Annotated in this window: 57 protein-coding genes and 1 pseudogene (2 of these 58 cut by a window edge); 40 read left to right on the top strand and 18 right to left on the bottom strand. The window is 64.4% G+C overall.

Annotated elements, in window-relative coordinates:
* Positions 1–958: the 5' portion of a LysR family transcriptional regulator gene (locus WS95_RS19965; RefSeq protein ID WP_082746951.1), read on the bottom strand. 23 nt of this gene lie to the left of the window's left edge; only the first 958 of its 981 coding nucleotides appear in the window; its start codon is at positions 956–958; its stop codon lies off the left edge, out of view.
* Positions 959–1,725: 767 nt separating this feature from the next.
* Here WS95_RS19965 and WS95_RS19960 point away from each other — a divergent pair.
* Genes WS95_RS19960 through WS95_RS19955 form a run of 3 tightly spaced genes read left to right on the top strand, consistent with a single transcriptional unit; the run spans position 1,726 to position 4,499 of the window.
* Positions 1,726–2,544, top strand: coding sequence for a helix-turn-helix domain-containing protein (locus WS95_RS19960; RefSeq protein ID WP_257139888.1), 819 nt, complete (start codon positions 1,726–1,728; stop codon positions 2,542–2,544).
* A gap of 24 nt (positions 2,545–2,568) precedes the next feature.
* Entirely contained in the window at positions 2,569–3,093 is a 525-nt protein-coding gene (locus WS95_RS33670) for an oxidoreductase (protein WP_082746950.1), read from the top strand.
* On the top strand, positions 3,090–4,499 hold the full coding sequence (locus WS95_RS19955) for a sensor histidine kinase (protein ID WP_082746949.1): 1,410 nt from the start codon (positions 3,090–3,092) through the stop codon (positions 4,497–4,499). The genes WS95_RS33670 and WS95_RS19955 overlap by 4 nt, the downstream gene beginning before the upstream one ends.
* On the opposite strand, the gene WS95_RS19950 is transcribed toward WS95_RS19955, so the two are convergent.
* The 3 genes from WS95_RS19950 to WS95_RS19945 form a co-directional block, all read right to left on the bottom strand.
* Complete coding sequence (locus tag WS95_RS19950) at positions 4,490–5,287, bottom strand: FkbM family methyltransferase (protein ID WP_059825199.1); 798 nt, start codon at positions 5,285–5,287, stop codon at positions 4,490–4,492. The two genes, WS95_RS19955 and WS95_RS19950, sit on opposite strands and share 10 nt — an antisense overlap.
* A 186-nt stretch (positions 5,288–5,473) precedes the next feature.
* Entirely contained in the window at positions 5,474–5,764 is a 291-nt protein-coding gene (locus tag WS95_RS33665) for an H-NS histone family protein (RefSeq protein ID WP_082746957.1), read from the bottom strand.
* Positions 5,736–6,053, bottom strand: coding sequence for an ArsR/SmtB family transcription factor (locus tag WS95_RS19945; RefSeq protein WP_059825196.1), 318 nt, complete (start codon positions 6,051–6,053; stop codon positions 5,736–5,738). Before WS95_RS19945 ends, WS95_RS33665 begins: the two co-directional genes overlap by 29 nt.
* Positions 6,054–6,269: 216 nt before the next feature.
* Between WS95_RS19945 and WS95_RS19940 the strand changes: the two genes are divergently transcribed.
* Positions 6,270–7,067 carry an abortive infection family protein gene (locus WS95_RS19940; RefSeq protein ID WP_059825193.1) on the top strand — a complete coding sequence of 266 codons (798 nt, stop codon included), beginning with the start codon at positions 6,270–6,272 and terminating at the stop codon, positions 7,065–7,067.
* Between the two features lie 37 nt (positions 7,068–7,104).
* On the opposite strand, the gene WS95_RS34890 is transcribed toward WS95_RS19940, so the two are convergent.
* From WS95_RS34890 to WS95_RS33660, 4 genes are all read right to left on the bottom strand, one after another.
* Positions 7,105–9,552, bottom strand: a complete 2,448-nt coding sequence (locus WS95_RS34890; protein ID WP_156444504.1) for a hypothetical protein — start codon at positions 9,550–9,552, stop codon at positions 7,105–7,107.
* 278 nt (positions 9,553–9,830) lie between these two features.
* Positions 9,831–10,262 (bottom strand): hypothetical protein, encoded by a 432-nt coding sequence (locus WS95_RS19930; RefSeq protein WP_059825187.1) that lies wholly within the window; start codon positions 10,260–10,262, stop codon positions 9,831–9,833.
* Positions 10,263–10,310: 48 nt separating this feature from the next.
* On the bottom strand, positions 10,311–10,994 hold the full coding sequence (locus WS95_RS34885; protein ID WP_156444503.1) for a hypothetical protein: 684 nt from the start codon (positions 10,992–10,994) through the stop codon (positions 10,311–10,313).
* 83 nt (positions 10,995–11,077) lie between these two features.
* Entirely contained in the window at positions 11,078–11,833 is a 756-nt protein-coding gene (locus tag WS95_RS33660) for a hypothetical protein (protein WP_257139885.1), read from the bottom strand.
* A gap of 13 nt (positions 11,834–11,846) precedes the next feature.
* Here WS95_RS33660 and WS95_RS19925 point away from each other — a divergent pair, with 13 nt between their 5' ends.
* Positions 11,847–12,092, top strand: a complete 246-nt coding sequence (locus WS95_RS19925) for a helix-turn-helix domain-containing protein (protein ID WP_059825284.1) — start codon at positions 11,847–11,849, stop codon at positions 12,090–12,092.
* 213 nt (positions 12,093–12,305) lie between these two features.
* On the opposite strand, the pseudogene WS95_RS19920 reads toward WS95_RS19925, so the two are convergent.
* Positions 12,306–13,313: pseudogene (locus WS95_RS19920) on the bottom strand (YifB family Mg chelatase-like AAA ATPase); the annotation flags it as partial.
* A gap of 311 nt (positions 13,314–13,624) precedes the next feature.
* A complete protein-coding gene (locus WS95_RS19915; protein WP_006489451.1) occupies positions 13,625–13,876 on the bottom strand; it encodes an accessory factor UbiK family protein in 252 nt (83 codons plus the stop codon).
* A gap of 355 nt (positions 13,877–14,231) precedes the next feature.
* On the opposite strand from WS95_RS19915, the gene WS95_RS19910 reads away from it, so the two are divergent.
* From WS95_RS19910 to ptsP, 7 genes are all read left to right on the top strand, one after another.
* Positions 14,232–14,570 (top strand): P-II family nitrogen regulator, encoded by a 339-nt coding sequence (locus WS95_RS19910; protein ID WP_006398175.1) that lies wholly within the window; start codon positions 14,232–14,234, stop codon positions 14,568–14,570.
* 37 nt (positions 14,571–14,607) lie between these two features.
* A complete protein-coding gene (locus WS95_RS19905; RefSeq protein ID WP_059825185.1) occupies positions 14,608–16,119 on the top strand; it encodes an ammonium transporter in 1,512 nt (503 codons plus the stop codon).
* Positions 16,120–16,362: 243 nt separating this feature from the next.
* Positions 16,363–17,652 (top strand): glutamate--cysteine ligase, encoded by a 1,290-nt coding sequence (gene gshA, locus WS95_RS19900; RefSeq protein WP_034208466.1) that lies wholly within the window; start codon positions 16,363–16,365, stop codon positions 17,650–17,652.
* 27 nt (positions 17,653–17,679) lie between these two features.
* Positions 17,680–18,636 (top strand): glutathione synthase, encoded by a 957-nt coding sequence (gshB, locus tag WS95_RS19895; RefSeq protein WP_059825182.1) that lies wholly within the window; start codon positions 17,680–17,682, stop codon positions 18,634–18,636.
* Between the two features lie 231 nt (positions 18,637–18,867).
* Positions 18,868–19,338 (top strand): PTS sugar transporter subunit IIA, encoded by a 471-nt coding sequence (locus tag WS95_RS19890; protein WP_034208464.1) that lies wholly within the window; start codon positions 18,868–18,870, stop codon positions 19,336–19,338.
* 73 nt (positions 19,339–19,411) lie between these two features.
* On the top strand, positions 19,412–19,681 hold the full coding sequence (locus WS95_RS19885) for an HPr family phosphocarrier protein (RefSeq protein ID WP_006477716.1): 270 nt from the start codon (positions 19,412–19,414) through the stop codon (positions 19,679–19,681).
* 201 nt (positions 19,682–19,882) lie between these two features.
* A complete protein-coding gene (gene ptsP, locus WS95_RS19880; RefSeq protein WP_034208770.1) occupies positions 19,883–21,655 on the top strand; it encodes a phosphoenolpyruvate--protein phosphotransferase in 1,773 nt (590 codons plus the stop codon).
* A 68-nt stretch (positions 21,656–21,723) separates the two neighbouring features.
* Here the strand turns inward: ptsP and WS95_RS19875 are convergent, their stop codons facing one another.
* The 3 genes from WS95_RS19875 to gpmA form a co-directional block, all read right to left on the bottom strand.
* The gene (locus WS95_RS19875; protein ID WP_059781419.1) at positions 21,724–22,476 is read right to left on the bottom strand and encodes a HesA/MoeB/ThiF family protein; all 753 of its coding nucleotides are present in this window, start codon (positions 22,474–22,476) and stop codon (positions 21,724–21,726) included.
* A gap of 104 nt (positions 22,477–22,580) precedes the next feature.
* Entirely contained in the window at positions 22,581–24,134 is a 1,554-nt protein-coding gene (locus WS95_RS19870; protein WP_034208462.1) for a S41 family peptidase, read from the bottom strand.
* Between the two features lie 267 nt (positions 24,135–24,401).
* Positions 24,402–25,148 carry a 2,3-diphosphoglycerate-dependent phosphoglycerate mutase gene (gpmA, locus tag WS95_RS19865; protein WP_034208461.1) on the bottom strand — a complete coding sequence of 249 codons (747 nt, stop codon included), beginning with the start codon at positions 25,146–25,148 and terminating at the stop codon, positions 24,402–24,404.
* 135 nt (positions 25,149–25,283) lie between these two features.
* Here gpmA and WS95_RS19860 point away from each other — a divergent pair, with 135 nt between their 5' ends.
* From WS95_RS19860 to WS95_RS19840, 5 genes are all read left to right on the top strand, one after another.
* Positions 25,284–25,706: a rhodanese-like domain-containing protein gene (locus WS95_RS19860; protein WP_034208460.1), complete on the top strand. Its 423-nt coding sequence runs from the start codon at positions 25,284–25,286 to the stop codon at positions 25,704–25,706.
* Complete coding sequence (gene grxC / locus WS95_RS19855; protein ID WP_006477722.1) at positions 25,703–25,963, top strand: glutaredoxin 3; 261 nt, start codon at positions 25,703–25,705, stop codon at positions 25,961–25,963. Before WS95_RS19860 ends, grxC begins: the two co-directional genes overlap by 4 nt.
* Positions 25,964–26,070: 107 nt before the next feature.
* On the top strand, positions 26,071–26,574 hold the full coding sequence (gene secB, locus WS95_RS19850) for a protein-export chaperone SecB (RefSeq protein ID WP_059781425.1): 504 nt from the start codon (positions 26,071–26,073) through the stop codon (positions 26,572–26,574).
* A 25-nt stretch (positions 26,575–26,599) separates the two neighbouring features.
* Positions 26,600–27,598, top strand: coding sequence for an NAD(P)H-dependent glycerol-3-phosphate dehydrogenase (locus tag WS95_RS19845; protein ID WP_059825179.1), 999 nt, complete (start codon positions 26,600–26,602; stop codon positions 27,596–27,598).
* A 90-nt stretch (positions 27,599–27,688) separates the two neighbouring features.
* Positions 27,689–28,213: an O-acetyl-ADP-ribose deacetylase gene (locus WS95_RS19840; RefSeq protein ID WP_034208458.1), complete on the top strand. Its 525-nt coding sequence runs from the start codon at positions 27,689–27,691 to the stop codon at positions 28,211–28,213.
* 33 nt (positions 28,214–28,246) lie between these two features.
* Here WS95_RS19840 and trmL read toward each other — a convergent pair whose 3' ends face one another.
* Positions 28,247–28,717, bottom strand: a complete 471-nt coding sequence (gene trmL, locus WS95_RS19835; protein WP_034208457.1) for a tRNA (uridine(34)/cytosine(34)/5-carboxymethylaminomethyluridine(34)-2'-O)-methyltransferase TrmL — start codon at positions 28,715–28,717, stop codon at positions 28,247–28,249.
* A gap of 101 nt (positions 28,718–28,818) precedes the next feature.
* Entirely contained in the window at positions 28,819–29,616 is a 798-nt protein-coding gene (locus WS95_RS19830; RefSeq protein ID WP_059825178.1) for a ComF family protein, read from the bottom strand.
* Positions 29,617–29,697: 81 nt separating this feature from the next.
* On the opposite strand from WS95_RS19830, the gene WS95_RS19825 reads away from it, so the two are divergent.
* From WS95_RS19825 to WS95_RS19795, 8 genes are all read left to right on the top strand, one after another.
* Positions 29,698–30,663 carry a methyltransferase domain-containing protein gene (locus WS95_RS19825; protein WP_059825175.1) on the top strand — a complete coding sequence of 322 codons (966 nt, stop codon included), beginning with the start codon at positions 29,698–29,700 and terminating at the stop codon, positions 30,661–30,663.
* A 195-nt stretch (positions 30,664–30,858) separates the two neighbouring features.
* Entirely contained in the window at positions 30,859–31,383 is a 525-nt protein-coding gene (locus tag WS95_RS19820) for a DUF2244 domain-containing protein (protein ID WP_052100358.1), read from the top strand.
* Between the two features lie 56 nt (positions 31,384–31,439).
* Positions 31,440–33,026, top strand: coding sequence for a cytochrome c oxidase subunit II (coxB, locus tag WS95_RS19815; protein WP_059825172.1), 1,587 nt, complete (start codon positions 31,440–31,442; stop codon positions 33,024–33,026).
* Between the two features lie 43 nt (positions 33,027–33,069).
* The gene (gene ctaD / locus WS95_RS19810) at positions 33,070–34,677 is read left to right on the top strand and encodes a cytochrome c oxidase subunit I (protein ID WP_006477731.1); all 1,608 of its coding nucleotides are present in this window, start codon (positions 33,070–33,072) and stop codon (positions 34,675–34,677) included.
* Between the two features lie 91 nt (positions 34,678–34,768).
* Positions 34,769–34,909 carry a cytochrome oxidase small assembly protein gene (locus WS95_RS35375; RefSeq protein WP_006486385.1) on the top strand — a complete coding sequence of 47 codons (141 nt, stop codon included), beginning with the start codon at positions 34,769–34,771 and terminating at the stop codon, positions 34,907–34,909.
* Between the two features lie 35 nt (positions 34,910–34,944).
* Entirely contained in the window at positions 34,945–35,556 is a 612-nt protein-coding gene (locus tag WS95_RS19805; protein WP_034208453.1) for a cytochrome c oxidase assembly protein, read from the top strand.
* Positions 35,557–35,572: 16 nt separating this feature from the next.
* The gene (locus WS95_RS19800; RefSeq protein ID WP_034208452.1) at positions 35,573–35,773 is read left to right on the top strand and encodes a DUF2970 domain-containing protein; all 201 of its coding nucleotides are present in this window, start codon (positions 35,573–35,575) and stop codon (positions 35,771–35,773) included.
* Positions 35,774–35,930: 157 nt separating this feature from the next.
* Positions 35,931–36,788: a cytochrome c oxidase subunit 3 gene (locus WS95_RS19795; protein ID WP_034208451.1), complete on the top strand. Its 858-nt coding sequence runs from the start codon at positions 35,931–35,933 to the stop codon at positions 36,786–36,788.
* A gap of 182 nt (positions 36,789–36,970) precedes the next feature.
* Here WS95_RS19795 and WS95_RS19790 read toward each other — a convergent pair whose 3' ends face one another.
* Positions 36,971–37,180: a twin transmembrane helix small protein gene (locus WS95_RS19790; protein WP_006752055.1), complete on the bottom strand. Its 210-nt coding sequence runs from the start codon at positions 37,178–37,180 to the stop codon at positions 36,971–36,973.
* An 84-nt stretch (positions 37,181–37,264) separates the two neighbouring features.
* On the opposite strand from WS95_RS19790, the gene WS95_RS19785 reads away from it, so the two are divergent.
* Genes WS95_RS19785 through WS95_RS19765 form a run of 5 tightly spaced genes read left to right on the top strand, consistent with a single transcriptional unit; the run spans position 37,265 to position 41,347 of the window.
* A complete protein-coding gene (locus WS95_RS19785) occupies positions 37,265–37,975 on the top strand; it encodes an SURF1 family protein (RefSeq protein WP_034208450.1) in 711 nt (236 codons plus the stop codon).
* Between the two features lie 60 nt (positions 37,976–38,035).
* Entirely contained in the window at positions 38,036–38,662 is a 627-nt protein-coding gene (locus WS95_RS19780) for an SCO family protein (RefSeq protein WP_059825170.1), read from the top strand.
* Positions 38,663–38,687: 25 nt separating this feature from the next.
* Positions 38,688–39,800 carry a COX15/CtaA family protein gene (locus WS95_RS19775; RefSeq protein WP_034208448.1) on the top strand — a complete coding sequence of 371 codons (1,113 nt, stop codon included), beginning with the start codon at positions 38,688–38,690 and terminating at the stop codon, positions 39,798–39,800.
* Between the two features lie 8 nt (positions 39,801–39,808).
* Positions 39,809–40,711 carry a heme o synthase gene (gene cyoE / locus WS95_RS19770; RefSeq protein ID WP_006477738.1) on the top strand — a complete coding sequence of 301 codons (903 nt, stop codon included), beginning with the start codon at positions 39,809–39,811 and terminating at the stop codon, positions 40,709–40,711.
* A gap of 18 nt (positions 40,712–40,729) precedes the next feature.
* Complete coding sequence (locus WS95_RS19765; protein WP_034208447.1) at positions 40,730–41,347, top strand: SCO family protein; 618 nt, start codon at positions 40,730–40,732, stop codon at positions 41,345–41,347.
* A 141-nt stretch (positions 41,348–41,488) separates the two neighbouring features.
* On the opposite strand, the gene WS95_RS19760 is transcribed toward WS95_RS19765, so the two are convergent.
* A complete protein-coding gene (locus WS95_RS19760; RefSeq protein WP_012329263.1) occupies positions 41,489–41,779 on the bottom strand; it encodes a YciI family protein in 291 nt (96 codons plus the stop codon).
* A 240-nt stretch (positions 41,780–42,019) separates the two neighbouring features.
* On the opposite strand from WS95_RS19760, the gene WS95_RS19755 reads away from it, so the two are divergent.
* Together WS95_RS19755 and WS95_RS19750 are read left to right on the top strand one after the other, a co-directional pair.
* Positions 42,020–43,657, top strand: coding sequence for a methyl-accepting chemotaxis protein (locus WS95_RS19755; protein ID WP_059825281.1), 1,638 nt, complete (start codon positions 42,020–42,022; stop codon positions 43,655–43,657).
* Between the two features lie 226 nt (positions 43,658–43,883).
* Positions 43,884–44,699, top strand: a complete 816-nt coding sequence (locus tag WS95_RS19750) for a MetQ/NlpA family ABC transporter substrate-binding protein (protein WP_059781436.1) — start codon at positions 43,884–43,886, stop codon at positions 44,697–44,699.
* An 87-nt stretch (positions 44,700–44,786) separates the two neighbouring features.
* Here WS95_RS19750 and WS95_RS19745 read toward each other — a convergent pair whose 3' ends face one another.
* On the bottom strand, positions 44,787–45,104 hold the full coding sequence (locus WS95_RS19745) for a VF_A0006 family four-cysteine protein (protein ID WP_034208767.1): 318 nt from the start codon (positions 45,102–45,104) through the stop codon (positions 44,787–44,789).
* A 335-nt stretch (positions 45,105–45,439) separates the two neighbouring features.
* Between WS95_RS19745 and WS95_RS19740 the strand changes: the two genes are divergently transcribed.
* The 8 genes from WS95_RS19740 to nagA form a co-directional block, all read left to right on the top strand.
* Entirely contained in the window at positions 45,440–46,405 is a 966-nt protein-coding gene (locus WS95_RS19740) for an ABC transporter substrate-binding protein (RefSeq protein ID WP_059825166.1), read from the top strand.
* Between the two features lie 139 nt (positions 46,406–46,544).
* Positions 46,545–47,441 (top strand): ABC transporter permease, encoded by an 897-nt coding sequence (locus WS95_RS19735; RefSeq protein ID WP_034208444.1) that lies wholly within the window; start codon positions 46,545–46,547, stop codon positions 47,439–47,441.
* 1 nt (position 47,442) lies between these two features.
* Entirely contained in the window at positions 47,443–48,237 is a 795-nt protein-coding gene (locus WS95_RS19730) for an ABC transporter ATP-binding protein (protein ID WP_059825164.1), read from the top strand.
* Between the two features lie 338 nt (positions 48,238–48,575).
* The gene (imuA, locus tag WS95_RS19725; protein WP_059825278.1) at positions 48,576–49,283 is read left to right on the top strand and encodes a translesion DNA synthesis-associated protein ImuA; all 708 of its coding nucleotides are present in this window, start codon (positions 48,576–48,578) and stop codon (positions 49,281–49,283) included.
* Positions 49,216–50,703, top strand: coding sequence for a Y-family DNA polymerase (locus WS95_RS19720; RefSeq protein WP_059825162.1), 1,488 nt, complete (start codon positions 49,216–49,218; stop codon positions 50,701–50,703). The genes imuA and WS95_RS19720 overlap by 68 nt, the downstream gene beginning before the upstream one ends.
* 6 nt (positions 50,704–50,709) lie before the next feature.
* Positions 50,710–53,910 (top strand): error-prone DNA polymerase, encoded by a 3,201-nt coding sequence (locus WS95_RS19715; protein ID WP_059825159.1) that lies wholly within the window; start codon positions 50,710–50,712, stop codon positions 53,908–53,910.
* Positions 53,911–54,263: 353 nt separating this feature from the next.
* Entirely contained in the window at positions 54,264–54,998 is a 735-nt protein-coding gene (locus WS95_RS19710; RefSeq protein ID WP_059825156.1) for a GntR family transcriptional regulator, read from the top strand.
* A gap of 116 nt (positions 54,999–55,114) precedes the next feature.
* On the top strand, positions 55,115–55,205 hold the start of the coding sequence (gene nagA, locus WS95_RS19705; RefSeq protein WP_034208765.1) for an N-acetylglucosamine-6-phosphate deacetylase. It continues 1,013 nt past the right edge of the window; only the first 91 of its 1,104 coding nucleotides appear in the window; its start codon is at positions 55,115–55,117; its stop codon lies beyond the right edge, outside the window.

Below are 55,205 nucleotides of genomic sequence, written 5' to 3'. Positions count from 1 at the left end.
ACGCAGGCTGCAGGAACTTCATCGCAGCGTCCAAATCCGACATCATTCCTGTTCGTCCCAAATGCTTCGATACCACCTCCTCCGCGATGCTAACAAACTGCCGTAGTTTTGCCGGGTAAAATTTCGCTTTAGGGTAGACTGCGTAGAGCGGCAGCGACGTTCCGCGCCAATCAGGCAATAATCTCACCAACGACCCATCGGCGAAATCGGCGCGCACAATCCACTCGGAAATGAGCACCGCACCGATGCCGAGTCGCGCTGCCATGCGCGTGCCAAACACATGATCCAGCGCGAAGCGTGGGGCGATCTCCACGCGCTTGATTTGATCGAACCGGTCACGCAAGGCAATGCTATTGGTGTAGTACGACGTCATTGCAATCCAGGGGAGCTTGGCCAGATCCTCAGGGTTACAGATTTCCCCGTAGCGTTGAATGATGGACGGAGCTGCCGCTAATACCCGGCGCAGTTCGCCAAGGGGCCGTGCCACATAAGAGGTCTTTTCCGGCTCACCCGCTCGAATCACACAATCAATCGCCTCCTCCTCGAAGTTTACGGATCCATCACTTAGCCTCCATTCAATCCGCATCTCCGGGCACTCTTTGAGATACCGGTCGGCCAGCTCGATGAGCCATTGCTGTCCGATCGCAGTCGGGACGACGACCCTCATCGTCCCGCTGGAAACAAACGCCTGCCCTCTCATTTCCTCCTCGAACTCGGCCATTTTGCCAATCAGGCTGCGCGCGTACTCGTAGTAGCGGTGCCCCGCTTCCGTTAGATTCATCTTATGCGTCGAACGGACCAGCAGTTGTGTCTCAAGGTGATTCTCCAGCGCCCTGAGGTGACGACTGACCGTGGGTTGGCTTGTATTCAACTGCTTTGCCGCGACAGATAGACTTCCTGCTTCAACTATTCTTATGAATGTATTCATCTGAATAAGGCGATTTCCGACTTCGGACATATTTACCTCACCTTAGTGGAATTCGTGATCAGAATCGTTGGGAAACGTAGGCGGAACGGCGATATTCTGGTCAAGCACTACCACGTCAATGGTTACTTCGGTTCGCTGGGATGCCAGATGACGCGGTCTCTGTCGCACGTCGATCAATATATGCGATACCATTCATAAAGTCCCACGATAACGCCGCTTCAGATCATAATCTCGCTGCGTCGCCGGTCCCGTGTCACAACTGCGCCTGTCGTCATGCGTAGCGAAACCGGAATGCGTCGCGCGTTGCTTTGTTCGCTTCCCTGTATTGCCTTCTGTCGAGAAATTTTCTCAGTGCAATCTCGTAATTTGAAAGTTTGGATTCGCACTACAAACTAATATATCGACAACTTTATTTATTCGTTCCTGGGGTGAAAGAAAAATGGCAAAAGAGAAGCGATACTTCTTGACATCAGCACGACGTATTCGCTGAAGTAACTGACTCGGCGAATACGTCGTCACTCTTAAGAGGTGTGACCTAGTACATCAACAAGCCAAAAGGCGACCGATCAGCAGCGCAGCCCGAGATGTGACGCGATAAGACGTAGGCGGAGGGGCTACTGCATTGTGCTATCGGTCATTCGTAGCATAGGATGACGTTGATTAGACGATAGGATGCTTCAGAATTCGCGTCAAGAGAATTTTGTCTGAAATAATTGCATTCCATGCAATCTTTTGGATTGAGAATGGCCTCTGACCCAAAATCCCCAGACAGTATCCAATCGGAGCTTGACGCTCGCATGATCGCGGAACGCGTCAGGAGACTTTTCGAGCGCAAGGGCATCACTAGGCGCCGTCATGCCGCTACGATCAGTGCATACCTGCATCTGAGCCCGTCACAGGCGCATCGTAAGATGAAGGGTGAGAGCCCATGGACCTTGGCGCAGATTAGGGAGATCGCCACTGCGTTCGATGTTGCGCCCGCCGAGTTGTTTCGGGCGGTCGATGACGCCGAGAACCTAGACTATCTGGGGCAACGCGCCATTCTGGTTGTTGGTCAAGAGGAACTGATGTGCATCGCGCAAATCGGCAACGAGGTCGTCGCGGACATGCCATCAACATTGTTTGTCGCCGTACGGGCGCATGAGCAGTGGCGTGTTTATCGTACAGGACAAACTCCGGCCGGCAGGCAATACCAGGTGGAGAAAATCGAGATCGAGGGGCGGCGCCCAATGCCAGACCAGCCGATCATTGCTATTCTTGACGACAATACAAACGCAGCGGATGAACTTGCCCGCTCTTTGCGGAAGAGAGACTTTTCGACGGTCCCATTCTATTCTATCGATACACTTCTGACTGCAATTGAAAAGACGTGCTTCAGTGGGTTTATTCTCGACTGGATGATTGGTAGCGAGACGGCCAGACGATGTATCGAAGCGATCCGCCTGACGCATGGTGTTGATGTTCCAATAGTCATCTTGACCGCCTATATGGGGCATACTGGACACGCCACCACCATCGCGGAAATGATGACACTTCACAAGATCATCGGCCCGTATGAAAAGCCTGCGCGGTCTCCGGTGATTGCCGCCGCTCTCGAGCCATATTGCAAACGGTAGCTCCGTGACTCGGTACTCGTCTTCATGCCCGCCATCGCTCAACGACTGCTGCAATACACGATTTTCTGCCTCGCGCTTTCGATAAGCGCACCGGGCTACAGCGACAGTCATGTCGATATAGTTCCGCTAGCTCTAACAATATCCGGAAAAATACAGATTCGTAACGATCCAAACCAAGAAACGTATCATTTCGACCAGGACGCGTTGCTATCTCTTCCACAGCATGAGATAGTCACTGCGACACCGTGGACCTCGGTTGCGAAATTCAAGGGGATTCTGCTCGAGGACGTGCTTGCCCGCGTAAAGGCAAGGGGGGCATATCTGGACATTGTTGCGTACGACGGTTATGTCGCACATGATATCCCCATGACCGATATCATTGCATTCCATCCTTTGATGGCCTACATGAAAGACGGGATATTTCTGAAACTCCGAAATCTAGGGCCGTTATTCCTTGTTTATCCACGTGGTATGGATCAAAACATCCTGAGAACGTCCGATTACGCGACGCGAGAAATTCGCCAAATAAAAGAAATCTATGTGAAATGAGATTTGTTATATCAAAAAAATGGCTTATCTCAAGGCGCTTCATTCCAGCGCTCGCCGTGTTGTTGCTGGTGTGGATATGTTTTCTTATCCACATCATCCGGCAGCAGTCAATTTATGATCTTGTCGGGCCTACGGAAAATCCTTATTGGGGAATTGCGCAATTCCGCATCGCGGCGGACGATTTTAAGGTGGCGTTATTGAAATACAAGTATGGTGTGCGACGGAACTCTGATGCAATAAGATTTAAATATGAAATTCTAGTATCTAAATTTTTCATTATCTCGCAGCGCTCAGAAACGACTCAATTCGCCTATCAGCAGCCACTGTATTACTCTGTCGTTGCCGATCTCGACAAGACATTCGCTAGAATGGATGAATGGATGACGAGGTTCCCTGTAGACAGCGAGGCAACCGATTCGCTTATCGCTGCGTCGGGCGTCTTCGATACCGCCTATGACCAATTCGTCAGTGCCGTTGGGCTCTCCGAGGTGAGGCGACGCGATGCGCTACTGGTCGAAGCCCTGCGGAACAGAAGTATGTTGCTGTACAGCAACATCGGTGTATCTCTGCTGTTTTTTGTGGCGATCGTCATCTTTGCGCGATCGATTCGAAATTTTCGCCAAGCACTACAAACTGCACAACAAGTCGCGCATACCAAGCAAGTCTTTCTTGCCGCGATTAATCATGAACTGCGCAATCCTTTGCAGACGATAGTGTCCGCTAACGAGAACATATCACACTACGCCATGAGTCTGGATTTGATGCATGCAGTGGTCAACATCGACCATGCAGTAAAGCACATTGAAACACATATGAGGGATCTGACTGATTACCTAAGACTCAAGACGAACAAGGTAAACTTGCACATCTCCACTGTTGATCTGCGGAAGATCGTCAACGAGGCTGTTCGGAGATTTAAATCTAAGGCGGAAGAAAAAGGAATTCGACTTAATTCGACGATTTATACGCCGCTCACAAAATTCATTTCAGATGAACAGCGTGTGCAGCAAATCATCTATAATCTCGTTGAGAATTCTATAAAATATTCCGAGAGCGGTGCTGTCCAGATCAGATATGGAATTCCTTCGACATCTGACGGTTCTTTGGTGACGATAGAAATTACTGACGAGGGTGTTGGCATTGACAAGAGCGTGGTGGACTTTCTGTTTTCACCATTCTTTCAAAGCTCGATTCCAGAAAATTCAGCCATCTCGGGGTACGGAATGGGCCTGGCAGTTGTGCGCGGTCTTGTGGAAGTTCTGGGGGGGCAGATATCGGTAGATAGCGACATCGGCAAGGGGACGACCTTCACCGTCAAACTTCCTTACCGATCATATCCGGTGCCAGATGTGTTGCTGCCAATCAAAATCGATCCAACGCGCGCCGACGCGGATAATCATCCATGACTCTCAAGCAAGTGGCGGATATCATTCAACATCGGCTCACCCTTCGAGATCGCGAGTACGTTCGGACCGAGGTCATGAATTTCATATTGAAGATCGCCCAACGTCTGATGCATCCTGCTGGAATTTGACTTAATCTTTTCGATGAACATGATCGGACGAGAAGCGCTCAATGTTTCCAGCGCACCAGCAATGACGGTTTCCTCCATACCTTCGACATCGATTTTTATCAGATCGACATACGACTGATTCAACGAATCAAGTGTGATTAGGGGAACGTCATATCCGCGATCGTAATCGATATTCTGCCCAATATCCTCGTTGGTGGTGCTTTTGATAAGTTCAAGACTTCCGAAGCTGGATTTCTTGTGGTAGTCAATGAATGGTATTTTCAGGGCCCCATTTTTGTTACCAATGGCGGCATTTTTTGCCTCTACATTGAAGCAATTATTAATGGCGATATTCCCGCATAGCGCATAATATACTGATCTTTGCGCCTCGATTGAGATAACACTTCCCGCTTCGTCCAATGCTCGAGCGAACTCAATTGTGTGTACGCCGATATTGGCTCCGCAGTCGATTGCGAGAACAGGACGTTTGCCATCTAGTTCGCGTTTCTTTAATTCAAGAATCGATGTTAGTAATTTTATATCGGTTTTGTAGAAGCTGCCAGTCTCAAGAATGTTCCATCCCACACCGTAATTTCCATATTCCGCGCTGTGATTTTCATCATTTTTGTTAATGATAAGCGTTCCGTGATTTGTTGATGCTAAGATGTAAGCGATTCTCATGGATGCCCCTTATCAAATGCGGTTTTGTTGTCAGAGACAACATTGCAATTACATATGGTTGAAGTCGCAGCAATATTGACGTCAACTCAACCCGATGCGTGCCGGACCTAACCTCCAGCGCAATTTACGCGGAATGTGTGATCTGCACAATGATCGCGTTTCTCGCGGAGCGCTCTGGAGATTGGGTCATTCCTGGATCAGGAATCGATCACGGTTCTTTGCATCCTTGATCCATGACGGTGCGCGACCACGGCCCGACCAGGTTGCGCCGGTCTTCGGATCTCGATACTTCGCTTCGACTGCTACTTTCGGTGTGCGGCCGCGTTGTCTGCCGAAGATGTCCTTTTCGCTAATTCCGTACTCTGCAACTTTCGCACGGATGTCTTCTACAACAGCTTGGAATTCGGCGATGCGGGCAGCCTCGGTTTGCGCTACGAGAGCGTCCATCTTAGCTTTCAATTCTTTGTATGTTGCCATGGCACTCTCCTCTGGTTATGTTGTTCGCATGATAGCCGAGCAGCCCGTTCATCGTGCCGAAGTTCGCGCAATAGAAGACGAAGCGGCCTTCCTGGCGGCTGGAGACGAGTTGCGCATGCGCCAGTTCCTTCAGATGAAAGGACAGCGACGACGGCGGCACGTCCAGCAGCGTGGCGATCTGCCCGGCCGGCATGCCTTCCGGCCCGGCCTGGACGAGTGCACGAAACACGGCGAGCCGGGACTCGTGGGCGAGTGCAGCCAAGGCGGCAATGGTTTGGGTCGTTTCTATTATTCGGTAATAGTCGAAATATCGAACGTGGGGCGAGAGTTTCGTCCACTGCTTGATCCACCCCTCGGCGGCCGATGCCGCTCGCGAGGAGCGGCATCGGCCGCAACACGCAATGGCGGTGCTGGCTACCTCCTGCTAACGCCCGGCTGCGTCCCTTTACGACGGCTGTTCCTCAGTACAATCGTCGACAGACTAGCCAAGATAGCGAGACACAACATGGCAACCCTGTCCTCGATCGAACAACGAAAACTTGAACGCTTGCTCGGCATGGGTAACGGCTACGTGCTCAATTTTTCAGACCGTACGTTTTCGCTGTTTTTCGAAGAGCACACGGGTCTGGACATTGATAATGCCAAGTATCAAGCCAACCTCAGCTCTGGCTCAAAAGCAAACCGGATGCGTGGCTTTTGGACGATCGAGCCCGATCACATCGTCGCCAAGGTGTTGCTCGCGATGATCGAGCACGCCAACGAGTACCAGTGTTTTCCGCCGGAGGTAGACGCGACCTTGCTCACCGATGTAGAGAAGATCATCGGTCGGCTCCATCAGAACCCGTCGGGTCCCGTCCCGGAGGCCGACGCCTTCACGGTCAGCGTCAACGACCTGGACTTTGAGGCAGCGGCGAGGCATATCCGCACCGCGATTGACCAGAACGAACCGGCCACGGCACTCGATCGCCTGCACGTGTTCACGATCAAGTTTCTTCGCACGCACTGCGAGCACCGCGGCGTTGAGGTCAATCGGGACAAGCCGCTGCACAGCCTCATGGGTGAATACGTCAAAGCAGTTCGGGCGGCCGGACTGCTCGAGTCAGAGATGACGGATCGTATTCTGCGCAGCAGTATTAGCGTCTTTGAGGCGTTCAACGATGTGCGCAACAACAAGAGCCTGGCGCACGACAACCCCATCCTGAATCACAGCGAGGCGCTGCTGATTTTCAGTCATGTCGGTGCGTCGATCCGTTTCATTCGAGCCCTTGAGGGCCGGGCCGCGGTCCAATCGAGTCGGACGTAGCCGTCGCCCAGTGCAGCCACGACCGTCGCAAGGCAAATTAGGATACGTCTAGCTTGGGAGTCTTTCGCCAATCGGGGCGGACGTCCACAAATTTTTCGAAGACTGTGTAGGCGTCCGGTGCTCGCTTGGTCAATATCGATGTTCCGAATTTTTGAAATCTGGCGTCAAACGCGATGAGGTATCCAAGATTCGTTCGACAATTTTCCATGTAGTGCAGTATCTGCTCTTCCCCAGCCGCCGCGTAGGTCGACGAATACCGCCCACCACACATTTTCAGTTCGATCACCGTGGCAGTTCCGCCGGCTAGCTGAAGGTAAAGATCAAGACGCCCCGCTCCGGCGAAGATCTCGTCGAAGACGGCAATCCGGTCGCCGAACTTTGCCGACAGGAAAATGTGGAGCTGAGTTTGGGCAAGGGCTTCAGGTCGCTCAATCCATTCACGTTTGTTTCCCTTTTTTCGCCAAAACTTCATCCGATGCTGTGCGGATACTTGGAATGCAAATTCGTCGAGCGCCGCTTCCAACTCCTGTCTGCTGACCTCTGTTGCTGGCGGTGGCGGTTTCGAAGCAACGATGTTCGCGCCAGCGTCCATCGCCTTCCTTTGCCAATCGAATATGTTACGCAAGAGGTCGCTGTCTGGCTCCGCCAGCTTGCTAGCTTCGTGAAGAATCGTTAGTGCTTCTGACGGGCGACCGGCGCTAAGAATAACCCGTCCAAGAAGGAATTTAATACCAGGAAGCTCGCCGCGGAGGGCAAGCAGCCCACGCAAGATTTTCTCGGCTTCTGGCCACTTTTGTAGTTCGGTGCAGCAGTTTAAAAAGTTGCGAAGAACGTTGTCGTTCCAAGGTAAGTCCTGCGCCAATGCTTGCCACCAGCCAAACGCGCGGTCGAATTTCTGCATCCGCGTTAATAATTCTGCGATTGCCTGTCGAGGTACCTCCATCATGGTCGACGGAGCGTTGACACTTCTCAATTCGGAAATCAAGCCTTCGAGAAGGCTAAGCCGGCGTTCTGGCGCCAGCGATGGATCATGCAATGCTCTGGCAGCCACCACCGCCGAAACTACTTCCCATGAATTCTTGCGTCGAGCATCTTGCTCGAGTTCGTTGGCGATGTCGTTGTCGAAATTCTGAAATAGGGAGATCGCTTGCTCGGCCAAAACAGCGCGATTCGTCTCGTTTTTGCCGAGCAATGCGGACGCCTCGTCTGAAAGAGCCCGAGCCTCATCTTTTCGATCGAGGATCGAAAGCGCAGCGGCTGCTACATGTAACGAACTAGCGAGGCGCTCCTCCGATCCATGGAGTTCGCGACGGAGTGCGATAGCTTGCTCTGCATCCTTGAGAGCGAGAGCCGCGTTTCGAAGGGTCAGTAATCGATTCGCACGAGCGTGATGAACTGCGGCACGTAGATCACGGTTGGTGATGCTCTCTTGTTCTACAAGCACGAACATCTGATCTAGCGCTTCAAGCGCCTTTGCGGGTGCCTCAGTCATTAGGCAGTCGGCCATGCGCAGTAGACTGGCACCGGCCTGATATTTATCGCCGGCCTGCAAGAATGCATCGGCAGAGCGTTGAGCCGCTTTTCTTGCCTCAGGGTCGGAGGCGGCAAGCGCAAGGGATATGTTGCGCCATGCCCATCCTCTTCCTCCCGCATCTAAAGGAGTGTCCGGACCAGCGAGACGGCGCCAAGTTTCTAGGGCGGCCTCGGTCTGCCCTCTGCGCTGCATGCCAATTGCCACAGCAAGCTCCAATTGCGCTTGCTCTTTAACAGGCAGATTGTGTCCGTGTTCAGCCAGTATGGCTTCCGCCTCTCTGGCGATAATGTCTGGTCGATTGAGGCGTTGAGCGACTTCGAGTCGAGCTCGGCGAAGATACTCGCGGTTTGATTGGTCCGCTGATTCGACGTCGACTGTTTCAAGGGCAGCAAGGACGCTATGCGTCGGTCGAAAACCCAAGACGCCATCGGTTTGTGCTTGCCTGAGCACTGCGGCCACATCGTCGGCATGAGCAGATGCGCTCACTTTCTCGGCGAGTTCATGCATTGGCCGTTCTAGCGCGAGCTTTATCGAGTCAAAAATTTTTTTGCCCAAGTCCCTAGGCGCGTGCTGGTGACGCTGAGCCGATCGAGCCACGGTGTGCCCAGTCTCGAGATTGATTTCAAACGATATCTCGTGGTCGCCAGATGATATGTCGATAATACGGAGCCCGTGACGTAGAAAGGCCTCACTCACGTGATCGAGCGGGAATGAATCGTGATTGCGATCGACAACGATGTCATTGATGCTGTCCATGACCTCTTTGATGCGGCCGCTAGAATCGGTTTCGATGCAGTGCTGACACTTTCCACCTTCGATACTCCATCGCATGCTGCCAAGCGGACTGGTGTCTTGATGACCGTCTCCGGCCACTATCAGCAGGCGACCTGTAGAGTTGGTGGTCGGTAGGTTCGGATTTGTCCTCGCGACTCCTTCATCGCTTGTTGCCATTTTTCCGCTCCCGTGGGCGATTTAGTAGAGCGACCTCATACGACCATCAAGCTCCGTACCGCTTCCGACGGCCGACGACCACACAAGGTGGTTGAATTGGCACTGTACGATGGTGTTTCTAGATGACGTTCCTGCCGCAACGGCTGGCGGAGAAAAGCTTGTACTCTACCCATTGTCACAGTGAGTCGGGTGTACATATCCGTCCCGCGCCAAGAGCCAACAGGCGTCCCAACTTCGAATGTTTCACGAAGTTGCGATCAGATGTTACGAAGACGTCGTTACCATGATACATGGTGGCACCACATTGACTGTACGTCGCAGATTCGATTCAGCCATTTTGCGAACTCCGGTGTGTCGGGGCGAGCGTGGGAGATGTCAACCGGTGCGGACAAACCAAAAAGGATGTCTTCAATTTCTTTGGCCTTTCTGGTCATCGCGTCGTCAGCGAAGAGGCAGTGATCCCAAAATGTCACATCCCAGATTGCTAGTGGTGCGAGACGCGAGAGCTTGGCGACTCCTGCATCGTTGAGCAGATCCACGAACAGGTCATAGCGATCCGGTCGGATACCGCGTTCACGCATCTCGGACGCTCCGATTTCCACAACGTAGGCGTCCACTTCAGCTCGCTCAATGTGCCGACGAAGCTTTACTGTCCGGCTGTCACCCTTGGCGAGGTCAATGATCACGTTGTGGTCCAAAGTGAGCTTCATGGCGCATCAAGTCGAATGTGGGAGCATTGATGTGACTGGGACGACGAGTCATAGCGACGTCATGTGCTCGAGTGTGGTGTCATAGATGAATATCTCGCCGAACGAATGAGTCGGGAGTCGACATTTGACACTGCTGACGAGGGCGTCCCAATCGTCTTGCAAGCACAGGTTGCCGGGCGAGCACGGAATTACCAAGATTGTTCCAGGCGGGTAGTTTTTCTTAATCTTCTTCGATATCCGTTCAAGAACAATATCGCTGAAACTCTGCGCATACTCGGCGCCCGTGTAGACGACTGGTTCTGAGGCAATTTCACCAGTCTTGCGGCGCTTCACGCCGTCTGGGCTGAAGCAAGCTCCGTTTTTTGTGATTAGCTCTCTGCACAGATAGTCGTTGCTATGCACAGCGCAGGTTACTTCTAGGTAGACTCGAGACGGGAAGTACCCTTTGGATACATAGTCTCCGTGCTGCTCCAGTTCGGCATCGAAGGCTTGATTTCCGTCTATCCACCGTACCGAAATGTATCGTCCCGGACGATAGCGAGCCTGCACGAACTTACATATCGGCAGCAGTTCTTCCAGGAGTCTCTTTTCGACATCTGATGCGCGCATGCGGAGTTTGACTCGTCCTTCCTCAGTCTGTCTGAGACTTTCGAATATGCGATATACATGTAGGCAAAATTCGAGACCATCGAGCGAGACGTCATCGAGATCGGACAGGTCAAAGCTATCCATTTTTCTCCTGCGCTGGTCGGCCAGAAGTGCCGAATAGCCGTCGGGCAATCACTTCAAGCCATGTATCGACGCGTCTGCACGCGTTACGTCGATAACTTTAGAACATATCTCCGGCCTTCGTCAGTAAGGTAGAACGCGAGTGCTCGGCCCCCGATATGCGCGTTATGCGTAGACATTGACAGAAGACCAAGTGATACAAGGAAGTCGGTGTCACTTTTTTTCGCGCCAAGCTGTTGGCGACTGCAGCCAGGAAGATTGTGCACGCGCTTCAGTGCCATGACGTGATCGTCACCGAGCGCCTTCTGTGATTGCCAGGCTGGTAGCCGATGGTGGTGGCAGTACCAGATTGCCGACTCGGATTTTACTTCGGCCGCTTGCATCTCTTGCGGGCCATAGAAGGTCAAGGTACGCATTCGGCGGCAACCTGGGTGGTTGCAGGGAAGGTTCATCGTTCCGCCGTTTTCATCTATTTCTCGGTCCGCCCATCGACGGACAATGGTTTCATCGACTTGATGGCGTTCCGCTGTGATAGTCATCGGGTTTCTAAACCACTCCGAGAGCCGACGAAACGGAACAGCGATGTATTCACCTCGGTACCAGACATCCACGGAGCCTCTGATCATGAGAGCACCGACGAGGTCGATGTAGCCGCGAGAAATTGGTCCATTCCCCGTATCAACTGTATCGAGCACGCGCTCAAAATAGTCCAGCCCGCTTCGAACATCTGCGAGTGCGGACCGCACTTCGTCTTGTTTGATCAAAACCTCAGTCATCCCAAGTGATGGGGCGCGCGGCGAAAAATGGGTCGTAAATGCCGTGGCCAATATGGCATGGTACATCGACCATATCCTGATGGAAAGGGTATCTGGTCGAAGCGATACAGAGGCGAACCTCAAGGAAGTGGGGAAGGCTATTCGCGTTCGTCGGCTGGAGCTCGACATTTCTCAGGAGTCGCTTGCTCATCTTGCCAACATTGACCGAAGTCACATGGGCAAAATCGAGCGCGGTGAGCGTAACGTTACGCTGCTGAATCTGCTCAAAATTGCGCGCGCACTTTCCTGCCGCCCCTCGGAATTGTTGGAGACCGCAGGTCTGTAAACGTCCGCGCGATCTCCGCAGATTAACCGCCTGCTCTCGCTGGGCCATGCTTTTCGTTGTGTCGTATCGATGATTGCCCTGCTATGGGTGGCGCCTCGGCGTGCGCGGGGGCGTGTTATCCCCGCGTAATCGTGGGCTGGTCCTTCGACACCCTTCGATACCGTAAGTAGGGTAGATCCACCCGGACAAACAACAATTTCAATACCTAACCTCGAGTTCGTCGAGAAACAGCACGCCGAGGTGCGCGAGCGTGATTTCGCCCGGTTGCGGCGGATTGCGGCCGCCGACCAGCGCGGCGGCGCTCGACGAGTGATGCGGCGCGCGAAACGGCCGGCGGCGCCATTGCGCGGGCGAGAAGCCGAGCCGGCTCGCGGACAGCAGCGCGGCCGAGGTCAGCGCCTCGTCGTCGGTCAGCGGCGGCAGCAGGCCGGCCAGCCGCGCCGCCAGCATCGATTTGCCGGCCCCCGGCGGCCCGACCATCAGCATGTGATGGCCGCCCGCGGCGGCGACTTCCAGCGCGCGTCGCGCGCCGCGCTGGCCGATGACGTCCGCGAGGTCGGGCGCGGCGGGTGCCGGCAGGCCGTCGAGACAGGGCGCGGCGACCGGCGCGAGCCGCCCGTCCGGCGCATCGGCGAGGTGCGCGCACAGCGCAGGCAGGTCGCGCGCACCGAATACGGTCACGCCCGGCACGAGTGCGGCCTCGGCGGCGCTGTCGAGCGGCAGGTACAGCTCGGGCGGACGCGCTGTCGCGGCCGAATCGCGCGGGGCGCCGGGATCCATGCCCGGGCCGCCGGCCAGGCCCGCGCCGGATTCCTCCGCACGCCGGTCCCGCGCGGCGCCGCACGCCATCGCGAACGCGCCGCGCATCGGCCGCAGCGCGCCCGTCAGCGACAGCTCGCCCGCGAATTCGCGGCCGGCCAGCGCGTCGGCCGGGATCTGGCCGTTCGCGGCGAGAATGCCGAGCGCGATCGGCAGGTCGAAGCGGCCCGACTCCTTCGGCAGGTCGGCCGGCGCGAGATTGACGGTGATGCGGCGCACCGGGAATTCGAACCCGCAGTTCTGCAGCGCGGCGCGCACGCGCTCGCGGCTTTCGCGGACTTCGAGATCGGGCAGCCCGACGATCGAGAACGACGGCAACCCGTTGGCGAGATGGACTTCGACGGTGACGTCCGGCGCGCGGCCGGAGGCGGGCGCGCGACTGCGCACCACGGCGAGCGACATGGCGAGGCTCCTGTAAACAGGCGGACGACGGCCGTTCGGGGCCGCATGCCGCGGGACTCGGAGGAATCGGGTGCGCGCTTGCCGGCGTGGCGCGGGGAAAGAACGAGGTGCTGCGAAGAGCGACGGACTGCGAAGAGCGAGGGACGACGAAGAGCGCGGGACTACGAAGAGCGATGGACTGCGAAGAGCGATGGACTACGAAGAGGGGCTGCGAAGAACGACGGACGACGAAGCGTGGCGAAACGGCTTCGGGGTGGCGGGCGCGGGCCGCACGAGGCGGCCCGCGCCCGGACCTTGCGGCCGGTGGGGCGTCAGGCCTGCGGGGCGGCGAGCTTCTGCTCGAGTTCCGCGACGCGCTTTTCGAGCTCCTCGAGGCGCACGCGGGTGCGGGCGAGCACCTGTGCCTGCGTATCGAATTCCTCGCGCGTGACGAGATCGAGCTTCGAGAAGCCTTGCGACAGCATGGCCTTCACGTTGCGCTCGACGTCCTTGGCCGGCGAGTTTTTCAGCAAATCGCTGACGCGCGACTGCAGATCGTTGAAAACGTCGCTGGGTTGCTTCATGTGATTCCCCTTCCTTGCACAAAAAATGTGCATCTTCAGTTGCATACGTGCCCATGATGCACGCATGACCGGAAATGGTGCGCGCGGGGCGCGAATTCCGGGCATGGCGCCCGCATGGGTGAATGGCCCGGCGATCCGGGACGTGCGTGCACTCTAGCAACGATCCTTTCGCCGCGCCAGCAAACCGGGCCATGTTGGCCATTCGGCCGGGCTTTCGCGCCTTACGTCGCGGGATGCGACCCCGTTCCGGAGCCCTTCGAGACGGTGCTCGGACCAACATGGCATGCGAGTTGCTGAGAAGAGTCCGTCACAACATTCCAACTCATCCGACGGGACAACCCAGCGAGAGGACTTCATGAAACTCATTACCGCAATCATCAAGCCGTTCAAGCTCGATGAGACGCGCGAAGCGCTGTCGGCGCTCGGCGTCTCGGGCATCACGGTGACGGAGGTCAAAGGGTTCGGGCGCCAGAAGGGGCACACCGAGCTGTACCGCGGCGCCGAATACGTGGTCGATTTCCTGCCGAAGATGAAGATCGAGGCGGCCGTGTCCGACGATCTCGTCGACCAGGCGGTGGAAGCGATCGAGCGGGCCGCGCGCACGGGCAAGATCGGCGACGGCAAGATCTTCGTCACGCCGATCGAACAGGTGATCCGGATTCGCACCGGGGAGACAGGCGCGGACGCGCTGTAACAGAACAGACAAGACAAGCGACAAGAGGAAACCCAAGATGCGCAAACTTCTGATGTCCCTGCTGATGGCCGGCTCGCTGATCGCGGCCGGCGTTGGCTCCGCGCTCGCCGACGACGCGGCGTCCGCCGCGGCTGGTTCCGCCGCGGCTGCTTCCGCGCCGGCCGCCGCTACTTCCGACGCATCGGCTGCCGCCGCACCCGCTTCGGCGCCGGCCGCCGACGCATCCGCCGCCGCTGCCGCACCCGCTTCGGGCGCGGCCGACGCATCGGCCGCCGCATCCGCGCCGGCCGCCCCGGCGGCGCCCACCGCACCGTTCTCGGTCGATTCGTCGAAGATCAGCGCGGGCGACACCGCGTGGATGCTCACGTCCACCGCGCTCGTGCTGTTCATGACGATCCCCGGCCTCGCGCTGTTCTACGCGGGCATGGTCCGCAAGAAGAACGTGCTCGCGACCGTGATGCAAAGCTTCGCGATCACCGCGCTGATCACGGTGCTGTGGACGGTGGTCGGCTACAGCCTCGCGTTCACGCCGGGCAACGGCTTCATCGGCGGCCTGTCGCGCGTGTTCCTGCACGGGATGAACTACATCAAGGGCGACAAGGCGACGACGCTGACGGTCAGCCATCTCGCGTCGACGATTCCGGAATCGGTCTACTTCGTCTACCAGATGACGTTCGCGATCATCACGCCGGCGCTGATCTGCGGCGCGTTCGCCGATCGCATGAAGTTCTCGGCGATGCTCGTGTTCATGACGCTCTGGTCGCTGATCGTCTATGTGCCGATCGCGCACATGGTGTGGGAGCCGACCGGCTGGCTGTCGGCGGACGGCGTGCTCGACTTCGCGGGCGGCACCGTCGTGCACATCAACGCCGGTATCGCGGGCCTGATGTCGTGCCTGGTGCTCGGCAAGCGCGTCGGCTACGGGCGCGAATCGATGGCGCCGCACAACCTCGTGCTGACGATGATCGGCGCGTCGATGCTGTGGGTCGGCTGGTTCGGCTTCAACGCGGGTTCCGCGGTCGCGGCCGACGGCCGTGCCGGCTTCGCGATGCTGACGACGCAGGTCGCGACGGCCTGCGCGGCGCTCGGCTGGATGTTTGCCGAATGGATCGCGAAGGGCAAGCCGTCGGTGCTCGGCATCGTGTCGGGCGCGGTCGCGGGTCTGGTGGCGATCACGCCGGCGGCCGGCTTCGTCGGCGTGGCGGGCGCGCTCGTGATCGGTATCGCGGCGGGCGTCGTGTGCTTCTGGTCGGCGACCTGGCTCAAGTCGAAGCTCGGCTACGACGATTCGCTCGACGCGTTCGGCGTGCACGGCGTGGGCGGGATTCTCGGCGCACTGCTGACCGGCGTATTCGCGGTCAAGGACATCGGCGGCATGGACGGCAGCCTGCTGCTGCAGGCGAAGGGCGTGCTGATCACGCTCGTGTACAGCGGCGTGCTGAGCTTCGTGCTGCTGAAGCTGATCGATCTGACGATCGGCTTGCGCGTGTCCGAAGAGGAAGAGCGCGAAGGCCTCGACGTGGTGCTGCACGGCGAGCACGTGGAATAAGTCACACGAACCACGGCGGGCCGCCGCGACGACGGCGCCCGCCCCCGAATGAGCGCAGCGACTTCGGCCCGCCTACCCGGCGGGCTTTTTTTCTCCTGACGCGTGCTGTCGTAGCGGATAACCCTTCACTCTATCGGGTCAATAGCCGAAAACTTCCTCCATATCCTTGTGAAGCCGGGAACAATCCCCAAATGGGCAAGGCAATTGCTCTACAATCTTCATTCTCCCGCTCGCGAGTGATTCATGGTTCCCCACCTCGTTACCGCGTTGAACGGTCCGCTGCTCGAACTCGAGCAGAAGATCCTCGACGCGACGCCTGCGATCGAACGCTGGTTCAGGCTCGAATGGCAGGAACACACCCCGCCGTTCTATTGTTCGGTGGACCTGCGCAATGCCGGCTTCAAGCTGGCGCCCGTCGACGCGAACCTGTTTCCCGGCGCCTTCAACAATCTGCCGTCCGAAGTGCTGCCGCTCGCCGTGCAGGCCGCGATGGCCGCGATCGAGAAGATCTGCCCGGACGCGAAGAATCTGCTCGTGATTCCCGAGCTGCCGACCCGCAACGCGTTCTACCTGGAAAACGTCGCGCGCCTCGCGACGATCATGCGCCAGGCCGGCCTGAACGTGCGTTTCGGCTCGCTCGACCCCAGCATCACCGACATGACGCCGATCACGCTGGCCGACGGCCAGAAGATCGTGCTCGAACCGCTCGAGCGTTCGCAGCGCCGCCTCGGCCTGAAGAATTTCGATCCGTGCTCGATCCTGCTGAACAACGACCTGTCGGCCGGCATCCCGGCCGTGCTGGAAAACCTGCACGAACAGTACCTGCTGCCGCCGCTGCACGCGGGCTGGGCCGTGCGCCGCAAGTCGACGCACTTCGCGTGCTACGACGACGTCGCGAAGAAGTTCGCGAAGATGGTCGGCGTCGATCCGTGGATGGTGAATCCGTATTTCGCGCACGTGGAAGGCGTCGACTGGCAGGCGCATGAAGGCGAGCAGGCGCTCGCCGACGCGATCGACGGCGTGCTGAAGAAAATCGCGCGCAAATATCGCGAATACGGGATCAGCGAGAAGCCGTACGTCGTCGTGAAGGCCGACGCGGGCACCGCGGGCCGCGGCGTGATGACCGTGCACGACGCGGCCGAGATCGGCCGCATGACGAAGGCCGAGCGCGCGCAGATGGCCGAATCGAAGGCCGGCCTCGCGGTGCGCGACGTGATCGTGCAGGAAGGCGTCTACACGTTCGAGCGCGTCGGCGACGAAGTGGCCGAGCCGGTCGTGTACATGATCGACCGCTACGTGGTCGGCGGCTTCTACCGCACGCACGGCGGCCGCGAGCGCGACCAGAACCTGAACGCGCCCGGCATGCACTACGTGCCGCTCGGCTTCGAGCACACCGCGCTGCCGGATGCCGGCGCGAAGCCGGGCGCCGCGCCGCCGAACCGTTTCTACATGTACGGCGTCGTCGCGCGGCTGTCGCTGATCGCGTCGTCGATCGAACTGGAAAAGACCGACCCTGAAGCCATCCAGGTGTAACGGACCTTCGCTACGTACAGGACCCGCATGGACATTCTTTTTATCGCCGACCCGCTCGAGCATTTCAAGATCTACAAGGATTCGACCTACGCGATGATGGCGGAGGCCGCCCGGCGCGGGCATGCGGTGTACGCGTGCGAACCGCGCCACCTCGCGTGGACGGGCTCGGCCGTCGAGGCCGACGTGCGGCGCATCGCGTTCGTCGGCGAACTGGACGACCTGCATCGCGACACCTGGTTCGACGCGGGCGCGGTCGATGCGCGCCGTCTCGAATCGTTCGGCGCGGTGCTGATGCGCAAGGATCCGCCGTTCGACATGGAGTACGTGACGTCGACGTGGCTGCTCGAGCTGGCCGAGCGTGCCGGCGCACGCGTGTTCAACCGGGCGCAGTCGATCCGCGATCATTCGGAGAAGCTCGCGATCGGCGAGTTCCCGCAGTTCGTCGCGCCGACGCTCGTCACGCGCGACGCGAAGCGGCTGCGCGCGTTCCACGCCGAGCACGGCGACGTGATCCTGAAGCCGCTCGACGGAATGGGCGGGATGGGCGTGTTCCGCGTGAAGCCGGACGGCATGAACCTCGGTTCGATCGTCGAGATGCTGAGCCACGACGGCACGCGCTCGGTGATGGCGCAGAAGTTCATCCCCGAGATCAAGGCCGGCGACAAGCGCATCCTGCTGATCGGCGGCGAGCCGGTGCCGTATTCGCTCGCGCGGATTCCGCAGGGCAGCGAGGTGCGCGGCAATCTCGCCGCGGGCGGGCTCGGCGTCGCGCAGCCGCTGACGGCCCGCGACCGCGAGATCGCCGCAACGCTCGGGCCCGTGCTCGCGTCGCGCGGGCTGCTGCTGGTCGGCCTCGACGCGATCGGCGACTGGCTGACCGAGGTGAACGTCACGAGCCCGACGTGCTTCCGCGAGATCATGGAGCAGACGGGCTTCGACGTCGCCGCGATGTTCATCGACGCGCTGGAGCGTGCGGCCGCGTAGGCCGCCTTCCGTGCAACCCCGGCGGCGGCCGCGCAGGCCCCCCGTCGCCGGAGCCGCTTGACCGGCCTGCTACAATGCCCGCTTGCCCGGTGCCGCGATCGGCGCACCGAAGGCCCGGCGGTCGGGCCGACACTGTTGCAAGGCTGAACATGAAACGTTCCCCATACTCGCTACGCTCATTGCCCCGCCGCGGGGTATCGGCCCGCCAGGGGCGGCCGGGAGCGATCTGACATGGCCGGGATTCTGATCATCGCGCACGCGCCGCTCGCCACCGCGCTGCGGGACTGCATCGCGCACATCTACGGCGGCGTGCCCGCCCGCATCGGCTGCATCGACGTGATGGCGGACAGCGATCCGGCCCAGGTGATGGCGTTTGCGCACGCGGAACTCGCGCGGCTCCGGGAAGACAACGGCGTGGTCGTGCTGACCGACATGTACGGCGCGACGCCCGCGAACATCGCGGGCCAGCTCGCGAAGCTCGACAACGTGCGCGTGCTCGCGGGCGTGAACCTGCCGATGCTCGTGCGGGCCGTCTGCTACCGCACCGTGCCGCTCGACAAGCTGGTCGACAAGGCGCTGTCCGGCGGCGCGAAGGGCGTCCACGAGGTATCGGCCGGCACGCCGCCGCCGCCGTCGGAAACCGGCTGCGGCCAGTGCGCGCCGATTCCGCCCGAACCGCAGCCGCGCACCGAATCGCACTGAGCCGCCGTTTTCCGTTTTAGCCCGACCCGCCGGCGCGCGCCGCCGGCGGTCCCGACCGACCCGACCGAGAATCATGCTTCAACAAGAAACCACCATCGTCAATAAATTGGGGCTCCATGCACGCGCATCGGCCAAGCTTACGCAACTGGCCGGCAACTTCCAGTCGGAAGTCTGGATGACACGCAACGGGCGCAAGATCAATGCGAAGAGCATCATGGGCGTGATGATGCTGGCGGCCGGCATCGGCAGCACCGTGACGATCGAGACCGAAGGGCCCGACGAGCGGGAAGCGATGGATGCGCTGCTGAAGCTGATCGCCGACAAGTTCGGCGAAGGCCAGTGAGCGCGACGCGGAATCATTGCCGTTTCCAGTCAGAATGCCGCGGATGTCGCGGCATTTTTTTCGTCGGAAGCATTGATGCGGAATGCGCAATGCTGCGCTGCATGCAGTCAGCAGGGAGTCGCGGAATTTATAATCGCTAACCGGGGTCATAAGCGCATCGCAGCAGTGTGCCGCGGCTTTACTTGTACAGAGGAGGTGCGCGTGTCCTTCACGCTGCATGGCATTCCCGTCTCACGAGGTATCGCGATCGGGCGAGCCTATCTGATCGCGCCGGCGGCGCTCGACGTCGCCCATTACCTGATCGAGGCCAACCAGACCGACGCCGAAGTGGAGCGATTCCGCACGGCGCGCGACGTCGTGCGTCGCGAGCTCGAAGCGCTGCGCGCCGACCTGACCGATGACACCCCGAGCGAAGTCGGCGCATTCATCGACGTCCACACGATGATCCTCAGCGACGAGATGCTCGTGCAGGAAACCATCGACCTGATCCGCACGCGCCGCTACAACGTCGAATGGGCGCTGACCGAGCAACTCGAACTGCTCACGCGCCATTTCGACGACATCGAGGACGAATACCTGCGCGAGCGCAAGGCCGACATCGAGCAGGTGGTCGAGCGCGTGCTGAAGGCGCTCGCCGGTGCGCCGTCCGCGTCGCAGGCGCTCGACGGCGCGGCCGCGAACGGCACGAACGAGATGATCGTCGTCGCGCACGACATCGCGCCGGCCGACATGATGCAGTTCAAGACGCAGTCGTTCCAGGCGTTCGTCACCGATCTCGGCGGCCGCACGTCGCACACGGCGATCGTCGCGCGCAGCCTCGGCATTCCGGCCGCGGTCGGCGTGCAGCATGCGAGTGCGCTGATCCGCCAGGACGACCTGATCATCGTCGACGGCGATCAGGGCATCGTGATCGTCGATCCCGCGCCGATCGTCCTCGAGGAATATTCGTACCGCCAGTCCGAGAAGGTGCTGGAGCAGCGCAAGCTGCAGCGCCTGAAGTTCTCGCCGACGCAAACGCTGTGCGGCACGAAGATCGACCTGTACGCGAACATCGAGCTGCCCGACGACGCGAAGGCGGCCGTCGAGGCCGGCGCGGTCGGCGTCGGCCTGTTCCGCTCCGAGTTCCTGTTCATGCATCAGAAGGAGATGCCGGAAGAGGAGGAGCAGTTCGCCGCGTACAAGCGCGCCGTCGAGTGGATGAAGGGCATGCCGGTGACGATCCGCACGATCGACGTCGGCGCGGACAAGCCGCTCGACGCGCTCGACGAAGGCTACGAAACGGCGCCGAACCCGGCGCTCGGCCTGCGCGCGATCCGCTGGAGCCTGTCCGAGCCGCAGATGTTCCTCACGCAGTTGCGCGCGATCCTGCGCGCGTCCGCGTTCGGCCAGGTGAAGATCCTGATCCCGATGCTCGCGCACGCGCAGGAGATCGACCAGACGCTCGACCTGATCCGCGAGGCGAAGCGCCAGCTCGACGACGCGGGGCTCGCGTACGATCCGAACGTGCGCCTCGGCGCGATGATCGAGATCCCGGCCGCGGCGATCGCGCTGCCGCTGTTCCTGAAGCGCTTCGATTTCCTGTCGATCGGCACGAACGACCTGATCCAGTACACGCTCGCGATCGATCGCGCCGACAACGCGGTCGCGCACCTGTACGACCCGTTGCATCCGGCCGTGCTGCACCTGATCGCGTACACGTTGCGCGAAGCGAAGCGCGCGGGCGTGTCGGTGTCGGTATGCGGGGAGATGGCGGGCGACCCGGCGCTCACGCGCCTGTTGCTCGGGATGGGGCTCACCGAGTTCTCGATGCATCCGAGCCAGTTGCTCGTCGTGAAGCAGGAGATCCTGCGCGCGCACCTGAAGGCGCTCGAAAAGCCGACGGCCGACGTGCTGGCTGCGTTCGAGCCGGAAGAAGTCCAGGCGGCGCTGCAGCGGCTGTCGATCGCCGAGCCGCGGGCGGATGCGGCTGCCTAGGCGTTCTTGCCGCCGCTAACCATCGCGAAACGTCACGCATGCGCGGCCCGGCGCATGCCCGTCGCGCGTCAGTGCCGGCCCCTGCACACCGGGCAGTCGGCCTGGCGCGCGATTTTCATCGTCGTCCATTCCATCCGCAGCGAATCGAGCATCATCAGCCGCCCGTTCAGCGTCTTGCCGATGCCGCCGATCACGCGCAGCGCCTCGGCCGCCTGCATCGCGCCGATGATCCCGACGGTCGGCGCGAACACGCCCATCGTCGCGCATGCGACTTCCTCGAACGGCTGGTCTTCCGGAAACACGCACGCATAGCAGGGCGCGGCCGCGTCGCGGAAGTCGAACGTGCTGATCTGGCCGTCGAAGCGAAGCGCGGCACCCGACACGAGCGGCACGCCGTGCGCGACGCATGCGCGGTTGATCGCGTGCCGCGTCGCGAAGTTGTCGGTGCAGTCGAGCACGACGCTCGCATGCGGCACGTGCGCGTCGAGCCACGCATCGTCGACGCGCGCCGCGACCGCGTTCACCGTCACCTCCGGGTTCAGTTGCGCGAGCGTGTCGCGCCCCGATTCGACCTTGCTGCGGCCGACCGATGCCGTCACGTGCAGGATCTGCCGCTGCAGGTTCGTGAGGTCGACCGTATCGGCGTCGACGAGCGTGAGCGTGCCGACCCCCGATGCCGCGAGATACATCGCGGCCGGCGAGCCGAGGCCGCCCGCGCCGACGACGATCGCATGCGCGTCGAGAAAGCGCTGCTGCGCGTCGATGCCGATTTCGTCGACGAGGATGTGGCGGGAGTAGCGAAGGAGTTGATCGTCGTTCATGGGGGCTCGTGAGCGAGGCGGGCGGACGTTCGTTATTTTAGGCGCGCATGAAAAACGGGCCATCGCGGTCTTCCCGCGATGGCCCGTCGGATGCCGGCCGGCGCTTACTTCGGCGCGGAGGCGGGCTTCGGTGCGGAAGCCGGCTTCGCGGCGCTTGCGCCCGATGCCTTCGCGGCCGCGGCGGCCTTGCCGGCCGGGCTCTTCGTCGTGCTCTCGGCGAGCAGCGACTTCGATTCCTGGACCGGCTTGCCTTCGAGCTTGTTGAGCGCCTGCTGCATCATGAAGTCGTCGGCGCTGCCGAACTCGATCGGCTTGCGATCGCGATCCTTCTGGCGCTGCTCCGGCGTCTTCTTGTCGTTCTGCTCTTCGAGAATGCGCAACTGGTCCAGCCGGCGCTGCTCGCGCTCTTCCTGCTCCTTCTTCTCGTTCGGATCCTGCGTGTTCGCGAGGTGGTTCGTGTAGTCGACCTCGCGCGTCACGAGCACGTCGTCCGGATCGCCGTCCGCGTACTGATCGACCGGCACGTCCGGCGTGATGCCCTTGTTCTGGATCGAACGGCCGCTCGGCGTGTAGTAGTACGCGGTGGTCAGGCGCAACGCGGTGTCGGCCGTCATCGGGCGGACCGTCTGCACCGAACCCTTGCCGAACGTCGTCTTGCCCATGATCTGCGCGCGCTTCGAATCCTGCAGCGCACCGGCGACGATTTCCGACGCGGACGCCGAATACGCGTTCGTCAGCACGATCATCGGCACGGTCTTGAAGACCGGCGGCAGGTTCTTCAGCGGATCGCCGTCGAAGGACGGCAGGCGATAGTTGTCGTACGTATCGCGGTAGACCTGCTTCGAATCGGGGATCTGGCCGTTGGTCGACACGACGACCGAGTCGGGCGGCAGGAACGCGCCGGCCACGCCGACCGCGCTCTGCAGCAGGCCGCCGCCGTTGTTGCGCAGGTCGAGGATGAGGCCCTTCAGATTCGGTTGCTGGCGCGCGATGTCCTGCAGCTTCTGCGCGAGATCCGGCGTCGTGCGCTCCTGGAAGCTCGTGATGCGGACATACGCGTAGCCCGGATCGAGCATCTTCATCTTCACGCTCTGGACCTTGATGATCGCGCGCGTGACCGTGACCGGGAACGTGCGGTCGTCGCTCTTGCGGAAGATCGTCAGCGTGACCTTGGTGCCCGGCTCGCCGCGCATCTGCTTCACGGCCTTGTCGAGCGTCATGCCGCGCACCGGCTTGTCGTTGATGCGCGTGATCAGGTCGCCCGGACGGATACCGGCGCGGAACGCCGGGGTATCCTCGATCGGCGAGATCACCTTGACGAGGCCGTCTTCCTGCGAGATCTCGATGCCGAGGCCCGCGAAGCGGCCCTTCGTCTGCTCCTGCAGCTCGTCATAGTCGGTCTTGTCGAGGAACGACGAGTGCGGATCGAGGCTCGACACCATGCCCTTGATCGCGGCCGTCAGCAGCTTCTTGTCGTCGACCGGTTCGACGTACTCGCGCTTGATCTGCCCGAATACTTCCGCGAACAGGCGGAGCTGGTCGAGGGGAAGCGGCGCCGTGGCGGTCTGCTCGGCCGATGCGGAAACCTGCAGCGTGGCGAACACGCCCGTGGCAAGGCCCGCGGCAATCAGGCCGATGTTCTTCAAATTCATTCGCATAGAGATCTGGTGCGGTCGGGAAGCGCGTGGCGGTAGCGGGGATGTAGCGGACAAGTATAACTGTTCGTCCGATAACTCAGTGGAACGGCGCGAAAAGCGTCGACAAGGCCGCAGAAGGCCCGGCGAGGCACCGCCGGGCGCGCTGCGGGGTTCGAAAGCGGATTCGACCGCAGCAGGGCCGCGAAGGTTCGCGCGACGTGCGGCCCGGCGTTCGAGGCCGGGCCCGGCACGCCGCGCCGGAACGCGGCTTGTCCGTCGCGCCGGGCGTCAGCCCGCCTTGCCCTGCTTCGCGACGGCGGCCTGCGCCTGCGCGATCGCTTCCTGGTCGCCGAGGTAATAGTGCTTGATCGGCTTCAGGTTCTCGTCGAGTTCATAGACGAGCGGCACGCCGTTCGGGATGTTCAGGCCGACGATGTCGCTGTCCGAGATGCCGTCGAGGTACTTGATCAGCGCGCGCAGCGAGTTGCCGTGCGCCGCGATCAGCACCTGCTTGCCGGCGCGCACCGCCGGCGCGATCGACTCGTTCCACAGCGGCAGCACGCGTGCGACCGTGTCCTTCAGGCACTCGGTGAGCGGCAACTGCTCGCGCGGCACCTTCGCATAGCGCGGGTCGCCGAACGGCGCGCGCTCGTCGGTCGGCTCGAGCGCGGGCGGCGGCGTGTCGTAGCTGCGGCGCCACACGAGCACCTGCTCGTCGCCGAACTTCGCGGCCGTTTCCGCCTTGTTCAGGCCCGACAGCGCGCCGTAGTGGCGCTCGTTCAGGCGCCACGAGTGGACGACCGGCAGGTACATCAGATCCATCTTGTCCTGCACGTGCCACAGCGTGCGGATCGCGCGCTTGAGCACCGACGTGTACGCGATGTCGAACGTGTAGCCGGCCTCCTTGAGCAACTCGCCGGCCTGGTAGGCCTCGTTGCGACCCTGTTCGGTCAGGTCGACGTCGACCCAGCCGGTGAAGCGGTTTTCCTTGTTCCACGTCGATTCGCCGTGGCGGATGAGAACGAGTTTGTACATGGATCTTGCGGTCGGTAGTGAAGGGAAGCGGGGCGCGTCGCGCGGCGCCCGGACCGGGCCCGCCATCGCGCAAGGCGGTTATTTTATAATGGCGGGATTGTCCTCATCCGATTTCTCTTCTTCCGGCGGAATTCCGTGACGTTCTTTACCAATTACACCAACCTGGCCCTTATCGCGATCCTGGTGGTTTCCGGCGGCCTGCTCGCATGGCCCGCACTGCGCCGCGGTCGCGGCGGCCTGTCTGCCGCGGAGGCGACGCAGCTCATCAACCGTCGCAACGCGGTCGTGATCGACCTGCGCGCCGCCGCCGATTTCGCCGCCGGCCATCTGCCGTCGGCGCGTCAGGTCGCGCCGGGCGAGATCGGCGCGAAAATTGCGCAGGTCGCGAAGAACAAGAGCACCCCGGTGCTGCTCGTCTGCCAGAACGGCCAGCAGTCGCAGAAGGCGGCGCGCGAGGTCGAGGCGGCGGGGTACGCCGAGGTGCACGTGCTCGAAGGCGGCGTGGCCGCCTGGCAGCAGGCCGGGATGCCGGTCGTCAAACAAGGAGTGGCGAAGTGAACAAGGTTTTGATGTACAGCACGCAGGTGTGTCCGTATTGCATGCAGGCCGAGCGCCTGCTGAAGCTGCGCGGCGTCGAGCAGATCGAAAAGGTGCTGATCGATCGCGATCCGGCCCGCCGCGAGGAAATGATGACGCGCACGGGGCGCCGCACGGTGCCGCAGATCTATATCGGCGACACGCACGTCGGCGGCTACGACGATCTGTCGAAGCTCGACCGCGAAGGCGGCCTCGTGCCGCTTCTGCAAGCGGCCTGATTAGGGCAGAATGGCCGCCGGCCGCGCCGCGGCTTGGGCGCGCAGGATTCATCCGTGGCGGCCGGCGAACAGCCGGGCCGCCCCGTCACCACTTTTAGGGAAACACCATGTCCGACGTCGAAAACCAACCGTTCTTCAACATCCAGCGCGTCTACCTGAAGGATATGTCGCTCGAGCAGCCGAATTCGCCGGCGATCTTCCTCGAGCAGGACATGCCGTCGGTTGAAGTCGAAGTCGACGTCAAGGCCGACCGCCTCGCGGAAAGCGTGTTCGAAGTCGTCGTGTCGGGTACCGTCACCGCGAAGGTGAAGGACAAGGTCGCGTTCCTGATCGAAGCGAAGCAGGCCGGCATTTTCGACATTCGCAACATTCCGGACGAACAGCTCGACCCGCTCGTCGGCATCGCGTGCCCGACGATCCTGTTCCCGTACCTGCGCTCGAACATCGCCGACGCGATCACGCGTGCGGGCTTCCCGCCGATCCACCTGGCGGAAATCAACTTCCAGGCGCTGTACGAGCAGCGTCTCGCGCAGCTTCAGCAGCAGGCCGGTGCGGCAGGTGCACCGAACGGCGCGCCGAATGGCGCGCCGAACGGCACGACGCTGAACTGACGTTTCGCTCGGACCGGTGCTGGGTATGAAAGTAGCCGTTCTCGGCGCCGGTGCCTGGGGCACCGCGCTCGCGGGCCATCTGGCCGCGCGGCACGATACGCTCTTGTGGGCGCGCGACGCCGCGCTCATCGCCGGGCTGCAGGCCCGGCACGAAAACTCCCGCTATCTGGACGGCATCGCGCTGCCCGATGCGCTGCGTTACGACGCCGATCTCGGCGCCGCGCTCGCGCATGGCGCCGCGGACGACGCGCTGTGCGTGATCGCCGCGCCGGTGGCCGGGCTGCGCACGCTGTGTCGCGCGATGCGCGACGCAGGCTGCGCGCCCGCGCACATCGTCTGGGTCTGCAAGGGCTTCGAGGCCGACACGCATCTGCTGCCGCATCAGGTGATCGCGGCCGAGCTGCCCGAACAGCGGAGCAACGGCGTGCTGTCCGGCCCGAGCTTCGCGCGCGAGGTCGGACAGTCGCTGCCCGTCGCGCTGACGGTGGCGAGCACGTCGGCCGAATGCCGCGAGCGCACGCTCGCCGCGTTCCATCACGGCGCGATGCGGATCTATACGGGCGACGACGTGGTCGGCGTCGAGGTCGGCGGCGCGGTGAAGAACGTGCTGGCGATCGCGACCGGCATTTCCGACGGCCTCGGCCTCGGGCTGAACGCGCGCGCCGCGCTGATCACGCGCGGCCTCGCCGAAATGTCGCGGCTCGGCGTGGCGCTCGGCGGCCGCGCGGAAACCTTCACGGGCCTCACCGGCCTCGGCGACCTGATCCTCACCGCGACGGGCGACCTGTCGCGCAACCGCACGGTCGGCCTGCAACTGGCGGCCGGCCGCACGCTGAACGACATCCTCGGCGCGCTCGGCCACGTGGCCGAAGGCGTGCGCTGCGCGCAGGCCGTGCTGGCGCTCGCGCACGCGCAGGCGATCGAAATGCCGATCACGGAAGCGGTGTGCGGCGTGCTGTTCGACGGCATCGCGCCGCGCGACGCGGTCAGCGGTCTGCTGCGCCGCGACGCGCGCGCGGAGTAGGCCCGCGGGATTGCCCGGCACGGGTGCGCCGGGCACGCGGCGCCAAAGCGGACTACGCTTGAAGCGTCTCCGGCGTTCTGCGAGGTCGTCATGCTGCAGATCCATTCCACCACGCTCGATGCGCAGGTCGTCGATATCACGACGCTCGACGTCGATGCGATCGTCAACGCCGCGAACGGCTCGCTCCTCGGCGGGGGCGGCGTCGACGGCGCGATTCACCGCGCGGCCGGCCCCGGCCTGCTCGCCGAGTGCCGCACGCTCGGCGGCTGCGACACCGGCGACGCGAAGCTCACGCGCGGCCACGGGTTGCCCGCGCGCTACGTGATCCACGCGGTCGGGCCGGTATGGTATGGCGGCGCGCGCGGCGAGGCCGAACTGCTCGCATCGTGCTATCGGCGCGCGATCGAGCTGGCCGAAGAGGTTGCCGCGACGTCGATCGCGTTTCCGGCGATCAGCTGCGGCGTCTACCGCTATCCGGCTGAAGCTGCCGTCGATATCGCGGTCGGCACCGTCATCGAGATGCTCGCGCAGGCGCCGAACCTCGCCCGCGTGGTATTCGCGTGCTTTTCCCCCGACATCTACGACCTGTACCGCGCGCGCCTCGTGCGAACCTGACGCGTTCGGCGCCCGGGCTGCGTGCGTCGCGCGTCAGGCGCCGCCTTCGAAGCCGGCCTGACGCCAGGCCTCGAACACGACCACCGCGACCGTGTTCGACAGGTTCAGGCTGCGGTTGTCCGGCCGCATCGGCAGGCGCACGCGCTGTTCGTTCGGAAAGCGTTCGAGCAGCTCGGCGGGCAGGCCGCGCGTTTCGGAGCCGAACACGAACCAGTCGCCGGGCAGGAACGCACGATCGTGGAAGCGGCCCGAGCCGCGCGTCGTGAACGCGAACATCCGCGCGGGCTCGGGCGCTTCGGCGGCGACGAACGCGTCCCAGTCGCGATGCACGCGCATCTGCGCATACTCGTGATAGTCGAGGCCGGCGCGGCGCATCCGCGCGTCGTCGAGCGGAAAGCCGAGCGGCTCGATCAGGTGCAGGTGCGCGCCGGTGTTCGCGCACAGGCGGATCACGTTGCCGGTGTTCGGCGGAATTTCGGGGGCGACGAGAACGACGTTGAACATGTTTCGATTGGGCTGGGGCGGCCGGAGCGGCGCAGCGCGCGTGTGCATCTGGCCGGCCGGTTCGTGACGGCCGCACGCGGGCGGCCGGCTTCTCTATCTAATTAATCCCTGGCGGTGCGCAGCGCAACCAGATTCGTCACGCGTGCGGCGCCCGCCGCCTTCAGCGCCTGCGCGGCCGCCGCGAGCGTCGCGCCGGACGTCATCACGTCGTCGACGAGCGCGATGTGACGACCGGCGACGTCGCCTGCCACCGCGAAAGCCGCCATCACGTTGTCGCGTCGTGCGTGCCGGTCGAGCCGCGACTGCGGCGCGGTGTCGGCGACGCGCGCGAGCAAGGCCGCGTCCGCTTGCACGCCGAGCCTGCGCGCGAGCGGACGCGCGATCGCCCACGCCTGGTTGTAGCCGCGTGCGACGAGCCGCCGGTGCGACAGCGGCACGGGCGCGACGAGGTCGAAGCCGCGCGCATCGCGCGTATCGTCGACCAGCCGTGCGAGCCGGGCCGCGAATTCGCCGCCGAGCGCGAGCCGCGCATGAAACTTCAGGCCGCGCGCGAGCCCGTCGAGCGGCGCGCGGTAATCGGCGAGTGCGAGCGTCGCGTCGAACGGCGGCGGCGCGGTGCGGCACGCGTCGCACCGGTACGCGGCCGCGCGGCCGGCGCCGGGGCGACGGCCGCCGGGCGATCGCACGTGCCCGACGCCGAGCGGCAGCGCGCAGACGTCGCAGCGCAGCCGCGCTTCATTCCAGTACGCGGCATCGCAGGCGCCGCAAATCACGGAGTGTGACAAATTGCCGCATAGCGCGCACCGGTTCGGCAACGCGACCGCGGCAACGCGCGCGCCCCATGTTCTGGCGTGCGACAAAACGACGCGCACCGAGCGTTCGGCGGAACCGCGGACCATCGCAACACTCCTGGCATGCCGCCTCAATGAAGCTTGCGAGGCGAGCGAGTATACTTCGGGCTCTTCGCCAGTGTGCCCGACATGTCCCCAGCTTCGACTTCAACCGGCCGTCCGGCCAATGACGCCAGGCGCCTGCGGCGGATCTTCGACCGCCGTGCCGCCACGTTCGATGCGGTTGCGTTCCTGCCGCGCGAGATCGCGCAGCGGATGAACGAGCGCCTCGAATACATCAAGGTGAGCCCCGCGGCCGTGCTGGATGCGGGCTGCGGCCCGGGCGACGATCTCCCGGCGCTGCGCGCGCGCTTTCCGGAAGCGCCGGTGTTCGGCGTGGACCTGTCCGGCGCGATGCTCGCGCGGGCCGGCCGGCGCGAAGTCGAGCAGACTACCTGGCGCCGCTGGCTGCCGGCGTCGCTCGGCCGGGCGCTGGGCCAGCGCGGCCCGCGCGTCGCGCAGGCCGACTTCGCCGCGCTGCCGTTCCCGGGCGGCGCGTTCGACCTGATCTGGTCGAATCTCGCGCTCCACTGGCATTCGCGTCCCGATACCGTCTTCCCCGAATGGCAGCGCGTGCTGCGCGTGAACGGGCTCCTGATGTTCAGCACGCTCGGCCCCGACACGCTGCGCGAGCTGCGCGCGGCTTGCGCGGACGCCGAAGCGGCGCTCGGCATCGCGCCGCCCGCCGCGCGCGTGATCGATTTCGTCGACATGCACGACCTCGGCGACATGCTCGTCGAGAGCGGCTTCGAGATTCCCGTGATGGACCAGGAAGTGCTGACCGTCACCTACAAATCCGCCGATTCCCTGCTGGCCGACGTGCGCCGCTGGGGCGCCTATCCGTTCGAGCGCACGGCGCCGCGGCACGCGATGCGGCGCTTTCGCGCAGCGCTCGGCGACGCGCTGGATGCGCGCCGGCGCGAGGACGGCACGATTCCGTTGACCTTCGAGGTGATCTACGGCCACGCGTGGAAGGCCGTGCCGCGCACGACCGCGGAAGGGCACGGGATCGTGCGCATCGAGGACATCGGCAAGGGGCGTCCGAAGAATCGGTAAAGCGGTAAAGAGGGGTTTTGTTATGTCTGAAATTAGCGGCGCAAAGCGGGGTCGAATTGGCGGCTAAAACGGCCGAAAAGCTTGTCGCGCTTGGCTTGGCGGGCGATAGGCGCTTGCTTGTGGATGCCATTGAACCCGCCTATAATGCGTCAGCTTGTCGTCCCGGGGTCCCCGCAATACGGGGCGACGAGTCCGATGCAGGCATGCATCGCATGCCATTCGCGTGAGGCGGCGATGGAAGCAGCGAGGGTTTTGGCGGAGACGGCGGACAGCGAACCGATCCTCGAAGATTGGCTCATGAAACGCAACTGTTCGGTGTCGCCACGCCAGTTCGTGCTGTTTTACGCGTCGCTCGCGGGCTTCTCGCTGGCGATCGCGGCGTTGCTGATGTGGAGAGGGGCCTGGCTCGTCATGCCCTTTACCGGCATCGAGTTGCTGGCGGTCGGTGTCGCATTTGCGATCTATGCTCGCCATGCGGTCGATTACGAGCGCATCAGGCTGTTTCCGCACCGGCTCGTGATCGAGCGGATGGATGCGGAGCGGCTCACGCAGATCGAATTCAACCCGCGCTGGGTGCGGGTCGAGCCGGGTGCGACGCCACGCGATCCGATTCGGCTGGTGTCGCGCGGGCAGACCGTCGTAATCGGGCAGCATCTCGCGCAGTACAAGCGTGCGCAGTTCGCCGACGAACTGCGCGTGTCGCTCAGGCGCTGCGGCTGACGAGGCGCAGCCATCGGCCGGAACGGGCCGGCGGCTTGCGACGGGGGAGGGTTTGAATGGAAATTTTGGGTAAGGATGCTATGAAAACAATCAAGCGAGCCCTCGCGGGCGTGCTGGCATGCAGCGGATTGCTCTTTGCCGGTGCGGCCCTGGCGGTCGGTGATAGCCCGGGCGGCCCCCGTGTCAACGAGATCAACTTTCAGCCGCCGGTCACGAAAATCGCCGAGGAGCTCTACGATCTCCACACGATGATGCTGATCCTCTGTACGGTGATCTTCGTCGGCGTGTTCGGCGTGATGTTCTATTCGATCTTCGCGCACCGCAAATCCAAGGGCCACAAGGCCGCCAATTTCCATGAAAGCACGACCGTCGAGATCATCTGGACGATCGTGCCGTTCGTCATCGTCGTGCTGATGGCGCTGCCGGCGACGAAGGCCGTCGTCGCGATGAAGGACACGACGAACGCCGATCTCACGATCAAGGTCACCGGCTACCAGTGGAAGTGGGGCTACGACTACGTGAAGGGCCCGGGCGAGGGCATCGGCTTCCTGTCGACGCTGACCACCCCGCGCGACGAAGTGATGGGCAAGAAGCCGATCACCGACACCTATCTGCAGGAAGTCGACAATCCGCTCGTCGTGCCGGTCAACAAGAAGATCCGCATCATCACGACCGCGAACGACGTCGTCCACTCGTGGTACGTGCCCGCGTTCGGCGTGAAGCAGGATGCGATCCCCGGCTTCGTGCGCGACACGTGGTTCAAGGCCGACAAGGTCGGCACGTTCCGCGGTTTCTGTACCGAGCTGTGCGGCAAGGAACACGCGTACATGCCGGTCGTCGTCGAAGTGCTGTCGGAAGACGACTACGCGAAGTGGGTCACCGCGCAGAAGGCGAAGCTCGCCAGCGCGGCGGTCGATCCGAACAAGGTCTACACGATGGCCGAACTCGTCGCGCACGGCGAGGAAGTCTACAAGGCGAACTGCGCGGCCTGCCACCAGGTGAACGGCAAGGGCCTCGGCGCGTTCCCGGCGATGGACGGCAGCCCGATCGTGAACGGCCCGATCGCGGCCCACGTCGAGCGCGTGCTGCACGGCAAGGGCGCGATGCCGTCGTGGGCATCGCTGTCGGACCTCGACATCGCTTCGGTCGTCACGTACGAACGCAACTCGTGGGGCAACCACAAGAACGACCTGCTGCAGCCGAAGCAAGTGGCTGACGCACGCAACGGCAAGATGCCGGAAGACACCGCGGGCGCGGCACCGGCAGAAGCGGCTTCGGCATCGGCGCAAGCCGCGTCGGGCGCCGAGCAGCCGGCGGCAGCGGCATCGGCCGCGCTGTCGACGATCTACTTCGAGACGGGCAAGAGCGTGCTGCCGGCCGACGCGAAGGCGGCGATCGCCGCCGCGGTCGACTATGCGAAGGCGCATCCGGACGCGAAGCTCGCGCTGTCGGGCTTCACCGACAAGACCGGCTCGGCCGACGCGAACGCCGAACTGGCGAAGCATCGGGCCCAGGCCGTGCGCGATGCGCTGAAGGCAGCAGGCGTGGCGGAAGACCACATCATTCTCAAAAAGCCGGAAACGATCACGGGCGGGGCTGACGCGAAGGAAGCCCGGCGTGTCGAGATCGGCCCGGCGGCTTGACGTGTCGCTGAGTTAGTCGACGTATTCGCATTAGGAGATTCTCATGTCTAGCATCGGGCACGACGTAGCCGCGGACCACGCGCACGACGACCACGCGCACGAAGCCCCGCACGGCTGGCGTCGCTGGCTGTTCGCCACCAACCACAAGGACATCGGTACGCTGTACCTGCTGTTCTCGTTCATCATGTTCCTGTCGGGCGGCGTGATGGCGCTCGGCATCCGTGCCGAGCTGTTCGAGCCGGGCCTGCAGATCATGCGTCCGGAGTTCTTCAACGAACTCACGACGATGCACGGCCTGATCATGGTGTTCGGCGCGATCATGCCGGCCTTCGTCGGCTTCGCGAACTGGATGATTCCGCTGCAGATCGGCGCATCCGACATGGCGTTCGCGCGGATGAACAACTTCAGCTTCTGGCTGCTGCCGGTCGCGGCCGTGCTGCTGGTCGGCTCGTTCTTCGCGCCGGGCGGCGCGACGGCCGCCGGCTGGACGCTGTACGCACCGCTGTCGACGCAGATGGGCCCGGGCATGGACTTCGCGATCTTCGCGGTCCACATCATGGGCGCGTCGTCGATCATGGGCGGGATCAACATCGTCGTGACGATCCTGAACATGCGCGCACCGGGCATGACGCTGATGAAGATGCCGATGTTCGCGTGGACGTGGCTGATCACCGCTTACCTGCTGATCGCCGTGATGCCGGTCTTGGCGGGCGCGATCACGATGGTGCTGTTCGACCGCCACTTCGGCACGTCGTTCTTCAACGCGGCAGGCGGCGGCGACCCGGTGATGTACCAGCACATCTTCTGGTTCTTCGGCCACCCCGAGGTGTACATCATGATTCTGCCGGCGTTCGGGATCGTGTCGCAGGTGATCCCGGCGTTCGCGCGCAAGACGCTGTTCGGCTACAGCTCGATGGTGTACGCGACGGCGTCGATCGCGATCCTGTCGTTCATGGTCTGGGCGCACCACATGTTCGCCACGGGCATGCCGGTCACCGGCCAGCTGTTCTTCATGTACGCGACGATGCTGATCGCGGTGCCGACGGGCGTGAAGGTGTTCAACTGGCTCGCGACGATGTGGCGCGGCTCGATGACGTTCGAAACGCCGATGCTGTTCGCGATCGGCTTCCTGTTCGTGTTCACGTTCGGCGGCCTGACGGGCCTGATGCTCGCGATGGCGCCGCTCGACATCCAGTATCACGGCACCTACTTCGTGGTCGCGCACTTCCACTACGTGCTGGTGGCCGGCTCGCTGTTCGCGCTGTTCTCGGGCTGGTACTACTGGGCGCCGAAGTGGACGGGCTGGATGTACAACGAGACGCGCGGCAAGATCCACTTCTGGGCGTCGATGATCTTCTTCAACCTGACGTTCTTCCCGATGCACTTCGTCGGTCTCGCGGGCATGCCGCGCCGCTATGCGGACTACCCGGCGCAGTTCACGGACTTCAACCAGGTGGCGACGATCGGCGCATTCGGCTTCGGCCTCGCGCAGGTGTACTTCCTGTTCGCGGTCGCGCTGCCGGCCTATCGTGGCGGCGGCGAGCTGGAGAAGGCGTCGGACAAGCCGTGGGACGGCGCGACGGGCCTCGAGTGGACGGTGCCGAGCCCGGCTCCCTTCCACACGTTCGAGCAACCGCCGCACGTCGAATAAGTGTCACCCGGCGTTCCGCCGCTGCCTGCCGCGCAGGCAGGCGCGGCGGGCGCCGAATCGATGGATCAGCGAAGTTTCAGCGAAGTTGCAGATGACCCGGAATCCACAAGAAAGACGAACGCCCGAGCAGATCCGCGCGGGCAACAAGCGGCTCGGCCTCACCCTGCTCGTCATCGCCGCCGTTTTTTTTGTGGGTGTCGTGATCAAGCAGTGGTGGCTGTCCACCCACTGATGCAGTAATTGACGCAGTAGCGAGGAAGTCGTCGTATGTCGAAGCCGGAAGAGGGCGCCGTGGATCGGGCGTTCAATCGTTCGATGCTGGTGAAGCTCTTCGTCGTGGCCGGGCTGATGTTCGGTTTCGGCTTCGCGCTGATCCCGATGTATCGGGCGATCTGCCAGATCACCGGCATCAACAACCTGGTGCAGCGCGATGTCAGCGAGCGCGAGGTGAAGAACTCGCAGGTCGACTATAGCCGCACGGTGTCGGTCGAGTTCGATGCGAACGCACGCGGGCCGCTCGGGTTCAAGCCGGAGCACAACAGCCTCGACGTGCATCCGGGCGAGCTGACGACGATCGTGTACGACGTGACGAACGGGCAGGGCCGGCCGGTCGTCGCGCAGGCGATTCCGAGCTACGCGCCGAAGCAGGCGACGGAGTTCTTCAAGAAGATCGAGTGCTTTTGCTTCACGCAGCAGACGCTGACCGCGAACGAGTCGCGCAAGATGCCGGTGGTGTTCGTGATCGACCCGAAATTGCCGAAGGACGTGAAGACGATCACGCTGTCGTACACGTTCTTCGAGCTGAATACCCCGGCCACGCCGGCACCGGCGCAGCGCAGCACGGCGGCGGCGCAGGGTGCGGCGAAGCCGGACGCATGAAGACGGAGGCGGGGCGATGACGGAGATCAAGCGGAGCGGGACGTTCGGACAGGCGTTGAGAGCGGTGCTGTGGTCGTTCTTCGGGGTGCGCAAGCGGCGCGACCTGGAGGCCGATGCGACGCAGCTCAATCCGCTGCACGTGCTGATCGTCGCGTTGATCGCGGCCGGCGTGTTCATCGGCGTGCTGATCCTGATCGTGCGTGCCGTCGTGGGCTGAGGCGCGCGGCGTGGCTAGCGGCTAGCGGCCACGAAAGAATGCAGTGCGCGGCGCCACGGCGCGGCGTGCAGGAAAGAGCGGCGGCGGTCTCGCCGCGCAAGAAATAAAGCCGGAGCGGTTTCCGGTACACAAATTGGACTGAAGTGGAGAATCAAGCATGAGCGGTCAAAACCAGACCCCGTACTATTTCGTGCCGCATCCGTCGCAGCATCCGATCAGCGCGGCCATCGGCCTGCTGGTCATGCTGGGGTCGGTAGCGCTGTGGATCAACGGTCACGACTGGGCGCCGTTTACGGCGCTGCTCGGCCTGCTGTGGTTGCTCTTCACGCTGTATCACTGGTTCGGCGACGCGATCGCCGAATCGGAAGGCGGTCATTACGGCAAGAACGTCGACAAGTCGTACCGCTGGAGCATGAGCTGGTTCATCTTCTCCGAAGTCATGTTCTTCGGCGCGTTCTTCGGCGCGCTGTTCTATGCGCGTGAAATCGCGCTGCACCAGCTCGGCAGCCTCGACTACAAGCTGATCTGGCCGGACTTCTCCGCCGTGTGGCCGAACGAAGGCCCCGCCGCGCTCGCCGGTCACTTCAAGACGATGGGCCCGTGGCCGATCCCGACGCTGAACACCGCGCTGCTGCTGTCGTCGGGCGTGACGCTGACGATCTCGCACCACGCGCTGCGCGACGATCATCGCAAGAAGGCGATTGCATGGCTGGCCGCGACGCTCGTGTTCGGGATCTGCTTCCTGTTCCTGCAGGGCTTCGAGTACTACCACGCGTACAACGAACTGAACCTGACGCTGAACTCGGGCGTGTACGGTTCGACGTTCTTCCTGCTGACCGGCTTCCACGGCTTCCACGTGTTCCTCGGCGGCACGATGCTCGCGGTGGTGCTGGTGCGGATGATCCGCGGCCACTTCAAGCCCGATCATCACTTCGCGTTCGAAGGCGCCGCGTGGTACTGGCACTTCGTCGACGTCGTCTGGCTCGGCCTGTACGTCGTCGTCTACTGGCTGTAAATGGAAAAACGGCCCGCGCAGCGATGCGCGGGCCGTTTTCATTGGTGTGCGGGCGCGGCGGCGAAGCCGCGGCCGACACCGCCCCGGCGCCGCCGCGACTCAGTCAGGCGGCGCTTTTGCTTGGTGGCGCGGCCGTGCGGCGAAATGTCACAGCGGTCGCGGCAGCCGGCGCGGCAACGGCATCAACGTCCGATCGGCAGGCCGGTCGAATGGATCCAGCCCATCCAGTTTGCGAACAGGATGAACAGGAACAGCGACACCGACAACCCGACGCGGGTGGCGAGCGACCAGACCATGCGCTTCGTATGGCCGCGGTCGTGCATCATGAAGTAGAGCGCCGAGCCCATGCTGGCAATGATGAGGACGAAGGCGATGGGAACGAGTATGTGCATGACACGAACCGGACGACGGCAATTCGAAAGGAAGAGGATAATTATCGCACTTCGCTTTCGCGCACGTGCCGGGCGGGCCGCACGATGAAGATTCGCTGGCTGCCTGCGCTGCTGATCCTCGTCGTCGTCGCCGTCACGATCCGTCTCGGTTTCTGGCAACGCGACCGCGCACACCAGAAGGAGGCGCTGCAGGCGAGCATCGCGCGCTACGAGCAGGCGGCCCCGGTCGATCTCGGCGCGCAGCCGGTGCCGCTCGCGTCGATCGAGTTTCACCGCGTGCGGGCGAAAGGCCGTTTCATGCCCGAGCAAGCGGTGTTCCTCGACAATCGGCCGTATAACGACCAGCCGGGTTTTTACGTCGTGATGCCGTTTAAACTCACGGGCGGCGGCGTCGTGCTCGTGAACCGCGGCTGGCTGCCGCGCAACATCGCCGATCGCACGGCGATCGAGCCGTTCGCGACGCCGGCGGGCGAGGTCGAGATCGTCGGCATCGCGCGCGCCGATGCGTCGCGCGCGTTCGAGCTCGGCGAAGGCGGGTCGGCCGCGCACCAGAAGATCCGGCAGAACCTCGACGTCGCCGCGTATGCAAAGGAAACCGGGCTGCCGCTGCAGCCGTTCGTGATCCAGCAGACGAGCGACGACGGCGACAAGCTCGTGCGCGACTGGCCGGCGGCGACGACCGGCGTCGAGCGCAATTACGGTTATATGTTTCAGTGGTGGGCGATGGCGGCGGCCGCGCTCGGCTTCGGCCTGTACGCCGCGCGGCGTGCGGCGAAGAAGTCGACCGGCGCGTGAGCGCCATGCCAGGACGCGGCGCCGGCGCCGCGGGTTCGTTTCGAGAGGTCTGATTTGTCCATGCAATCTTCCCGTCAAGGTCCGGCCGCAGCGCCGATGTCGGCCGCGGCCCGCAAGCGCGGCCGCTGGATGCTCGTGCTGCTGGGTCTCGTGTGCGCCGCACCGATGATCGCGTCGTATTTCACCTATTACGTGATCAAGCCGAAGGGTGGGTCGACGAATTACGGCACGCTGATCGAGCCGCAGCGCCCGATCCCGGCGGATCTGCAGGTCACCGACGAAACCGGCAAGACGGTGCCGCTGTCGTCGCTGCGCGGCGTCTGGCTGTTCGTGATGACCGACCGCAGCGCGTGCGACGACGCCTGCGCGCGCAAGCTCTATTTCATGCGCCAGATCCGCGTCACGCAGGCGGGCGAGCGGCACCGGATCACGATGGTGTGGCTGCGCAGCGATGCGGGCGCGACGCCGCAAAAGGTGCTGGACGCGTATCCGGACACGCGCCGGCTCGTCGCGGATCCGGCCGCGGTGGCCGCGTGGCTGCCGGCCGATGCCGGCACGAAGGACACCGACCACATCTACATGGTCGACCCGAACGGCAACCTGATGATGCGTTTCCCGAAAGACCCGAATCCCAGCAAGATCAAGTCGGACGTGACGAAGCTGCTGAAGTGGTCGAGCATCGGTTGAGGCGAGAGAACGAGGCACCATTCCGATGTCGTATCTACTGCAACTCGGCCTGATCGGCCTGTGCATCGCGCTGCTGCCGCTGTCGTACGTGTGGGTGAAGGCCGACGACGACAAGTTCCGCAAGCTCGTGTGGATCACCACGTTCCTGACCCTCGACCTCGTGATGTTCGGCGGCTTCACGCGGCTGACCGATTCGGGGCTCGGCTGCCCCGACTGGCCCGGCTGCTACGGCACGTCGTCGCCGTTCATCGCGCACGCGGCGATCACGGCCGCGCACCAGGCGATGCCAACCGGGCCGGTCAGCATGACGAAGGCGTGGATCGAGATGATCCATCGTTATTTCGCGATGGCGATCGGCGTGCTGATCATCGCGCAGGTGGCGATCGCGTGGGCCGCGCGGCTGCGCCGCCGCCCGCTGCACGTGTCGCCGTGGTGGCCGACGAGCCTGCTGCTGCTGATTCTCGTGCAGGGTGCGTTCGGCGCATGGACGGTCACGATGAAGCTGCAGCCCGTGATCGTCACGATCCACCTGCTGCTCGGCCTCACGCTGCTCGGCACGCTCGGCTGGCTCGCGGCGCGGCAGACGCCGCTGCCGTCGCATGACCCGGAGGCCGGGCGCTACCGGGCGGCCGCGCTCGCGGCGCTCGTGCTGCTGGTCGTGCAGATCGCGCTCGGCGGCTGGGTCAGCACCAACTACGCGGTGCTCGCGTGCACCGACTTCCCGACCTGCAACGGTCAGTGGATTCCGCCGATGGATTTCCAGCACGGCTTCCACCTGTGGCGCGCGCTCGGAATGACGAAGGACGGCGACGCGATCACGCAGGACGCGCTGGTCGCGATCCACTGGACGCACCGCACGTTCGCGTTCGTCGTGGTCGCGTATCTGGTCGCGTTCGCGCTGAAGATGCGCCGCTTCGCATCGCTGCGGCGGCCCGCGAACGGCGTGCTGCTGGTCGTCCTGCTGCAGTTCGTGACGGGCCTGACCAACATCGTGCTGCAGTGGCCGCTGCCGGTCGCGGTCGCGCACAACGGCGGCGCCGCGATCCTGCTGCTGCTCGTCGTCATGTTAAACTTTCGCATCCTTTCAAGCCGCCCCGGCCGTGTCGCGCAGCCCGCGCGCGACGCCGCCCCGGCGTGACCGCCCCCATGCAAAGCACCCTCTCCCAATCGCCCGGTAGCCGCTTTTCCCAGTACATGGCGCTGACGAAGCCGCGTGTCACGCAGCTCGCGGTGTTCTGCGCGGTGATCGGCATGTTCCTCGCGACGCCGGGCATGGTGCCGTGGCATGTGCTGATCGGCGGCACCGTCGGCATCTGGCTGCTGGCCGGCGCCGCGTTCGCGATCAACTGCCTCGTCGAGCAGAAGATCGACGCGATGATGCGCCGCACCGCGTGGCGCCCGTCCGCGCGCGGCGAGATCACGACGCCGCAGATCCTGCTGTTCTCGGCCGTGCTCGGCAGCGTCGGCGCATGGACGCTCTATACGTTCACGAACCCGCTGACGATGTGGCTGACGATCGCGACGTTCGTCGGCTACGCGGTGATCTACACGCTGCTGCTCAAGCCGATGACGCCGCAGAACATCGTGATCGGCGGCGCGTCGGGCGCGATGCCGCCGGCGCTCGGGTGGGCGGCGGTCACCGGCGCGGTGCCGGGCGACGCGTGGATCCTCGTGCTGATCATCTTCGTCTGGACGCCGCCGCATTTCTGGGTGCTCGCGCTCTATCGCCGCAAGGATTACGAGAACGCCGGGCTGCCGATGCTGCCCGTCACGCACGGCGAGAAGTTCACGCGCCTGCACATCCTGCTGTATACGGTGATCCTGTTCGCGGTCACGCTGATGCCGTTCATTTCCGGGATGAGCGGGGCCGTCTACCTGACGAGCGCGGTGCTGCTCGGCGCGGTGTTTCTCGCGTATGCGTGGAAGATCCATCGCGACTATTCGGACGAACTCGCCCGCAAGGCCTTCCGCTACTCGATCGTCTATCTGTCGCTGCTGTTCGCGGCGCTGCTCGTCGATCACTATGCACGCCCGCTGCTCGGCGTGTAACCGCACGGTTTGAACGCAATGCTCCCATCACGGTTCGGGCGCCGCGCGCGCCAAGGCTGGATGCTCGCGTGCGCATTCACGGCAGCGCTGCTGCTCGCCGGATGCGACAACGCGCCGAAATTCCAGAATCTCGACATCACCGGCAACACGCAGTTCGGCAGCGACTTCTCGCTGCCCGATACGACCGGCAAGGTGCGCACGCTCGCCGACTTCAAGGGCCGTGCGGTCGTGATGTTCTTCGGCTATACGCATTGCCCGGACGTGTGCCCGACCACGATGGCCGAATTGTCCGAAGCGCTGAAGCAGCTCGGGCCGGATGCCGCGAAACGCGTGCAGGTGCTGTTCGTCACCGTCGATCCGGAGCGCGACACGCCGGCGCTGCTCGGCCAGTACGTGCCCGCGTTCGATCCGTCGTTCATCGGCCTGCGGCCGGCCGACGAAGCGCAGCTCAAGAAGGTCACGAAGGATTTCCGCGTGTACTACGCGAAGGTGCCCGGCAAGACGCCCGGCAGCTACACGATGGATCACACGGCCGCGAGCTACGTGTTCGACCGCGACGGCAAGCTGCGCCTGTTCGTGCGCGACGGCCAGGGCCCGGCGCCGTGGGTCCACGACCTGAAGCTGCTGGTCGACTGACCGGCAGCCGCCGGGCGAGCGGCCCGGCGTGTCGCGTGACGGCCGTCCTGCGCCGTCGCGTTTTTCCTCTCTCATCGTGGTGCGCATGCGCTGCCCGCCGGGCGGCGCGTCGGCATGCGCGCGCGTGGCGCCGAAGCCGCGTTACGGCAGCGCCGGCACGTTGAAGCCGGAGGCGGCGCGCGTGATCCGGAATTCCGTCACGCGATACGTGGCGAGCCCCTCGGTGACGAACGGGTCGGTCTCGAGGATCGCGTCGAGCGCGTCGCGATCGATGCGGGCCGCGAGGATCACGCCGCCTTCGCGCGGCACCTTCGGCCCCGCCGCGATGAAGATGCCCTTGTCGAACTGCGGCTGCAGGTACGCGCGGTGGCGTTCGAGCGCGTCGTCGATGCGCTCGAGCGACGCGGTGTAGTGGATGTCGATGACGTACATGGATGGCCCTGGAAGGATGCCGGCGCTTCGCGCACCGGCCGGTCGGTCTTTTTAGCACAGCGGACGCGGGCTGTCGCGCCGGCGCGGCCTCGCGACGGGCGCCGTGCCTGTCGATCGCCGGCTCGCCGCGGCCGCGCGTATTCAAGATGTAAGCCTCGTTGCCGTAAATGAAAGAGCAACCGTTTGCGCGCGGCAGGCCGTTCGCGCGTCGGATGCTTCGACATCGACAGAGGCACGCAGATGAGCAGAATGAGTTTGAACCGCAAGCTGTGGCTCGCGCTTGCGCTGGTATGGATCGGTCTCCTGGGCGTCGGCGCATGGAGCGCCTACGAGACGCGCGCGACGATGCTCGCCGAACGCAAGGCCGGCATCGCGAATCTCGTCGACTCGGCGGCGGGCATCGTGAAGGCCTATCACACGCTCGTGCAGAACGGCACGCTGCCCGAGGCCGACGCGAAGCGCGACGCGCTCGCGCGTCTCGCCGCGATGCGCTACGGCGATTCGGGCTACGTGTTCGTGATGGATTCGAAGCCGGTCGTTCTGATGCATCCGACGCTGCCGAAGCTCGTCGACACGCAGGTCGGCGACTATCTCGATCCGGACGGCAAGCCGCTGTTCGTGACGATTCTGAACGCGGCGAAGGCGACCGGCAGCGGCTTCGCCGAATATCGCGGGCGGCTGCCGCACAGCGAGACGGCCGTGCCGAAGATCAGCTACGTCACGCGGTTCGCGCCGTGGGACTGGAACATCTCGAGCGGCGTGTTCCTGAAGGACATCGACACCGTTTACTACCGGACGCTGCTCGGCCATCTGGCCGTGGTGTTCGTGATCGGCCTCGTGATCAGCGCGGCGATGCTGGTGATCATCCGCAACGTGCGCGGCAGCCTCGGCGGCGAGCCCGACGAAGCGGCCGCGCTCGCGACGCGCATCGCGCAGGGCGACCTGACGCAGCCGGTGCCGGTGCGCGCGGGCGACCGCACGAGCATGATGGCCGCGATGCACGACATGCAGGTGCGGCTGCAGGCGACGATCGGCGGGATTCGCCAGTCGGCCGAAGCGATCGCGTCGGCGAGCCGCCAGATCTCGGCCGGCAACGACGACCTGTCGCAGCGCACCGAGGAGCAGGCCGCGTCGCTCGAGGAAACGGCCGCGAGCATGGAGCAACTGACCGCGACGGTGAAGCAGAACGCCGACAACGCGCGGCAGGCGAGCGGGCTCGCGAACAATGCGTCGGACATCGCGCGCACGGGCAGCGACGTCGTGAACCGCGTGATCGGCACGATGGGCGAGATCGACGACAGCTCGCGCAAGATCGCCGACATCATCGGCGTGATCGAGGGCATCGCATTCCAGACCAACATCCTCGCGCTGAACGCGGCGGTCGAGGCCGCGCGCGCAGGCGAGCAAGGCCGCGGCTTCGCGGTGGTCGCGGGTGAGGTGCGCTCGCTCGCGCAGCGCAGCGCGACGGCCGCGAAGGAGATCCGCGCGCTGATCGTCGATTCGGTCGAGCGCGTGCGCAACGGCTCGACGCTGGTCGGCCAGGCCGGTACGACGATGGGCGAGATCCTGCAGGCGGTCGCGCGCGTGACCGACATCATGGGCGAGATCGCGGCGGCGTCCGAGGAGCAGGCGAGCGGCATCACGCAGGTCGGGCGCGCGGTCACGCAGATGGACCAGGTGACCCAGCAGAACGCGGCGCTGGTCGAGGAAGCTGCCGCGGCGGCCGCGTCGCTGCAGGAACAGGCCGCGCGGCTGCGCGATGCGGTCGGCGCGTTCCGGGTCGGCAATACCGGCGGCCCGGCGCCGCGCGGGGCCGGTGCGCGTGCGGTCGAACCGGCCTTCGGCGCGAAGGCGGCCGACGAGACGGTGGCGGCGTGACGCGTGTCGGCCGATGGACCGATGCGTCGATGGACCGATGCGCCAAGAAAAACTGCAACTAACGGCCGACTCGTGCGTCGGCCGCCGGCACCGCGCGGGTGCATACCCATATGAGCGGGATGTATTTCACTTCCCGCCGATCCTGTGACACCATTTGGCCCTTCCTGCGAGTCGGGGCATACCCGTATCGCGCCCCATTTCAAGTAAGCAAGCAAGCGAGAAACAGATGAAGCGTCGCAGTCTCCTGAAGGTATTTTCCGTGCTGGCCACCGGCGCCGCGCTGACGCTGTCGGCAGGCGCGCACGCCGAAGACAAGGTGATCAAGGTCGGCACGGTCGCCGGCCCGGATTCGGAAGTGTGGCAAGTCGTGCAGAAGGTCGCGAAAGAGAAGGAAGGCCTGAACGTGAAGGTCGTCGAGTTCAACGACTACGTGCAGCCGAACGCGGCGCTCGATTCGGGCGACCTCGACGCGAACAGCTTCCAGCACCAGCCCTACCTCGACAGCCAGGTGAAGCAGCGCGGCTACAAGCTCGTCAGCGCGGGCCTGACCTACATCTCGCCGATCGGCGTGTACTCGAAGAAGTTCAAGTCGCTGAAGGATCTGCCGCAGGGCGCGAAGCTCGCGGTGCCGAACGATCCGTCGAACGAAAACCGCGCGCTGCTGCTGCTGCAGACGCAAGGCGTGATCAAGCTGAAGTCGGGCGCCGGCACGGGCGGCAACAACGCAACGGTGCTCGACATCGCCGAGAACCCGAAGAAGCTGAAGATCTCCGAACTCGACGCCGCGCAACTGCCGCGCGTGCTGTCGGACGTCGACGCGGCCGTGATCAACACGAACTACGCGCTCGCCGCGAACCTGCAGCCGACCAAGGACGCGATCGCGCTCGAATCGCTGACGAGCCCGTACGCGAACCTGATCGCCGTGCGCGCGAAGGACAAGGATCAGCCGTGGGTGAAGAAGCTGGTCAAGGCGTACCAGTCGCCGGAAGTGAAGGAATTCATCAAGAAGCAGTTCAAGGGCTCGATGGTCGCGTCGTTCTGAACGCCGCTCACCGGTCGGACCGCTGAACGCAAAGGGCCTGCATCGCGCAGGCCCTTTTTTCATTGGCGCGGCAGGCGCGCGCCTGCCCTACATCTCGCCGCGCCGCGAGCAGATCGCCATGATCTGCTGGATCGCATAGTTGTCGCGCACGCCGGGCAACGATTGCACGACGCACTCGTGATAGCGCCGCTCGCGCGGCAGCAGCATCGCGTTGTTGCGGTACAGCGCGTCGCACGAGCGCTGGATCAACTGCGCGGCGGCGCCGTTGCGGCTTTCGCGCAGCGCATTGAGCATGCAGTCGTCGTATTGCGCGCTGCCGTCGGTCAGCGCGAATGCCGCGCCCGGCAGCGCCTGCGCGACGGCGGCGAAGGCCGCGAAGGCGATCGCGCGAATCGTTCGTTTCATGTCCCCTCCGATGGTGTGGATCGGGTCGGCGGACAGCATAACGTAAAGCCGCGAGCGCGGCTGGCGCGTTGCGCCGGGACCGGCGCGGAGCGCCGCCAGCCGGGCTTTCCAGGCATTTCATGGGGGCGCGGCGGCGCCGCGCATCGGCCGCTCGCGCGAAAGCGCGGAGTCAGGCGGTGGTCTGCGGAAATGGTATCCTCGTGCGTTCGCCGCCGCACGCTTTCCCGGAGCGTGCGCGGGCCGATCGCCCGCGTCTCGCACGTGCGGCGGGCGTCCGCCCGACGGCGGCGGGAATCCATCATCCAGAACCGACACAATACGGGGGAGACTCACCCATGAATCGTTTCAAGACTTTCGCGCTCCGTTCGATCACGGCCGGCGTCGCCGCACTCGCGCTGGCTGGCGTCGCGCACGCGCAGACGGTCAAGGTCCTGTCGATCGTCGATCATCCGGCGCTCGATGCGATCCGCGACGGCGTGCGCGCCGAACTGAAGGCGCAAGGTTACGGCGACGACAAGCTCAAGTGGGAATACCAGAGCGCCCAGGGCAACACGGGCACGGCCGCGCAGATCGCGCGCAAGTTCGTCGGCGACAAGCCCGATGTGATCGTCGCGATCGCGACACCGGCCGCGCAGTCGGTCGTCGCGGCGACGAAGAGCGTGCCGGTCGTCTACTCGGGCGTGACCGATCCGGTCGCCGCGCAGCTCGTGAAGGGCTGGGGGCCGTCGGGCACCAACGTGACGGGCGTATCCGACAAGCTGCCGCTCGACCGCCAGGTCGCACTGATCAAGCGCGTCGTGCCGAATGCGAAGACGGTCGGCATGGTCTACAACCCGGGCGAGGCGAATTCGGTCGTCGTCGTGAAGGAGCTCAAGGAGCTCCTCGCGAAGCAGGGAATGGCGCTGAAGGAAGCGGCCGCACCGCGCACCGTCGACATCGGCCCCGCCGCGAAGAGCCTGATCGGCAAGGTCGACGTGATCTACACGAACACCGACAACAACGTCGTGTCCGCGTACGAAGCGCTGGTGAAGGTCGCGAACGAAGCGAAGATTCCGCTCGTCGCCGGCGACACCGACAGCGTGAAGCGCGGCGGCATCGCGGCGCTCGGCATCAATTACGGCGATCTGGGCCGGCAGACCGGCAAGGTCGTCGCGCGCATCCTGAAGGGCGAGAAGCCGGGCGCGATCGCGTCGGAGACGAGCAGCAACCTCGAACTGTTCGTCAATACGGGCGCGGCCGCGAAGCAGGGCGTCACGCTGGCGCCGGATCTCGTGAAGGAAGCGAAGACGGTCATCAAGTAAGCCCGCGGCACGAGCGCCGCGCTGGCAGGCCCGATCCGGGCCTCGACGACATCGCCGGACGGGCGGCTCCCACCCGGGCCGCCCGTTCGCTTCGCCCGGCCGTACACGTCCGGCCGGGAAGCAACAGGATTTCCCCATCATGTCTCTGTTCTCGTTTCTGGGCGCCCTGGAGATCGGCCTGATCTTCAGCCTCGTCGCCCTCGGGGTGCTGATCTCGTTTCGCATCCTCAACTTCCCCGACCTCACCGTCGACGGCAGCTTTCCGCTCGGCGGCGCGGTCGCCGCGACGCTGATCTCGGCCGGCTACGACCCGTTTTCCGCGACGCTGCTCGCGATCGTCGCGGGCGCGCTGGCCGGCTTCGTCACCGGCTGGCTGAACGTGCGCCTGAAGATCATGGATCTGCTCGCCAGTATCCTGATGATGATCGCGCTCTACTCGGTGAACCTGCGGATCATGGGCCGGCCGAACGTGCCGCTGATCACCGAGCCGACGCTGTTCACAGTGCTGCAGCCCGACTGGATGCCCGATTACGTGCTGCGCCCGGCGCTGCTCGCGATCGTCGTCGTGGTCGCGAAGCTCGGCCTCGACTGGTTCTTCTCGTCGCAGCTCGGCCTCGCGATGCGCGCGACCGGCGCGAATCCGCGGATGGCGCGTGCGCAAGGCATCGCGACCGGTCGCGCGACGCTCGCCGGAATGGCGCTGTCGAACGCGCTCGTCGCGCTCGCGGGCGCGCTGTTCGCGCAGACGCAGGGCGGCTCGGACATCTCGATGGGGATCGGCACGATCGTGATCGGGCTGGCCGCGGTGATCATCGGCGAGACGCTGCTGCCCGCACGCCGGCTGGTGCTGACGACGCTCGCCGTCGTGCTCGGCGCGATCGTCTACCGCTTCTTCATCGCGCTCGCGCTGAACAGCGAATTCATCGGCCTGAAGGCGCAGGACCTGAACCTCGTGACGGCCGCGCTCGTCACGATCGCGCTGGTGCTGCCGGCGACGCGCAAGAAGTTGTTCGCGCGCAAGAACGGAGGGGCATGACATGTTGTCCGCACAAGACCTGAAACTCACGTTCAATCCCGGCACGCCGATCGAGACGCGCGCGCTGCGCGGGCTGTCGCTCGAGATTCCCGACGGCCAGTTCGTCGCGGTGATCGGCTCGAACGGCGCCGGCAAGTCGACTTTCCTCAATGCGGTCAGCGGCGATCAGCGCGTCGATGTGGGGCGCATCGCGATCGACGGCGCGGATGTGACGCGCCAGGCCGCGTGGGACCGCGCGCACCTCGTCGCGCGCGTGTTCCAGGATCCGATGGCCGGCACCTGCGAGGCGCTGACGATCGAGGAGAACATGGCGCTCGCGATGGCGCGCGGCGTGCGGCGCGGTTTCCGGGCCGCGCTCGATCGCCCGTCGCGCGAGCTGTTCCGCGACAAGCTGCGGCTCCTGAACCTGGGGCTGGAAAACCGGCTGACCGACCGGATCGGGCTGCTGTCGGGCGGCCAGCGGCAGGCCGTGAGCCTGCTGATGGCGTCGTTGCGGCCGTCGCGTATCCTGCTGCTCGACGAGCACACGGCCGCGCTCGACCCGAAGACGGCCGCGTTCGTGCTGGAGCTGACCGCGCGCATCGTCGCCGAGAGCAAGCTGACGACGATGATGGTCACGCACAGCATGCGGCAGGCGCTCGACTATGGCGACCGCACGGTGATGCTGCACCAGGGGCAGGTCGTGCTCGACGTGTCGGGCGATGCGCGCCGCGGACTCGATGTGCCGGACCTGCTGCAGATGTTCGAGAAGGTGCGGCACGAGCAACTCGACGACGACGCGCTGTTGCTGGGGTGAATTGGGTTGCTTTCGGCTGTTTTGGCTGGTCTCTCGGGTGTTCCCGGCTGCTTTCGCCGGATCCCGGCTGATTCAGGCTGAGCCGGGCTGATCGACCGGACGGCTGCCCGGGCTGCCCGGCCGGCGCGCAGGTTTGGCGTCGGTCGAGCGGTCCGTTTTCGTATGCGGAATACGGCCGTTCCGTCGCGTCGGCACGGCCTTCGACTTCGCAGCAGCGGACGCGTGCGTTCCGGCCCTCCCCGGCCTTCCCGACGATCTGCATGTCCCTTTTTGTTGAGGCCTGACAGCGCCCGTTGCGATCCTCTATACTGTATATCCATACAGCATCGAGCCGCATGATGTCCGCCTCATCCCTGTCCCCCGAATCCCTTCATCCGTCGCTGTGGCGCGGCTCGCAGCTCGCGCGCGGCGGTCTGCGCACGATCGACACGGGCTTCGCGCCGCTGTCCGCCGAATTGCCGGGCGGCGGCTGGCCGGTCGGCGGGCTCGTCGAGCTGCTGGCCGCGCAGCCGGGCTGCGGCGAGATGCGCTTGCTCGCGCCCGCGCTCGCGCGCACCGTCAGCGCACGGCGGCCGCTCGCGCTCGTCGCGCCGCCGCAGGTGCCGCATGCAAGCGCACTCGCCAGTCTCGGCGTGCCGGCCGATACGCTGCTGTGGCTGCGCGCCGGCAGCCGCACGGATGCGCTGTGGGCGGCCGAGCAGGCGCTCAAGGCGGGCTGCTGCGGGGCCTTGCTGCTCTGGCAGGACGCGCGCCCCGATGCGCTGCGGCGCCTGCATCTCGCGGCCGCGCGCACCGGCGACACGCTGTTCGTGATGCTGCGTCCGCTGGCGGCCGCGCGGCAGCCGTCGCCCGCGGTGCTGCGGGTCGCGCTGTATCCGGTGCCGGGCGGCGTGTCGCTCGACATCGTCAAGCGGCGCGGGCCCGCGCGCAGCGAGCCGCTTGAGCTCGACCTGCCATCCCCGATCGTGGAGAGCCGCTATGCGCGTCTTGCTCGGCATCCATCTGCCGCGCCTGCCGCTCGACGTGTGCGCCGCGCCGCCGTCTGACGGCGAGGCGGTCGACGCCGGCTGCGCGGTGCTCGAACACGGCGCCGTGCTGATCGCCGACGCGGTCGCGCGCCGGCAAGGCGTGCGTGCGGGCATGAAGCGCGGCGGCGTGCTGACGCTCGCGCCCGACACGCACCTCGTCGAGCGCGATCCCGCGCGCGAAGCCGATGCGCTGCGTGCGGTCGCGCTCGCGCTGTTGCGCTTTTCGCCATGCGTCGCGCTCGGCGACGAAGCCACGCTGATCGTCGACGTCGGTCCGAGCCTGCGGCTGTTCGGCGGGCTGCCGTCGCTGTGCCGGCAAGTGCGCGCGACGCTCGCGGCGCTCGGCTATGCCGCGCGCCTGTCCGCCGCGCCGACCGGCGGCGGCGCGTGGCTGCTCGCACGCGTGTCGTCTCGCGCACGGATCCGGCGCCGGGTCGCCGGGCACGCGTCGCTCGTTCGCGCGCTCGATCGGCTGCCGTGCGTGCTGCTGCCCGACGCACGGCCCTATGCGGGCTGGTTCGACGGCCTCGGCTGCCGCACGCTCGCCGATCTGCGCGGCCTGCCGCGCGCGGGGCTGCAGCGGCGCTGCGGTCCCGCGCTGCTGGCCGCGCTCGATCGCGCGTACGGCGACGCGGTCGAGCCGCTCGCGTGGATGGCGGTGCCGCCGGTGTTCGACGTGCGGCTCGAATTGCCGGAGCGCGTCGAATACGCGGAAGCCGTGCTGTTCGCCGCGCGGCGGCTCGTCGTGCAGCTGTGCGGCTGGCTGGCCGCGCGGCAACTGTCGCTGGCCGCGATGACGTTCGAGCTCGAGCACGAGCGCGGCCGTCAGGCCGTGCCGCCGACCCCGCTCGAGCTCGCGTTCGCCGCGCCCGTGCGCGACGAGGTGCATTTCATGCGGCTGCTCGGCGAACGGCTCGCGCGCGTCGAGCTGCCGGCCGCGGTGATCGCGGTGCGGCTGAAGGCCACGCGTGTCGAATCGGTCGCGCCGCCGGCCGACGATCTGTTCCCGGAGCCGGGCGGCACGAAGGAGACGCGCGCGCGCCTGTTCGAGCTGCTGGTCGCGCGGCTCGGCGCGGAGAGCGTGCTGCGCGCGGTACCGGCGGCCGATCATCGGCCCGAGGTGGCGAACCGCTGGGTGTCGCTCGATGCGCAGGCCGGCAAGCCGGCGGGCGCGCCGCCGGCGGTGCCGCCGCGTCCGGCGTGGCTGCTGGCGGAGCCGCTGCCGCTGCTGATGCGCGAGAACCGGCCGGTGTTTCATACGCCGCTCAGGACGATGTCGTCGCCCGAGCGGATCGAGGCGGGGTGGTTCGACGGTCAAACGGCCGAGCGCGATTACTACGTTGCGCAGGACGAAGAGGGCGCGTGCTACTGGATATTCAGGGAGCGCATGAGCAGCCAGGCGAACCCGCATTGGTTTCTGCACGGCCTGTTCGGGTGAGCGGCGATGACGACCGAGTACACGTTGCTTCCGGACTATGCGGAACTGTTCTGTCGCTCGAACTTTTCGTTCCTGCACGGCGCATCGCATGCGGAAGAACTGGTCGAGCGCGCCGTGGAACTCGGCTATCGCGGGATCGCGATCACCGACGAATGCTCGCTCGCGGGCGCGCCGCGGATGCATGTCGCGGCGAAGGCGGCCGGATTGCCGCTGATCGTCGGCTCGTATTTCGAGGTGACGCCGGACGATGTGCCGCCCGGCTACGATCCGGGCCCCGGCGCGTTCGGGCTCGTGTTGCTCGCGCAGAACCGCGAGGGTTACGGCAACCTGTCCGAGCTCATCTCGTGGCGGCGGATGGAAGCGCCGAAGGGTACGTACCGGCTGACGTCGAAAATGCTGTCAAGGCCGCCCGAGGCATTCGCCCATCTGCGCGGTATGCCCGAGTGCTTCGCGATCCTCGTGCCCGCGTATCCGGTGCGTGCAAACGTGCTCGATGCGCAGGTTGCGTGGTTTCGCGCGACGTTCGGCGAGCGGGCGCGGCTCGGGCTCGTGCAGTTGCAGCGTGCGCTGGACGGCCCGCAGCGCGACGAGATTCGCGAGGTGGGCGCGCGGCGCGGCGTGCGCGTCGTCGCGCTCGGCGACGTGACGATGCACAGGCGCTCGTGCAAGAAGTTGCAGGATGTGATGACGGCGATCCGCATTGGGATGCCGGTTTCGGAATGCGGGTATGCGCTCGCACCGAACGCGGAGCAGCATCTGCGTGCGCGGAACCGGATCGCGAAGCTGTTTTCGCCGGCGGAGATCGCCGAGACTTGCGCGATTCTCGACGGTTGCCATTTCTCTCTCGGCGAATTGAAGTATGAGTATCCCCTTGAACTCGTGCCGCGCGGACATACGCCGACCAGTTACCTGAAACAGGAGACGTGGGCGGGCGTGGCTCGACGTTACTGGAATGGCGTGCCTGAAAAAGTGGCGAAGCAGATCCGGTACGAACTGGCGCTCATCGCGAAGCTGAACTACGAACCGTTCTTCCTGACCGTCTACGACATCGTCAAGTACGCGCGCAGCCGGAACATCCTGTGCCAGGGCCGCGGCTCGGCCGCGAATTCGGTGGTCTGCTATTGCCTCGGCATCACCGAGGTCGATCCGGACCAGAGCACGACGCTGTTCGAGCGCTTCATCAGCGAGGAGCGCGGCGAGCCGCCCGACATCGACGTCGACTTCGAGCATCAGCGTCGGGAAGAGGTGATTCAGCATATCTACGAAAAATACGGACATGATCGCGCCGCGCTGGCGGCCGCCGTCTCGACGTATCGCCCGCGCGGCGTGCTGCGCGAAGTCGGCAAGGCGCTCGGCGTCGATCCGATGCTGGTCGATCGCGTGGCGAAAGGGCACCGCTGGTTCGATGGCAGCCGCGATCTGCTGCAGAAATTCGCGACGGCCGGGCTCGATCCCCACACGCCGCTGATTCGCGCATGGGCCGAACTGGCGGGGCGGCTGCTCAATTTCCCGCGCCACCTGTCGCAGCATTCGGGCGGCTTCGTGATCAGCCGCGGCAAGCTCACGCGGCTCGTGCCGGTCGAGAACGCGGCGATGGACGGGCGGCGCGTGATCCAGTGGGACAAGGACGATCTCGAGGCGCTCGGGCTGATGAAGGTCGACGTGCTCGCGCTCGGCATGCTGTCGGCGCTGCATCGCGCGTTCGACCTGCGCACCGCGTGGCGCGGCCCGGCGAAGGACGGCAAGCCGTTCACGCTGAAACACATTCCGCGGGAGGACAAGGCGACCTACGACATGATCTGTCGCGCCGATACGGTCGGCGTGTTCCAGATCGAATCGCGCGCGCAGATGTCGATGCTGCCACGCCTGCGGCCGCGCACTTATTACGACCTGGTGATCGAGGTGGCGATCGTGCGGCCCGGGCCGATCCAGGGCGGCGCGGTGCACCCGTATCTGAAGCGGCGGCAGGGACTCGAAAAGGTCAGTTACCCGAAGGAAGACCTGAAACCCGCGCTCGAACGCACCATGGGCGTGCCGATCTTCCAGGAGCAGGTGATGCAGATCGCGATGATCGCGGCGGGCTTCACGGCCGGCGAGGCCGACGGGCTGCGTCGCGCGATGGCCGCATGGAAGCGCAAGGGCAATCTCGAGAAATATCACGTCAAGATCGTCGAGGGGATGCGCGAACGCGGCTACCCGCCCGATTTCGCCGAGCAGATTTTCGAGCAGATCAAGGGCTTCGGCGATTACGGCTTCCCCGAAAGCCATGCGGCGAGCTTTGCGAAACTGGCCTACGCGAGCAGTTGGCTCAAATGCCACGAACCGGCGATCTTCCTCGCCGCGCTGCTGAACAGCCAGCCGATGGGTTTCTATCCGCCGTCGCAACTCGTGCAGGACGCAAAGCGCCACGGCGTGCAGGTCCTGCCGATCGACGTGACGCAAAGCGGTTGGGAGGCATCGCTCGAAGCGCTGCCCGGCCAGCCGCCGCCACACGGCCAGCCGGCTGTGCGGCTCGGCCTGTCGCTCGTGAGCGGCTTCGGCGAAGCCGCCGCGCGCCGGATCGAAGCCGCGCGCGCGGCCGGCCCGTTCGACAACGTCGACGCGCTTGCGCGCCGCGCGCAACTCGAACGCCGCGACCTCGAGGCGCTGGCGGCTGCGAACGCGCTCGCGACGCTCGCCGGCCATCGCCGCGACGCGCTGTGGCAGGCCGTCGCCGCGGCGCCCGAACGCGACCTGCTCGCGGCCGCGCCGATCGACGAACCCGAGAAGCCCGCGCTCGGCGCGCCGTCCGAAGCCGACGAGATCCTCGCCGATTACGACACCACCGGTCTCACGCTGAACCGCCACCCCGTCGCGTTGCTGCGGCCGGGGCTGCGCGCGCGGCGGCTGTCGTCCGCGGCCGAGCTGCGCGATCGCCCCGACGGCCGGCTCGCGCGCGCATGCGGGATCGTGATCTCGCGGCAGATGCCGGGCACCGCGAAAGGCGTGATATTCATGACGCTCGAGGACGAAACGGGCTGCGTGAACGTGATCGTCCGACCCGAGCTGCTCGCGCGGCAGCGTCGCGAGGCGCTCGATTCGCAATTGCTCGCGGCGTCGGGGGTCTGGCAGGTCGTGAGCGACGTGAGGCACCTCGTCGCGCAGCATTTCGAGGATCTGACGCCGCTGCTCGGCGGCCTGCGCACGTCGAGCCGCGAATTCCACTGATATTTCGCCGACCCTACTTCCGCCCGACTTCCCTGACGCGAATCGCCGGCCCAGCGGCACGTCGCCACACGATGCATACCAGTTGGCTAAATTGGTTCTATTCCGGTCTCATATCCCCTTCCGAAGCACGCCCGAATCACACCGGAGAACTGTCCCCTTGCATACCACCTCGGGTAAATCCCTATCCCGCACTGCGTTGTAAACAAAGGCTTTGTCGGCACTAAAACGCTTGCCGTGCAAGGCTTTCGGCGATTTTCGCAGCGCTAATACCAGTTCGTTGACTGGTATTATGGTGGTTATATAATGCGTTCACTTTCGACGGTCCGAGATCGTCGTCCGACACGCGGAGGCACATGGAAACCGGCTGGTCCGAACTGGCGCCCGATCCCTTCGACGACACGCCGCTCTATCTGCAGCTCGCCCGCAAGCTGGCGAGCGCGATCCACGCCGGCGCGTGGCGGGCCGGCGAGGCGCTGCCGTCGGAGCGGCTGCTGTCGGTGTCGGTCGGCGTGTCGCGGATCACCGCGCGTCGGGCGCTCGCGCTGCTGGTCGAGCAGGGACTGATCAAGCGGGCGCGCGGCGCGGGCAGCTTCATCACGCCGCGTGTCGCCGATCCGCTGTCGCATCTCGTCGGCTTCACCGCGAAGATGCGGCAGCGCGGCTTCGTGCCCGATTCGGTGTGGCTGTCGCGCACGCTGCGCGCCGCGAGCCGCGACGAGACCACGCATCTCGGCCTCGCGCCCGGCGCGACGGTGGCGCGGCTCGAACGGCTGCGCCGCGCGGACGGCATCGTGATGGCCGTCGAGCATTCGACGCTGCCCGCCGCGGTGGTGCCCGATCCGCAGGCGCTCGGCGCGTCGCTGTACGAATACCTCGAGGCGCGCGGCATGACCGTCGTGCGCGCGCTGCAGCACTTTCGCGCGGCGAACGCGACGTACGCGATCGCGAAATGGATGGCGGTGAAGCCGGGCTCGGCCCTGCTGGTGATCACGCGGATCGGCTATGGCGCCGACCAGCGCGCGATCGAAATGAGCGAAACGTATTGCCGCGACGACTACTACGACTTCGTCGCCGAACTGAAACGCTGACGCGCGAGACTGCCGGCGCACCACGCGCGATGGAACGCAATCGGGCGCGACGAATCGCAACGAAATGGCAAATCACGACGCGGATGCCCGCGTCACCGGATCATCAAGAGAACGTCATGCTGACTGGCAACATCCTCACCCCCGACGGCTGGATTCACGGTTCGCTCGATAGCGAGAACGGTCGCATCACCACGCTCGACGGCGTGC

It is taken from the genome of Burkholderia sp. MSMB1826, from assembly GCF_001526325.1.
Classification (GTDB): domain Bacteria; phylum Pseudomonadota; class Gammaproteobacteria; order Burkholderiales; family Burkholderiaceae; genus Burkholderia.
Note: the sequence above shows the minus strand (reverse complement) of the source record. Positions and strands in the feature narration are given on the sequence as shown.

Excerpts from the sequence above, each read along its gene's own strand:
- WS95_RS19870 (WP_034208462.1), bottom strand. The coding sequence starts at position 24,134 with ATGCGAATGAATTTGAAGAACATCGGCCTGATTGCCGCGGGCCTTGCC.
- cyoE (WP_006477738.1), top strand. The coding sequence starts at position 39,809 with ATGCAAAGCACCCTCTCCCAATCGCCCGGTAGCCGCTTTTCCCAGTAC.
- gshA (WP_034208466.1), top strand. The coding sequence starts at position 16,363 with ATGGTTCCCCACCTCGTTACCGCGTTGAACGGTCCGCTGCTCGAACTC.
- WS95_RS19755 (WP_059825281.1), top strand. The coding sequence starts at position 42,020 with ATGAGCAGAATGAGTTTGAACCGCAAGCTGTGGCTCGCGCTTGCGCTG.
- WS95_RS19890 (WP_034208464.1), top strand. The coding sequence starts at position 18,868 with ATGGCCGGGATTCTGATCATCGCGCACGCGCCGCTCGCCACCGCGCTG.
- WS95_RS19950 (WP_059825199.1), bottom strand. The coding sequence starts at position 5,287 with ATGAGAATCGCTTACATCTTAGCATCAACAAATCACGGAACGCTTATC.
- WS95_RS19830 (WP_059825178.1), bottom strand. The coding sequence starts at position 29,616 with ATGGTCCGCGGTTCCGCCGAACGCTCGGTGCGCGTCGTTTTGTCGCAC.
- WS95_RS19780 (WP_059825170.1), top strand. The coding sequence starts at position 38,036 with ATGCAATCTTCCCGTCAAGGTCCGGCCGCAGCGCCGATGTCGGCCGCG.
- WS95_RS34885 (WP_156444503.1), bottom strand. The coding sequence starts at position 10,994 with ATGGATAGCTTTGACCTGTCCGATCTCGATGACGTCTCGCTCGATGGT.
- WS95_RS33660 (WP_257139885.1), bottom strand. The coding sequence starts at position 11,833 with ATGTACCATGCCATATTGGCCACGGCATTTACGACCCATTTTTCGCCG.
- trmL (WP_034208457.1), bottom strand. The coding sequence starts at position 28,717 with ATGTTCAACGTCGTTCTCGTCGCCCCCGAAATTCCGCCGAACACCGGC.
- WS95_RS34890 (WP_156444504.1), bottom strand. The coding sequence starts at position 9,552 with ATGGCAACAAGCGATGAAGGAGTCGCGAGGACAAATCCGAACCTACCG.
- WS95_RS19795 (WP_034208451.1), top strand. The coding sequence starts at position 35,931 with ATGAGCGGTCAAAACCAGACCCCGTACTATTTCGTGCCGCATCCGTCG.
- WS95_RS33670 (WP_082746950.1), top strand. The coding sequence starts at position 2,569 with ATGCCCGCCATCGCTCAACGACTGCTGCAATACACGATTTTCTGCCTC.
- WS95_RS19730 (WP_059825164.1), top strand. The coding sequence starts at position 47,443 with ATGTTGTCCGCACAAGACCTGAAACTCACGTTCAATCCCGGCACGCCG.
- WS95_RS19765 (WP_034208447.1), top strand. The coding sequence starts at position 40,730 with ATGCTCCCATCACGGTTCGGGCGCCGCGCGCGCCAAGGCTGGATGCTC.
- WS95_RS19805 (WP_034208453.1), top strand. The coding sequence starts at position 34,945 with ATGTCGAAGCCGGAAGAGGGCGCCGTGGATCGGGCGTTCAATCGTTCG.
- WS95_RS19820 (WP_052100358.1), top strand. The coding sequence starts at position 30,859 with ATGCAGGCATGCATCGCATGCCATTCGCGTGAGGCGGCGATGGAAGCA.
- WS95_RS19740 (WP_059825166.1), top strand. The coding sequence starts at position 45,440 with ATGAATCGTTTCAAGACTTTCGCGCTCCGTTCGATCACGGCCGGCGTC.
- WS95_RS19775 (WP_034208448.1), top strand. The coding sequence starts at position 38,688 with ATGTCGTATCTACTGCAACTCGGCCTGATCGGCCTGTGCATCGCGCTG.
- WS95_RS19715 (WP_059825159.1), top strand. The coding sequence starts at position 50,710 with ATGACGACCGAGTACACGTTGCTTCCGGACTATGCGGAACTGTTCTGT.
- WS95_RS35375 (WP_006486385.1), top strand. The coding sequence starts at position 34,769 with ATGACCCGGAATCCACAAGAAAGACGAACGCCCGAGCAGATCCGCGCG.
- WS95_RS19710 (WP_059825156.1), top strand. The coding sequence starts at position 54,264 with ATGGAAACCGGCTGGTCCGAACTGGCGCCCGATCCCTTCGACGACACG.
- WS95_RS19750 (WP_059781436.1), top strand. The coding sequence starts at position 43,884 with ATGAAGCGTCGCAGTCTCCTGAAGGTATTTTCCGTGCTGGCCACCGGC.
- WS95_RS19790 (WP_006752055.1), bottom strand. The coding sequence starts at position 37,180 with ATGCACATACTCGTTCCCATCGCCTTCGTCCTCATCATTGCCAGCATG.
- WS95_RS19940 (WP_059825193.1), top strand. The coding sequence starts at position 6,270 with ATGGCAACCCTGTCCTCGATCGAACAACGAAAACTTGAACGCTTGCTC.
- WS95_RS19960 (WP_257139888.1), top strand. The coding sequence starts at position 1,726 with ATGATCGCGGAACGCGTCAGGAGACTTTTCGAGCGCAAGGGCATCACT.
- WS95_RS19905 (WP_059825185.1), top strand. The coding sequence starts at position 14,608 with ATGCGCAAACTTCTGATGTCCCTGCTGATGGCCGGCTCGCTGATCGCG.
- WS95_RS19875 (WP_059781419.1), bottom strand. The coding sequence starts at position 22,476 with ATGAACGACGATCAACTCCTTCGCTACTCCCGCCACATCCTCGTCGAC.
- WS95_RS19915 (WP_006489451.1), bottom strand. The coding sequence starts at position 13,876 with ATGAAGCAACCCAGCGACGTTTTCAACGATCTGCAGTCGCGCGTCAGC.
- WS95_RS19800 (WP_034208452.1), top strand. The coding sequence starts at position 35,573 with ATGACGGAGATCAAGCGGAGCGGGACGTTCGGACAGGCGTTGAGAGCG.
- coxB (WP_059825172.1), top strand. The coding sequence starts at position 31,440 with ATGGAAATTTTGGGTAAGGATGCTATGAAAACAATCAAGCGAGCCCTC.
- WS95_RS19885 (WP_006477716.1), top strand. The coding sequence starts at position 19,412 with ATGCTTCAACAAGAAACCACCATCGTCAATAAATTGGGGCTCCATGCA.
- gshB (WP_059825182.1), top strand. The coding sequence starts at position 17,680 with ATGGACATTCTTTTTATCGCCGACCCGCTCGAGCATTTCAAGATCTAC.
- secB (WP_059781425.1), top strand. The coding sequence starts at position 26,071 with ATGTCCGACGTCGAAAACCAACCGTTCTTCAACATCCAGCGCGTCTAC.
- WS95_RS19745 (WP_034208767.1), bottom strand. The coding sequence starts at position 45,104 with ATGAAACGAACGATTCGCGCGATCGCCTTCGCGGCCTTCGCCGCCGTC.
- WS95_RS19760 (WP_012329263.1), bottom strand. The coding sequence starts at position 41,779 with ATGTACGTCATCGACATCCACTACACCGCGTCGCTCGAGCGCATCGAC.
- imuA (WP_059825278.1), top strand. The coding sequence starts at position 48,576 with ATGTCCGCCTCATCCCTGTCCCCCGAATCCCTTCATCCGTCGCTGTGG.
- WS95_RS19735 (WP_034208444.1), top strand. The coding sequence starts at position 46,545 with ATGTCTCTGTTCTCGTTTCTGGGCGCCCTGGAGATCGGCCTGATCTTC.
- WS95_RS19845 (WP_059825179.1), top strand. The coding sequence starts at position 26,600 with ATGAAAGTAGCCGTTCTCGGCGCCGGTGCCTGGGGCACCGCGCTCGCG.
- WS95_RS19955 (WP_082746949.1), top strand. The coding sequence starts at position 3,090 with ATGAGATTTGTTATATCAAAAAAATGGCTTATCTCAAGGCGCTTCATT.
- WS95_RS19825 (WP_059825175.1), top strand. The coding sequence starts at position 29,698 with ATGTCCCCAGCTTCGACTTCAACCGGCCGTCCGGCCAATGACGCCAGG.
- ctaD (WP_006477731.1), top strand. The coding sequence starts at position 33,070 with ATGTCTAGCATCGGGCACGACGTAGCCGCGGACCACGCGCACGACGAC.
- WS95_RS19720 (WP_059825162.1), top strand. The coding sequence starts at position 49,216 with ATGCGCGTCTTGCTCGGCATCCATCTGCCGCGCCTGCCGCTCGACGTG.
- WS95_RS19930 (WP_059825187.1), bottom strand. The coding sequence starts at position 10,262 with ATGAAGCTCACTTTGGACCACAACGTGATCATTGACCTCGCCAAGGGT.
- WS95_RS33665 (WP_082746957.1), bottom strand. The coding sequence starts at position 5,764 with ATGGCAACATACAAAGAATTGAAAGCTAAGATGGACGCTCTCGTAGCG.
- WS95_RS19910 (WP_006398175.1), top strand. The coding sequence starts at position 14,232 with ATGAAACTCATTACCGCAATCATCAAGCCGTTCAAGCTCGATGAGACG.
- WS95_RS19925 (WP_059825284.1), top strand. The coding sequence starts at position 11,847 with ATGGAAAGGGTATCTGGTCGAAGCGATACAGAGGCGAACCTCAAGGAA.
- gpmA (WP_034208461.1), bottom strand. The coding sequence starts at position 25,148 with ATGTACAAACTCGTTCTCATCCGCCACGGCGAATCGACGTGGAACAAG.
- WS95_RS19785 (WP_034208450.1), top strand. The coding sequence starts at position 37,265 with ATGAAGATTCGCTGGCTGCCTGCGCTGCTGATCCTCGTCGTCGTCGCC.
- WS95_RS19840 (WP_034208458.1), top strand. The coding sequence starts at position 27,689 with ATGCTGCAGATCCATTCCACCACGCTCGATGCGCAGGTCGTCGATATC.